Annotated in this window: 37 protein-coding genes (1 of these 37 running past the window's edge); 7 read left to right on the forward strand and 30 right to left on the reverse strand. The window is 33.5% G+C overall.

The genetic code is table 11. The features are described 5' to 3' along the window. Positions 1–1039 carry the beginning of a glycosyl hydrolase gene (locus Q0772_RS00645; RefSeq protein ID WP_298338762.1) on the reverse strand. It extends 1802 nt beyond the left edge of the window, so only the first 1039 of its 2841 coding nucleotides appear in the window; it begins with the start codon at positions 1037–1039; its stop codon lies beyond the left edge, outside the window. A gap of 152 nt (positions 1040–1191) precedes the next feature. Here Q0772_RS00645 and Q0772_RS00650 point away from each other — a divergent pair, with 152 nt between their 5' ends. Next, a complete protein-coding gene (locus Q0772_RS00650) occupies positions 1192–2049 on the forward strand; it encodes a hypothetical protein (RefSeq protein ID WP_298338765.1) in 858 nt (285 codons plus the stop codon). A gap of 198 nt (positions 2050–2247) precedes the next feature. Here the strand turns inward: Q0772_RS00650 and Q0772_RS00655 are convergent, their stop codons facing one another. From Q0772_RS00655 to Q0772_RS00670, 4 genes are all read right to left on the reverse strand, one after another. Further along, on the reverse strand, positions 2248–2682 hold the full coding sequence (locus tag Q0772_RS00655; RefSeq protein WP_298340583.1) for a serine hydrolase: 435 nt from the start codon (positions 2680–2682) through the stop codon (positions 2248–2250). A 415-nt stretch (positions 2683–3097) separates the two neighbouring features. Then, positions 3098–4498, reverse strand: a complete 1401-nt coding sequence (locus tag Q0772_RS00660; RefSeq protein WP_366104911.1) for an ankyrin repeat domain-containing protein — start codon at positions 4496–4498, stop codon at positions 3098–3100. 1 nt (position 4499) lies between these two features. Continuing rightward, entirely contained in the window at positions 4500–5792 is a 1293-nt protein-coding gene (locus Q0772_RS00665; protein WP_298340585.1) for a serine hydrolase domain-containing protein, read from the reverse strand. Between the two features lie 316 nt (positions 5793–6108). After that, complete coding sequence (locus Q0772_RS00670; RefSeq protein WP_298338771.1) at positions 6109–7380, reverse strand: hypothetical protein; 1272 nt, start codon at positions 7378–7380, stop codon at positions 6109–6111. 135 nt (positions 7381–7515) lie between these two features. Between Q0772_RS00670 and Q0772_RS00675 the strand changes: the two genes are divergently transcribed. The 3 genes from Q0772_RS00675 to Q0772_RS00685 are packed head-to-tail and all read left to right on the forward strand — an operon-like array spanning position 7516 to position 10469. Next, on the forward strand, positions 7516–8625 hold the full coding sequence (locus tag Q0772_RS00675; protein WP_298338773.1) for a hypothetical protein: 1110 nt from the start codon (positions 7516–7518) through the stop codon (positions 8623–8625). A gap of 18 nt (positions 8626–8643) precedes the next feature. Continuing rightward, on the forward strand, positions 8644–9495 hold the full coding sequence (locus Q0772_RS00680; protein ID WP_298338776.1) for an alpha/beta hydrolase: 852 nt from the start codon (positions 8644–8646) through the stop codon (positions 9493–9495). A 14-nt stretch (positions 9496–9509) separates the two neighbouring features. Continuing rightward, positions 9510–10469: a pyridoxal-phosphate dependent enzyme gene (locus tag Q0772_RS00685; protein WP_298338779.1), complete on the forward strand. Its 960-nt coding sequence runs from the start codon at positions 9510–9512 to the stop codon at positions 10467–10469. 268 nt (positions 10470–10737) lie between these two features. Here the strand turns inward: Q0772_RS00685 and Q0772_RS00690 are convergent, their stop codons facing one another. The 10 genes from Q0772_RS00690 to Q0772_RS00735 all read right to left on the reverse strand — a co-directional run bounded on the left by Q0772_RS00690 (position 10738) and on the right by Q0772_RS00735 (position 23237). Further along, a complete protein-coding gene (locus Q0772_RS00690) occupies positions 10738–12072 on the reverse strand; it encodes a serine hydrolase domain-containing protein (protein WP_298338782.1) in 1335 nt (444 codons plus the stop codon). Positions 12073–12104: 32 nt separating this feature from the next. Then, positions 12105–13583, reverse strand: coding sequence for a serine hydrolase (locus Q0772_RS00695; protein ID WP_298338785.1), 1479 nt, complete (start codon positions 13581–13583; stop codon positions 12105–12107). Between the two features lie 47 nt (positions 13584–13630). After that, complete coding sequence (locus tag Q0772_RS00700; protein WP_298338789.1) at positions 13631–14536, reverse strand: alpha/beta hydrolase; 906 nt, start codon at positions 14534–14536, stop codon at positions 13631–13633. Positions 14537–14591: 55 nt separating this feature from the next. Continuing rightward, the gene (locus Q0772_RS00705; RefSeq protein ID WP_298338792.1) at positions 14592–16019 is read right to left on the reverse strand and encodes an amidohydrolase family protein; all 1428 of its coding nucleotides are present in this window, start codon (positions 16017–16019) and stop codon (positions 14592–14594) included. Positions 16020–16153: 134 nt separating this feature from the next. Beyond that, on the reverse strand, positions 16154–16405 hold the full coding sequence (locus Q0772_RS00710; protein ID WP_298338795.1) for a hypothetical protein: 252 nt from the start codon (positions 16403–16405) through the stop codon (positions 16154–16156). Positions 16406–16488: 83 nt separating this feature from the next. After that, positions 16489–17397, reverse strand: a complete 909-nt coding sequence (locus Q0772_RS00715) for a hypothetical protein (protein ID WP_298338798.1) — start codon at positions 17395–17397, stop codon at positions 16489–16491. 104 nt (positions 17398–17501) lie between these two features. After that, positions 17502–19931, reverse strand: a complete 2430-nt coding sequence (locus tag Q0772_RS00720; RefSeq protein ID WP_298338801.1) for an ABC transporter permease — start codon at positions 19929–19931, stop codon at positions 17502–17504. Positions 19932–19965: 34 nt separating this feature from the next. Continuing rightward, the gene (locus Q0772_RS00725) at positions 19966–20640 is read right to left on the reverse strand and encodes an ABC transporter ATP-binding protein (RefSeq protein ID WP_298338804.1); all 675 of its coding nucleotides are present in this window, start codon (positions 20638–20640) and stop codon (positions 19966–19968) included. Between the two features lie 5 nt (positions 20641–20645). Further along, positions 20646–21896: an HlyD family efflux transporter periplasmic adaptor subunit gene (locus tag Q0772_RS00730; protein WP_298338807.1), complete on the reverse strand. Its 1251-nt coding sequence runs from the start codon at positions 21894–21896 to the stop codon at positions 20646–20648. 9 nt (positions 21897–21905) lie between these two features. Continuing rightward, positions 21906–23237 carry a TolC family protein gene (locus tag Q0772_RS00735; protein WP_298338810.1) on the reverse strand — a complete coding sequence of 444 codons (1332 nt, stop codon included), beginning with the start codon at positions 23235–23237 and terminating at the stop codon, positions 21906–21908. Between the two features lie 186 nt (positions 23238–23423). Between Q0772_RS00735 and Q0772_RS00740 the strand changes: the two genes are divergently transcribed. Beyond that, positions 23424–24791, forward strand: a complete 1368-nt coding sequence (locus tag Q0772_RS00740) for a sigma-54 dependent transcriptional regulator (RefSeq protein ID WP_298338815.1) — start codon at positions 23424–23426, stop codon at positions 24789–24791. 9 nt (positions 24792–24800) lie between these two features. Then, positions 24801–26150, forward strand: coding sequence for a PAS domain-containing sensor histidine kinase (locus Q0772_RS00745; protein ID WP_298338818.1), 1350 nt, complete (start codon positions 24801–24803; stop codon positions 26148–26150). 10 nt (positions 26151–26160) lie between these two features. Here the strand turns inward: Q0772_RS00745 and Q0772_RS00750 are convergent, their stop codons facing one another. From Q0772_RS00750 to Q0772_RS00820, 15 genes are all read right to left on the reverse strand, one after another. Beyond that, positions 26161–27264: a 6-bladed beta-propeller gene (locus Q0772_RS00750; protein WP_298338820.1), complete on the reverse strand. Its 1104-nt coding sequence runs from the start codon at positions 27262–27264 to the stop codon at positions 26161–26163. Between the two features lie 14 nt (positions 27265–27278). Continuing rightward, on the reverse strand, positions 27279–28742 hold the full coding sequence (locus Q0772_RS00755) for a DUF1501 domain-containing protein (RefSeq protein ID WP_298338823.1): 1464 nt from the start codon (positions 28740–28742) through the stop codon (positions 27279–27281). A gap of 11 nt (positions 28743–28753) precedes the next feature. Next, positions 28754–31588 carry a DUF1553 domain-containing protein gene (locus Q0772_RS00760; RefSeq protein ID WP_298338826.1) on the reverse strand — a complete coding sequence of 945 codons (2835 nt, stop codon included), beginning with the start codon at positions 31586–31588 and terminating at the stop codon, positions 28754–28756. Between the two features lie 77 nt (positions 31589–31665). Next, positions 31666–32718 (reverse strand): L-rhamnose/proton symporter RhaT, encoded by a 1053-nt coding sequence (gene rhaT, locus Q0772_RS00765; RefSeq protein WP_298338829.1) that lies wholly within the window; start codon positions 32716–32718, stop codon positions 31666–31668. A gap of 21 nt (positions 32719–32739) precedes the next feature. Beyond that, a complete protein-coding gene (locus Q0772_RS00770; protein ID WP_298338832.1) occupies positions 32740–34134 on the reverse strand; it encodes a sulfatase in 1395 nt (464 codons plus the stop codon). 62 nt (positions 34135–34196) lie between these two features. Continuing rightward, positions 34197–37682 carry a glycosyl hydrolase gene (locus tag Q0772_RS00775; RefSeq protein WP_298338835.1) on the reverse strand — a complete coding sequence of 1162 codons (3486 nt, stop codon included), beginning with the start codon at positions 37680–37682 and terminating at the stop codon, positions 34197–34199. Positions 37683–37693: 11 nt separating this feature from the next. Further along, the gene (locus Q0772_RS00780) at positions 37694–39106 is read right to left on the reverse strand and encodes an L-fucose/L-arabinose isomerase family protein (RefSeq protein WP_298338838.1); all 1413 of its coding nucleotides are present in this window, start codon (positions 39104–39106) and stop codon (positions 37694–37696) included. Positions 39107–39296: 190 nt separating this feature from the next. Further along, positions 39297–40019, reverse strand: a complete 723-nt coding sequence (locus Q0772_RS00785; RefSeq protein ID WP_298338841.1) for an SGNH/GDSL hydrolase family protein — start codon at positions 40017–40019, stop codon at positions 39297–39299. 17 nt (positions 40020–40036) lie between these two features. After that, positions 40037–42802: a glycoside hydrolase family 78 protein gene (locus Q0772_RS00790; protein WP_298338844.1), complete on the reverse strand. Its 2766-nt coding sequence runs from the start codon at positions 42800–42802 to the stop codon at positions 40037–40039. A 28-nt stretch (positions 42803–42830) separates the two neighbouring features. Continuing rightward, a complete protein-coding gene (locus Q0772_RS00795; protein ID WP_298338847.1) occupies positions 42831–46142 on the reverse strand; it encodes a glycosyl hydrolase in 3312 nt (1103 codons plus the stop codon). Positions 46143–46184: 42 nt separating this feature from the next. Then, the gene (locus tag Q0772_RS00800) at positions 46185–47702 is read right to left on the reverse strand and encodes an arylsulfatase (protein ID WP_298338850.1); all 1518 of its coding nucleotides are present in this window, start codon (positions 47700–47702) and stop codon (positions 46185–46187) included. A gap of 4 nt (positions 47703–47706) precedes the next feature. Beyond that, the gene (locus Q0772_RS00805) at positions 47707–47868 is read right to left on the reverse strand and encodes a hypothetical protein (RefSeq protein WP_298338854.1); all 162 of its coding nucleotides are present in this window, start codon (positions 47866–47868) and stop codon (positions 47707–47709) included. A gap of 53 nt (positions 47869–47921) precedes the next feature. Further along, on the reverse strand, positions 47922–50672 hold the full coding sequence (locus Q0772_RS00810) for an alpha-L-rhamnosidase (RefSeq protein WP_298338858.1): 2751 nt from the start codon (positions 50670–50672) through the stop codon (positions 47922–47924). A gap of 50 nt (positions 50673–50722) precedes the next feature. After that, a complete protein-coding gene (locus Q0772_RS00815) occupies positions 50723–53098 on the reverse strand; it encodes an alpha-L-rhamnosidase C-terminal domain-containing protein (protein WP_298338861.1) in 2376 nt (791 codons plus the stop codon). A gap of 13 nt (positions 53099–53111) precedes the next feature. After that, complete coding sequence (locus Q0772_RS00820) at positions 53112–56390, reverse strand: family 78 glycoside hydrolase catalytic domain (RefSeq protein ID WP_298338863.1); 3279 nt, start codon at positions 56388–56390, stop codon at positions 53112–53114. Positions 56391–56682: 292 nt separating this feature from the next. On the opposite strand from Q0772_RS00820, the gene Q0772_RS00825 reads away from it, so the two are divergent. After that, on the forward strand, positions 56683–57561 hold the full coding sequence (locus tag Q0772_RS00825; RefSeq protein WP_298338865.1) for an AraC family transcriptional regulator: 879 nt from the start codon (positions 56683–56685) through the stop codon (positions 57559–57561). The last annotated feature ends 110 nt before the right edge of the window (positions 57562–57671 follow it).

Raw genomic sequence — 57671 nt, forward strand, 5'->3', positions numbered from 1 at the left:
CTCTTTTTAATTTATTTTTAAAGTCTACTGAAAAGTTCTTTGAATAGTTATCATCAGCATAACTACCTGTTGAAGCATAAAAAATAAAAGGCATCCATTGTACCAATTTATAACCATAGGTTTTAAAAAAGATTGATTGAAAATCATCTGTCCAATTTGCACCAGAAACCTCAATACTATCACAAAAAATAGCTCTAATTAATTGATTTAATGGAATACCAGAACGTTCCGATATTTTCTTTAACCTATTTAAATACGCTAAAGTCATTTCTTTTTTATAATGATCCATTACAGGACCTGCCCCTCCTGGAGCACCCAAAGTAACATCTCTAAAATTTTGCTGAATTAGCGAATAGCTTAAATAATATTCTCCTGAGTTTTCAATTATATAGTTTAGTTTCCTATTCTTATCTAAATGATCTAAAAGATTTATTACTTGATCTTTATCATTACAATTTTTAGGAATTAAAGCAAGACTAGCTAACCTATAAGTTGTTCTTTTACTTACATGCCTTTGAGCTCTAGTTTTTCCAAACTTTTTTTTATATAAACTAATTAAATGCCCTTCATCAACTTTAATAATATCCTTAGAACGATACTCAATGTAGTCTGATACCATTCGCTGACTCGTTTCTTCATCTTTTAAAAACTCTCCTCCAAATGGCCAACCTGTTCCAGCAATGATATCTGTAATCATCCCCAGATCCTTGGCTTTTTTAGCTGCATGAACTACCATATCAACCCATTCATCACTCATCCAAACCAAAGATTTTTCGCTTTTATTAAAAGCAACTGGCATAGCAATTGGGTTTATTTCTACACCACCGAAACCAACATTTTTTAGAGATTCTAATTGCCTATCAATTTCTACAGATTTAATTTTATTACCATTCCACCACCAACGAACAAAAGGCCTAGCTTCTGCAGGAGGATTTTGAAATTTGCTGAATAAATCTTGGGATAGCGTTTTCTCAGTAAATTTATTATCACAGGATAGTAAAACAGTTAAAATTAAAACCAGTTGTAATGTTCTTATCATGGTGCATTTTTTAAATATTCTAAATATAGAATCTAATATAAATAAAAGCGTCCTGTACAACCATGACAAATCTAACTAATGCAAGACACTACAGGATAAAAACAAAAAACAATTAATATATATTGCATATTGTGAAATTGAAATTATTAAAAATGAAATTGCGAATAGTATTTATAGCTCCAATAATTATACTTTGTAGTCTTGTCATTGCATGTTCTAGTGAATCAGATACAGATGAACAAATGATTGAAGAGCCAAAAGATGACAAACCTGATGTGCCTGAAAATCCTCAACAAGACTGTGATGAGCAATCAGATTTTCCAAATCTAGGTCCAAGTGCATCACAATCACAATCTTGCGATGATGTTTCAAACCCTAACAATCAAGGCACACTAGATTGTAGAACAGATAATACTGTTGGTGGTTATGAAAATTTAGATAATGACTGGGGTAGCTATAAGATTACTGGAGGAGAAATACGGTATGATGGTACAAGAACTAGAGTTGAACGGTTTTTTAAAACTATTTCACAAGGAACCAGCAAAAAAACCATCCTTACTGGAACACTTAAAATTGTAGATTTAAGTGATGGCGAGACGTGTATTATTCAGTCCCATGCAGGAGGCGATATTTTAAAAGGCGAAGAAGTTGGAAGCGAAAATCGAAGTGCTCAATTTCTACTTTATGCGTCTAAAACTTCAGATAATAAAATTAAACTTGTAAACCATGTAACCATTAATCCTTATACAACAGAAACTGGAGGTGCCAGAGATAGACAAGAATTTAAGACTCTTGATTTCAATAAAGAATATGATTTTGTTTATGAAACTGGGTATGATGAAACTGGCACTGCTTTTTCAAAAATAAAAGTAGGCAATACTGAAACTTATATTGAACATAACCACACTACCGAACGTGTTTACACAAGATACGGTGCTTACGGCACTAGCGATACGGGTGATGTAACAGCTCATATTGAGTTTAAAGCGGTTAGTTTATGTAGGGAATAGTACCTAATTGATTATTTTTTTAAAGAATCTGTGGCATTCCCCGTATTAAGATAGTTTGCAGTTATATAGTTTTTTGACACAAAAACTCACATCACTCATTTTGCAACACATCGAATAATACCATTTTATTAGAAGAACTGTTTTTATTACTCTTCTATTAAGAAATACAATAATTTATTAAAAAAATATTGTCCCATTTCAGAATTTGTAAACAATACAAATCCCCATTTTTTTCTTAACATCCAAAATATAAGCACCAGTAAATCCGTCGTTATTCCCACCATGAAAAAACAATGTGTGATAAGGTTTTTCGAATGTCTCAAATCCCAAAGCATAATATTTTCCTTTCTTTGGAGTTGAATGCACTTTTAATAGTTCGTTATAACTTTCTTTAGACAATAATCTCTTGTTCATTTCAGCAATCATCCATTTAGTAAAGTCTATCACTTCTGAATGTAAAGAGGATGGGGCAACAAATTTTTCATTATCTTTTAGATACCAATAATCGTTTTGCCAATCTATAAGATTTGAGTTGCCATCATAAGGTTGTGCTTTGTGCTTTCTCGTATATTCAGTTTGAATAAATGCTGAGTGCTCCATATCTAGAGGCTGTGCTATTCTTTCCTGAAAAATAGACTCTAATCCTTGCTAATCTGTATTTTCAATTTTTCGTAAAACCTTGGCTAGATACTGATACCCTTCACCTGAATACATGTTATCTGTTCCAGGTTCAAACATTATCTTCAACTTTCCATCTGTGTTAGCCACACGCCAGTTTGGGAATCAGGAGTAGATACAATTACAGCTTCGCCATTATTAAAATACACAATTCCGTTATTATTCTTTTGTGTATGAATATAAGTGTTCTCAGAAAGTTTTGTGACTGTTAAACTTTCTGAGATTTTAATAATTTGACCAAATAAGGGCGAATTTAAAATAACCAAAAGTATCCATACGAAGTCCTTTTTTATTTTAATCATGCTACATTAAAACTAGTGTGTTGTGTATATTTTTAGTGGTGTGAGTTAAGTATAAATTTAGCTAATAATTACTTGTTTTTTTCTTTTATTTCATTAATAATTTTTGTACTAACCCAATATATATCTTGATTACTAGTATATAATAAGTATTTTCCATCTTTTGTAACGAATGGGCAATATTCATAATTATCGGTATTTATTTTTTTACCCATATTAACCGCATTTGTCCAATTTCCATTCGAGTTTTTAAAACTAATATATAAATCTCCTCTTCCAAATCCGCCATCACGAGTAGAACAAAATATAAGATAAGATTCATCTGGTGCAACAAAAACATCGGCTTCGTATCCTGTTGTGTTTATTGACGCATCTAGTAATACAGGCTTTTGAAATTCATTATTAATAATTTTGCTATAATATATATCATGGTCTGTTCTGGAGATGTCTTTTCGAGTGTGCCCATTAGAAGCAAAATACATGGTTCCATCATTTGTAAAAGACATATAATATTCATTCCCATTTGTGTTAATAGTTGAACCTGCGTTTATTGGTTCTGACCACCCATTGCTCAATCTCTCCACATACCATATATCAACATCTTTAATTTTACCAATACCATCTAACGCTCTTTTTGAGATAAAATAGAGTCTATTCTCATCATTCGAAAGAAAAGGGTCGTTATAACTGTAACGCTTATGTGAAATAATGGTTTTTGGTGTACTCCATTGGTTACCTTCTATTTTTGAAAAACGAATTTCATTCCGCCCGTTTACATCTACTCCAAAATAAAACTCAGTTCCCTTTTTGTTAAATGTTGAACCGAATTCTTGTTCCTCAGTAGAAATGAAGTTAGGCGCAAACATTTTAGGAATCGTTTCACGTCCTTTTAGTCCCATATATTTTCCTTTCATTTTGAACTTTCGAACAAGATTTTTATCTGCTCCTTGAGAAATTAGAAATTCAGAAATATTTTTAGTGCCCAATCGTTTCGAGATTTCCAAAGCAGTACTTCCTCTTTTGTTTTTAATATTTATGTCAACGCCACTCGTAATTAATTTCTCTGTTATTTCTTTGTTTCCATTTAATATAGCCTGTTCAATTAATGAAGCTCCATATAAGGACTGCCAGTCATTATTAGGCTGTAATTCAATTAGATAATCAAGATATTCTATATTATTGAACCGAACTGCTACGTGTAAGGGTGTTTTTTCTTGATTATCAGTTTCATTAATTTTTATGTTTCTCTTTATTAGAAAGTCAAATACTTCCCGCTGTTTACAAGCTACTGCCCAATGTAATAACGACTTTCCTCGATTGTCTTTCATATTAATGGTACTATTTACTAGCATACTATCTAACCTTACCAAATTGCCCTTGCAGGCTGTCCTAAATATATTTTGGCTAAACACAACAGATGTTAAGGTTAACGTTAATAGCAGAATTAAGTTTTTTTGGGTCATGAATTTCATACTAATCAATTAATGCGCTTTTTATGAAGTTTTGAAAGGTACTTCTCAGTTTTAATTGCGAATGAGGTCGCAATTGAACCATTAAAATATAAATTAAATTATTCTCCACATCTATTTTAAAATAAGTACCTGCCAATCCACCCCATCCAAATACCTTTTCTAGGGTATCAGGAGTACTACCGCTTATCACAAAGCCTAATCCAAACCCAGATTCTCCAGTTCTAATTTTTAGATTGGGTTGATAATTTCTAGTTTCTTGTATATGGTCCTGCAACATCAAATCGACCGTCTCTTGTTTCAAAATTTGTGTATGATTCAGCGTTCCTTTATTAAGAAGCATTTGGCAAAACCTCAAGTAATCTAAGGTCGTTGAAACCAAACCTCCTCCAGCATGGTACATTGTCATGTTTTTTGTGTACCTACTATTTTCGGGTGTATCTGAAACAGTAATTCCTTGCGTTTTGTTCCATCTATAGCCTACCACGAAATTATTTACTTTTTCTAGGGGTACTTGAAAAAAAGTATTGTTCATTCCAAGGGGTAAAAATAGCTCTTCTTTTAAATAGATGTTAAGATTTTTGCCTGAAAGAACTTCAACTAAATAGCCACATATGGCTGTTGAATGACCATATTGCCAATTTGTACCTGGCTCAAACTGCAATGGAATCTTACTCAAAGCTTCGACAAATTCTTTATTATTTTCAGAATTAAAAAGGTTGGCCTTCCGGTATAGCTGATTTAGTTTAGGGTATGGACTCCTACCATTACCATAACCTGCTGTATGTGTAAGTAGCTGCCTAATGGTAATAGTTTTTTTTGCAAGGTTAATTGCAGAGTCAGTATATACAAAAACAGAATCCAACTGTGGAATATATTTAGCGACTGGATCATCTAACTTAAATTTACCTTGTTCATATAGTTGCATTAGTGCTACAGAAACGATGGGTTTCGTCATTGAGAAAATTCGAAAAATACTTTCCGTATCTAATGCCTTTTTATTTTTAATATCGGCATATCCATAGCTATCAAAATGAACTAATTGACCATGCCTCATTACAGATGTTTGTATCCCTGGTAATTTGTTATTATCCACAAGTTTATGAAAATGATTGTTCATTTTCTTTAAGCTATCACTGGATAATCCAACCTTTTCAGGCATAACACTATTTATGTCATGCTGAGCGAACAAAGAAAAGTTGACTGTTAAAAAAGCAAGTATTAACGGGTAATTCATTTTTTTATTAGTAGGTAACGGTTCATAATATCCTCTGAAAGGAATTGCGGAAAATAGCACTTTCAAGATATAATAAAATTGGCACTTATAATATCCTATAGTATTTAAAACCTTTTTTAGCTACTTATATTGCATTTTTTAATTATTTACTAGCCTCCTAAAGCTTTTTATAAAGCTTCTAAAGTACGCCTTTAAATTCTTTTCCAGCCTCAATACGTTGAATTGTTCTAACAGATATATTAGTCCTTTCGGAGAGTTAATTGTTACTGAGTTAGACTTGATTTTTCTCTATATTTTAAAAGTTTATTCACTTAATTGTTGCTTTGCTTTTACAACTTACCGTGTATAAAATGCGATTATTCTCTAAGGCTTTAAATTAATTATCGTTACTAAACAAACACTCCAGAACTGTTGCGTTTTTATTTAAATCTTCTATTTTAATAGTATTAATTTGTCCTGCGCCTAAAAAGCGGTATCTAAGTCCGACAAATTTCCCTATAGATTTGTGGTATGTATTTTCATATATTTTTCTATTATCAACAAATACACTAACGGTCTTATCTTTTATATTTATATCTATTGCTTTATTTTCATTTAAATCTACACCAAAAGCAGACAAATCGTGTTTTTTACCTGAATAAACGTTATTGCTTAATAAAATATCTAGATTAGACACACAGCCTAACTTAGAAAAAGGCATAATAATAGCCCCTTCTGTTCCAAGAACAACAATTTTAAAATTCTGGCAAACAGCCCATTTGTCATTTAAAACACTTTTAACAGATTGACTTATCTTGATATTATCTCCAGATATATTTCCAAAATCATCTATATAATGAAAAGTAGATTCTAAAGGTTTTCCACTTTTCTTTATTTCATTAAGAATAGCTTCTGAAAACCCCATTTTATCATTCTTAATTTGCTTTTCAGATAAATACTTAGGAATAGGTTTGTAATCTATCGTTCCAACCCATCCCTCTGATTTGATAAATAAGTCATGCCTCCTGATTATTTTACCATCAACACGAAGTTTAGAATTGTAGTATCCTGGATAGTAATAAATTCCCGTAGCTTGTTTTTGGTCAGATTTTATTTTTATTGTTTTCGTAACATCCCAATACTGTTGTATATATATGCTATCTGATTTGATATTATCTAAGTTAAAATCAAATATCACAGAATTCGGAAAACTATTAGTAACTGGTTTACTACTAAATTTAATATTCGAAAAGTCATGTTTTGGTTTAGCTTTAGAGGAATCTATCATTGAATAAATAGAAATAAAACCCAAAGCAAATATAATTGCTAAAACAATTATAATATAACTGTTAGCATTCATCTTCTTTTCAAACCATACTTTATTTTTAGTAGTTTCATGATTGGTTTTAAAATCACGCCAAGTGTTAAAACCTGCAAATAACGCTAATGTATTCAAAGTACTAATACTTGGGGTGCTATTATATTTTACTCTACCCCAAACACGTTTTAATGTTGTTGCACTTAGTAATATAGACGTTTCTTCTCTAATTTTTTCACTTAACTCAATAAAGGTTTTATTATGCCAAGTATTCGAATCTCCCCACTGTAATTCATCTTCAATTAGTTGAAGGCATTTTTTAACTAATATATGCTCTGGATATAAACTCATAATTATGCAAAAATCTTTAAAAAATTATACTTGTACAACATTGAATGAACTTGTATCAACTTGTTTCTAGCTTTTGTTGGTCATATATAGATATTTGAAGTGTAATTATCATTAATCAAAAAAACATAATTTACGATGAAAAAATTATTATCTATAGTTTTAATAATTAGTACAGTTTGCTTTAATAGTGTAAAAGCACAAAAAAACATTTCTATAGACACTACAAAGTGGGAAATTAAAGCCAAGTCTTATTCCTTTGAATCCTTTAAAGGTAAAGAGGCTATCAACATAAAATCAGGGTCTTTTAAGCTTAAAAACACGAAGTTTTTAAACGGCACTATAGAGTTTGATATTGTATTGAAAGGAAATCGTGCTTTTCCTGGTGTATATTTTAGAATGATTGATGACAAGAATGGAGAGCATTGGTATTTGCGTCCACACCAATCTGGTAATCCAGATGCAAACCAAGCCGCAGCAATTATTAATGGAGTAACACCTTGGCAATTATATTTTGGTAAAAAGTATTCGTTTAAATATGATTATAAATACAACGATTGGACTCATGTAAAACTGGTTGTAAACGATGATAAGGCTCAAGTATTTTTAGATTATTCAGATAAGCCCAATTTGTCATGGAATTTATTTACCGAAACGAAATGGGGAGATTTGGTTATTAACTTAGCAAATAGGGACGCTATACATATTGCTAATATTACGGTTGATAAAAAAGCTAATGATTTGGTTGATTTTAAAACTATAAACAGAAAGCCCATACCTAAATTAATAGAAAAATGGGAGGTTTCAAATGCTTTTAAAGAAGAAATCTTGGATGATTCTAACCAATTGCAATCAAAGCTTGAAAACGCTAAATGGATGGGGCATATAGAAGTTGAAGAAGGAATGGCTGCAAATATTTCAAGAAAAATTAAAATAAATAGAAAAAATGCTAATACTGTTTTTGCAAAAATTGAAATTATATCAGATAAAGACCAACAAAAACTATTTCATTTTGGGTATAGTGATAGAGTAGTAGCCATATTAAACAGAAGTCCTATATATAAAGGCAACAATAGCTTTAGAACTAGAGATTACAGATATTTAGGAACCATAGGATTATTTGATGCTGCATACCTCAATTTAAAAAAAGGAAAAAACACACTTATTATGGCAGTTTCTGAAAGTTTTGGAGGCTGGTTAATAACTGGGAAATTTGATAATTATGACGGATTAAAAATTAAATACTAAAACCATAACATACATTTAATGAAATATATACTAATATTTTTTTGTTGGATTAGTTTTAAGGTTTCAGGACAGGCTCTTCAAGATATTCAATATGGAAATAATTCAATTGTTGGTTCCTATGCAAATGTAAATGGGATTACTATGTATTATGAAAAATATGGAGAAGGAGAGCCTATTATTCTACTGCACGGCGGAACAGGGTCAATATCAGAATTTCAATTTCTAATTCCGTATCTATCAAAAAAATTTAAAGTATATGCACTAGATTTTAGAGGACATGGGCGAACAAATAATAATCTGGATGCAATGAGTTATTCATTACTTACTAAAGATATTATCCAATTTATTAACTATCTTAATTTGAATACTATTAAAATTATCGGATATAGTGATGGAGGTATAGTTGCGTTAAAACTAGCAATTGATATCCCAGAAAAAATTGAAAAGATGATTGTTGTTAGTGCAAATAAATCAGTTTCAGACTTAAATAAACAGTTCATTGGATTTGCCAAAACGATGATTACCGATAATAATTTAAAGAATGCTTACATAAAACGTGAAAAGAAAAAATATGACACTATTAATCCAGAGCCCGAGAAATACCAAAGATTTATGCAATTAATGGGGCAAATGTGGCTACATGACCCATATATTAAAAATCGTGATTATGCTAAAATAAGCACGCCTCTATTAATGATGTATGGTGACAATGATGCTTTTCATTTCGATGCTATGATTGATATGTATAAAAATCTTAATTGTAAAAAGAAACAATTATGTATATTACCAAATACCAATCATTTTGTATTTAAGAAAAAACATGCTAAAATCATCAATCCTATAATACACAAATATTTAGTTTCAGATTAATAATTCTGCATTTCATGAATAATACAAATCATAGATTATCTATTGAAAATATAGAAGATGCTATTAAAATCATTAATCCAATATTTTTGAATTCCCCTCAATTTGAATGTAAAAGTTTAAATGAAACACTAGGATTAAATTTGATTATTAAAAACGAAATTGAAAACCCTGTGAAGTGTTTTAAAGCAAGAGGAAGCGAAGTTTTTATTTCGAAGGCAAAATCAGGTTCTTATATAATATGTGCTAGTGCAGGCAATTTTGGACAAGCAATGGCTTACTCAGCAAAGAAAAAAGATATCAACCTAACTGTATATGCAAGTCATAATGCAAATGCTGTTAAAATTAAGAAAATGAAATCTTTAAGAGCAAATGTTATTTTATATGGAAACGATTTTGACGAGGCAAAGGTTGAAGCGAAACGGAAAGCACAAGAAATTAAAGCACGATTTATTGAAGACAGCCTTGATATAGAAAGTTTAGAAGGAGCAGGAACCATTGGGATAGAACTTTTAAAATATCCTAAAAAAATTGACACAGTATTAGTAGCTTTAGGAAATGGCGCACTATTAAATGGAATAGCAAGAGTTTTTAAACATTACAATCCTGAAATAAAGATTATTGCAGTACAAGCTAAAGGCGCACCTGCAATGGTAAATTCTTGGAAAACAAACACATTAATAAAGCATGAGAAAAGTGAAACTATTGCAGATGGGGTTAATGTTAGAATACCTATTCCTCAAGCTTTAAAAGACATGAAAGGTATGGTAGATGATGCCATACTTGTTGAGGATGAAAGTATTATTAAAGGAATGAAGTTACTGTTTAAACATTTAAATTTGGAAGTAGAACCTTCTGCAGCAGTTGGTATAGCAGCCATTTTGGAAAACAAAAGCGCTTTTAAGAATCAAAACGTTGCTACTGTTATTTGTGGAGGAAATATTACTAAAGAACAAAAAGATAAGTGGTTAAAATAAAAATATAAGGATGGGGTGCTTTATCGAATATGTGATTTTTAAAACAGCTAAAAACTAGCTTTTTTTTTGGCTTTGGCAAACCTTGGAGAGTTATTCGAAAGATTTCTAATATTTTAGATTGGACTGTAAAGATGATAAAAAGGAATATTAGTAGTTTCGAATTGTTTCTTAAGCTATCCATAAGTTTATTTTTCACTTTCATAATGAGTTTTTATAAGGACTTTAAAATCATTCAATTATTACTGTACTCTAGGAGTTATTAAACATTTTATTTCTTTTTTAGAATGTAAATATTATCCGTTTCTTTTATTAGTAGAGTATTCTTTTCTGGTTGAAATTCAAAAAAATACCCGTATTTATAATTAGCAAAATAATTATTGTTAATCTTAATGGTTTCAAACTCTTTTCCTTGAGTTTCCACAATCAACTGGTTATTATCCGCTTTACAGGTTACTTGAATGAGCATAGTATTAGAAGCATATGTTCCCAATAAGCCTGTCAGTTTCTTATCATTTATTTTTACACCATTAAAATGGGGCAATTTGTAGTCATTTTCTAAGCAAATTGCGACAACAGCACTAATTATATCATCCCTAGGGTATAAAATTCCGTTTGTGCAATAAGCAATTGAAAGCCCTACATCAGGAAAGTGAATCAGAGTAGTGTAATATTCGTTTATTCTTCCTTCGTGACCATAAGCCAAAGAGGAGTCAAATTGAAACTTGAAAATACCCAATCCATAATCTTTATCAAAAGAAGTCATTAAGTTTAAACTTTTCTTTTCAATCAATTGATACGAAAATAGAGTATCTATAAATTTTAATAAATCTGATGTATTAGAAACAATAACACCTGCACCTAAATGATTTTCTGCAATATCTTCACGTTCTTGATTCCAATTACCTCCAATATACTTATACGATTTACTTTTTTTTCTTATGGAGTCCTTAGCTTCTTCATAATAAGTATTTTTAAGGTTAATTTTTTGAAATATGTTTTTTTGTAATAGTTTTTGATAAGACTCCCCTGAAATTTTTTCTAGAATAAGGCTTAATAGAAAGAAATTTGTATTTGAATATTGGTGTTTTTTTCCAGATTTAAATTGTGGTTTGTATTTTTCGATTTTTGAAAGTAAATCCTTTTTTGATTTTTTTTCATATTTCCATTGTTGAAAATCTGTCTTATCAGAATAGTTTGCTAAACCACTAGAGTGATTTAGTAAATTTCTAACCGTAATCAATTCACTGTTGGGAACTTCTGAGAAAAATTTATTTAAATGGTCATCAAGCGATAACTGACCTTTCTCAATAAATTGAAAAACAAGAACTGCTGTAAACGTTTTTGTTACTGAGCCAATCCTATAAAATGTTTCTGTTGTTGATATTTTTTTTTCTGATTGATTTAATAAAGAGTACCCAAAAGCTTTTTGATATACTAACTGATTGTGTTTTGAAATGGCAAGACTGCCCATTCCAAGTTTATGCTTGTCAAGATTTATAAATAAACTATCAAGTTTTGCCTTGTCAATTTCTATTTTTTTAGTGGTTTGCCCAAAGGAAACACATATATTGAACAATAAAATGTAGCTTATCAGTTTATTCATTAAGCTTTTCAGTTTTTTAATGTTGGGCATAGTTACTTTTTAGTTTCTATTTCAATAATTTCTTTTCCGTATTCTCCAAGATATTGGCTTAATAAACTCTCATAAACTTTATAGCCATCATCAACATTTGTAAAAATTAACACTCCTTGTTTGGTTTTAGGGAAGATAAAAACAATGGTTTGAACGCCATTATCAGAGCCACCGTGTGAAAGTGCGAAATTGCCATCTCTGAAGTCATATTTTTCAAATCCCAATCCAAAATGCTTTCCTTTTTGGGAACTGACTTGGTTAGATTGCATTTCTTTGAAAACGTGTTCAGAGAGTCCATACCCATTTAATACGGCTGTTAAAAACGTTCCATAATCCTCTACTGTTGTGAGTAAATCATCTGCTCCATTAGCCACTTTTCTTTTATGAACTTTGTAACTCTTTCCACTTTTATCAAAACCTAAAGAAAGTCTTTGCTCTTCTATTTTATCGTCCCAAACATACCTAGTATCTTCCATACTAAAAGGTTCAAATATTAATTCTGACGCTAATGCACTTAGAGACTTGTTGAACCTGCTTTCCAATACCTTTCTTAAGTATTCAAAGCCTTCTCCAGAATATTGGTATTTTGTTCCAGGTGTGAATTGAAATTTTAACTTTCCATCACGCCAATTAGGGAAGCCTGTTTGATGACTTATCAAGTGCCTTATTGTTAGTAATTTATGTCTTTCATCATCTTTTAAGTCTGGGTCAGTCCAGTATTTGTAAACTGGCTCGTCCAAGCTTAACTTGTTTTGGCTCACTAACCTTAGAGCTACATAGGCTGTAACTGGTTTTGTTAAAGAAGCAACATTAAATATGGTGTTGATAGGTGCTTTTTTATTTTTGTTTAAATTCCCTATTACTTTAACTTCCTCTAACTGCCCTTTATTTATGATGCCAAGTCCAAGGATTGGGATATCATTTGCTATTAGCCATTTTTTAAGCTCAAATGGGTTGAACAAATCTTTAGTTTGTATTTCCTTTTTATTCTTATGATTATAGCTTAAACTTCTTTTGAGTTTCCAATCATTGTTTTCCAAAAGCCACAAATGATTAAAGTTCGCAGAACTCGCAAATTGTGCCTTTCCATTATTGAAGGTTTCATAAAAATTATGGATTCCAGTTTGAATAACAGCATACAACTTCTTATTGTTGTAAAGCGGATATATTTTTGTTGAGTAATTCAATAACTCTCTGCGTGATTGATATTGGTCTGGCGATTTACAAAGTCCATTCTTCAATGCATTCAAAAATGCTACTTTATTTTGTTGACCACCTTTGTCGTGATAAAATTCAAAGTCGCTACTTAAATGTTTTTCAAACTGATTTACTTCACAAGTATTAAAGCCAATATTGAATAACAGACTGTCCTTTTTAATGATGTTTTTGTATAATTCGGTGTCGTTGGCAATTTGTGCTTTAGAGGTAAAGATTGTTAAAAGAAGGGCAGTTAGTACAATAAGTTTATTTTTTACTTTCATAATGAGTTTCAGTAAAGACTCTAAAATCATTTACTTGTTACAGTATTTTAATTTAGGTTTTTTACAAAAGATTTTATTTCTGTAATATATCTTTCTTCTTGCTCTAACCATCCATAATGTCCACATTCATTCAAAAATATTAATCTAGAGTTTTTATAAACATTATGGGCTTTATATGCAGTTCCAGAACCAACCATATCTTGTCTTCCCTGAATAATTAAAACAGGAGTCTCAAGTTTAGACATTGCATTTTTCCAGTTATAATTTTTTTCATGTAAATCTTGAAATATTAATTTACTAATTTCAGGCTTTCCTTGAGTTAATCTATGTGCAACTTTTTCAATGTATTTATCTCCATATAGGTATAAAGGTGCTCTAAATCTCCCAACTTTATATTTAGCTAGATAAGTAGTGTCTCCTTTTTTTATCTTATTTCTCCAATAATTTAACGAATCTTTTTCTTGAGCGCTTTGTCGAATGTGAAAATTAGCTCCTAAATAGGTAAAAATATCCATATCGATTCCACCTGAACCAGAGAGAATCATTCCTGTCAAATTATTTGAATGTTTTGAAGCATAATGTTGAGCAAGAAAGCCTCCAAAACTGTGCCCTAACACAGCCCATTTGTTAATTTTTAAATGCTTTCTTAAGACTTCAATATCTTCCACCAGTAAATCCATATTTAAAGTGTTTGAATTCAAACTATTAAGCTTAGACTTACCTGTTCCCCTTTGGTCATATAGAATAACCATGTAATCGTCATTTAGGAGTTTAGCCAAGGACGAAAACCCTTCACAATTCATCCCTGGTCCTCCATTAATAATTAGAATTGGAGCCCCTTGTCCATAAATTTTATAATGGATTGTTCCATAGTCAGTTTTTATTAAATGGTTAGTTTGACCTATTGTACCTATAGTAAACAATAGCATTATCTTAAATATTAGTTTCTTCATCAACTCCATTTTTACTTTATTAATATTTTACAACGGTTGTTAATCATAGTTTTTTCTAGTACGCTCTTCTTTTTTTCCATTTATACTTTCCTAATGATTCATTATTTCGGCTAGCCAAATCAGAAAGCATACTATCTATTTTAGACTTATTAAGCCATGTACCGCTAACGAAAACACCATCTATATCTCTTGTATTATTAATATTATCAAGGGGGTTTGAATTAAGTAAAATTAAGTCTGCATCTTTACCTGCTTCTATAGTTCCTGTTTTCTTGTCTATACCTAGCCAAGTTGCTGGCAAACGAGTGGCCGAAATTAGTACCTCTTCTGGTGTTAAACCTGCTTCTACAAGCAGTTCTAACTCGTCATGAACAGAAAAACCAGGAACAACTCCAGAACACATTGCATCAGTACCTGTAACTATTGGCACTCCTGTCTCCTTGAAGGCTCTAACAAGCTTATTGTTAAAATTTACAAGACTGTCTAAATACACCGAGTAATTAGTAGATGAATTCTTTGAATGTTTATTATGGTTTATCCATTTGTCTTGAAAAATTGGATGTAGATATTTTAAAGAACTTAATTGTGTTATACAATCAAGCGACTTACTTTGTTTATTTATCCAATCCATTACAGTTAAAGTGGGCACAACCCATGTGTTGTTTTCTTTAGCCATTTTAGCATATTCTAACGCTTTCTTATAAGAATTGTCTTTACGCCAATACCTCGCAAATTCCTCGGCATGAGCTACCATACTAAAGTTAGGTACAAATGCTTCTTCAAGTCTATCTTCGAATGCTTTAGGAATATGCCCAATAACCTTAAGTTCTAGTTTTTTAGCTTCATCTACTATAGCTAAAAATGTTTCTTTGTTTAAATGAGTATACGTTTTTATAAAATGATATCCATCTGCTTTTGCGCTTCTAACTGCTTGTCGACCATCAGAAGGGGTATTAACATGACCTACATCATTTCCTCCATTAAGCAATTTGGCTAACGCAATTTTTGGACCTATTACGTCTCCAATGGCAATTTCATTCCTTAACGCAAAATATGACGAATTGGAATTTAAGTCAAATATTGTTGTAACTCCATTTGTTACATACGGAGTTACCATGTCTTGCGAGTTAAAGAAAAAAGTAGCGCCTTGAGTAGGAGAACTTTTTCCAAAATTAACATGAGATACAGAATGAACATGCATATCAATAAGACCTGGGATTAACCATTTCCCTTTGCCATCTATTGTTTTTGCCCCATCAGGAATGGTATCATTAATCGAAATAATTTTTTGATTTTGTATTAAAACGATTGCATTTTCAATGACTTCATTATGAGTTGTCATCGGAATTATATTTACATTTTTTATGACGTAAGTATCAAATGCTTTTTCATCTTCTTCTTGTGCTTTATTTGAAGTTGAATTTGTACAACTATTGGTAATTATTATAACCAACAGCAATAGATATTTAAGGTAATGTTTCATAAAGTTCGTTTAGGCTCGTTTAATAGACGCCCATTTTTGCTAGTTGTTACACTTTTCAGAAAGAGAATTAGTCTTTTTAATTGTGTCTAACACTAAACTCTACACCAATTCAACTCATAGCTTTACACGTTCAATTACTCATTTTGCAATACTTCAGACAAAGTCATTTGGTACGCTCTTAAAGCCACAAGATGAATTACTAAAAAAACGATTATAAAAAGCACAATAACAAGAACTAAAAACATCCATATATGCAACTCTATGCTATTAATATAGGTTTTTAAAAACCAATTTTGATAACCATACCAAGCTAAAGGAATGGTAATTATTATAGCTGTAATAATCTGAGAAGCAACTTCTTTAGCTAGTAGTTTAGAGACATCCATTAGTTCTGAGCCGAGGACTTTTCTAATGCCTCCTTATTTCGGCTAGCCAAAATCAGGAAACATATATTTATTATTGTGTGCCGTTATTTTCTGTACTTGTCTAAAAAGCTTATATTAATCCAATGTAAATCACATTTCCATGTTTTAGTATTCAATCGTCCAAAAAACAAGTACTTACCATCGGGAGAAAAACTGGGAGATTGTTCCATATATTCAGAATTAATTTCTTTACCCAAATGAATTGCTTCTCCCCACTCGTTTTTAGAATCTTTAAAAGAAACATAAAAGTCTTGTCCTCCGTAAGAATCCTTTCGGTGTCTTGAAGCAAATAATAAAAAGCTTTCATCAGGTGCAATAAGGGGTTCCCACTCCATCTTATTTGAGTTTATAGCATTACTCAATTTAATTGGCTCTAAGAAACCATCTCCCTTTTGGCTTGCCATATAAATATCTGTTTGCACTGTATCAGCAATTACATAGTATAAATTCCCATGCTCAGAAATTGACGGAAACCACTGTCTCGAGAACTTCCCTCCTTTGTTAATTAAACTGTCTAAGCGCACAGGAGAGCTCCAATTATTTTTTTCTCTACTTACTCTCCAAATATCTGTATCCCATTTTTGAGTGCTTGGAAAAGCATTTGAAGTAAAGTACACTTGTTTTGAATCGGGAGTATAAAAAGGTTCAAGTGTTGCATTAACATTCTTTGAGAATGAAATCGTATCAAAAGAGCTCCAACTATTTTTCTGATATGTGGCTTTTAACATTGTGAATGAGTTCCAATGTTTTTCAGAAATCACTAGAATACATTCTGTAGCATCTGGCGAAAAAGCTATGTTTTGCTCATATCTTCCGTCTAAAGAAATAATTCCTTTTGCAAAAACCTCAGAAGTATTAGACGGCTCAGTTTGTCCAAAATAATCATATGTTGGTTGGTTCTTACAACTTGTAATCAAGATAACAATTGTACATATCAATACATATCGATTCATAGTGAATATCTTTCCTTTGTTATTTACTGTTTACTTAATATCATACCCAATGGCACACATCAAAAAACTATACATCAAATGAATGTATAGCTTTACACGTCTAATTACTCATTTTGCAATACTTCAGACAAAGTCATTTGGTACGCTCTTAAAGCCACAAGATGAATTACTAAAAAAACGATTATAAAAAGCACAATAACAGGAACTAAAAACATCCATATATGCAACTCTATACTATTAATATAGGTTTTTAAAAACCAATTTTGATAACCATACCAAGCTAGAGGAATGGCAATTATTATAGCTGTAATAATCTGTGAAGCAACTTCTTTGGCTAGTAGTTTAGAGACATCCATTAATTCGGAGCCGAGGACTTTTCTAATACCTATTTCTTTCATACGTTGGCTAATAGTGATTAATATTAAGCCCACAATACCAATTACGGCAATTATAATGGCAAGTATTGAAAATAAACTAAAGACAAATAAGAACGTTCGGTCTGATTTCAAGGTATTACTTATCTTATTTTCTAGAGACAAATAATCAAAAGGTTGTTCTGGGAAATAGTTCTCATAAATGGTTTTTAACTTTTGAATAATTTCGGTGGTATTATTACTAGCCACTTTTAAGGTTAAAAAGGCTTTGTGACTATCGGTAAGTCGTAATACCGTTGGTACTGGTTCGTTTTTGATGGATTGATAATAAAAATCGTCAACAATGCCTATAATTTTAAACTCTTCATTTCTACCTGTTACAACAAAGTTATTAATAGCTTCTTCTGGTGTTTTATAACCAACACGTTCCATAGCTTTTACATTCATAATAATACTCTTGGTCCCAGTTTCTTTTTCGCCTTTCCTAAATAGTCTTCCTGCAAGCAGTTTTATATTGTAAAATTCTAGAAATTGGTCATCTATAGAGAGTTGGAAAAAAGAATTTGTGTCTGTTTTGTCGTACCCCTTTCTTCTACAACTAAACCAATGTTGAATTTCTTGACCAGGAATATCAGATGAAAAAGTAAATCCTTTTACTTCAGGAATTTGAGTTAATTCATCTTTCATTAAAAGAATTTTACTTTGTAATTCACTCTGTTTTTCTCCTGTTTTGGGCGCTTTAATTACTATGCTTTGAGCATAATTAATACCCATATCTTTTTCCATTAAAAACGTAGCTTGCTTGTATGCTATAAGTGTACCGCAAAGCAATACAACTGAAATTACAAATTGCAGAGTAACTAATAGTTTTCTAAAAAAGACTCCTTCGCGTTTGTTTTTAAATTTCCCTTTTAAAACAGTTACAGGTTTATAAGATTGCAATATAACAGCAGGATAAATACAAGAAATTATAATGCCTAAAACAAAAATTACTATAAATGTACCTAAGAATTTAGAGTGCTCAAATAAATTAAAATCGCCTATTTGAGTAATGGTTTTAAACCAAGGATTTAAAGCATAAAATAATACAATAGTTATAGCTAAGCAAAGTATGTTAAAAAGGAAAGCTTCACTTAAAAACTGAGTTATTAAATTCATTTTAGAGGCTCCATTAATTTTTTTAACACCTACCTCGTTGGCTCTTTCTATAGAGCGTGCTGTAGTTAGGTTTATAAAATTAATCCAAGCTATAATTAAAAGAAAAATAGAAAATCCAAAAAGAATACTTATAATTTTTCCGTTAACAGGAGGCTCCGATTCATATTCTATATTAGAGGTTAAATGAATATCCTGCAACGGTTGTAAATAGTATGTATCTCTTTTTCCTTGCGAATCTAGACGCTTTTTATAATTAGCAGCTATCATCTCAGGAAGACCTTCTTTTTCTAGCTTTTTATAATCGCTATTTGGTTTTAGTTGTATAAAAGTACTGCCATAATCGTAGCCCCAACTTGTTCTAATTCTAGGACGTTGTTTGTAAATGGTTTCCATAGAAAACAAAAAATCAGATTTTACAATCGAATTTTTTGGCATCTTTTTATAAACAGCAGTTATCATGTAATCTTCATTACCATTTACTTTTATTGTTTTACCTAACGGACGTTCTTCTCCAAAATAACGCTCTGCTGCGAGGTGTGATATTGCTACTGTATTTGGCGCTTTTAAAGGGTCTTTTTTGCCTTGTAATAATGGAATTGTAAATACTTCAAATATAGAAGAGGTTGCATAGTACGTTTTATCTTCAGAATAAATAATTTTGCTTCCTGAGGCATTGTTATAGCTTATGGTTATTTCATTTTTTGGAGTTATCCTCGCATGATTTACAACATCGCTATAATGTTCTTTTAACCATTTTCCGGTTGGTGGAAATGAATTGGCTGTTTTCCATAACACTTCGTTATTTTGATAACGATTGTAAGCAACACGATAAATATCTTTGGCATTTTCGTGGTGGCTATCGTAGCTTCTTTGGTAATACACATACTCTAAAATAAACAAGGCACTTAGTATACCTATAATTAAACCTACTGCATTAATTATAGAAATAAGTTTATCTCTTTTTAAATTACGATAGAAAATATTTAGTTTGATAAAGTTCATTTTTATCTAGTTATTTAGTTAATTGGCTGTATTACTAATTGCTTGTTTCCATTACAATTTTCCCATCAAATAAGTTGATGACCCTGTGTGCGTAATTTGCATCACTTTCGGAGTGTGTTACCATAATAATGGTTGCACCTTCTTGACTTAGCTCTGTTAATAGATTCATAACCTCGGTACCATTTTTAGAATCTAAATTTCCCGTAGGTTCATCTGCTAACAATAATTTAGGCTCAGTAATTACAGCTCTAGCAATAGCAACACGTTGCTGCTGCCCTCCAGATAATTGTTGCGGAAAATGGTTAGAACGGTGGTCTATTTTCATGCGTTTTAAAACAGCTTTTACTTTTTCTTTTCGTTCTTTTTGATTGATGTTCATAAACGTTAATGGCAATTCAACATTTTCGTAAACTGTTAAACCATCAATTAAATTAAAGCTCTGAAAAATGAAACCAATATTACCTTTTCTTGCTTTAGTTAACTCCTTTTCTTTTAAGTTGCCTATTTCTTTTCCATGAAACATATAACTACCATCGGATGGGGTATCAATAAGTCCAAGTATATTTAAAAGGGTAGATTTTCCACAACCAGAAGGCCCCATTATAGCAATAAATTCTCCGTCTTTTACATGTAGATTTATATCGTTTAATGCCTTAGTTTGTATATCTTCTGTAATAAATATTTTAGTTAGGTTTTTTGTCTGTATCATGGTTATTAATTTAAAATAAGTTTATCGCTGTTTTCAAAATTTTTATAGCTAGATGTTATTACACGTTCGTTAGGTTGTAGGCCTTCAAGAATTTCATAATATTGAGGGTTTTGTTTGCCTATTTTTATTTGGCGTTTAGTTGCAAAATTACCAGAAGCATCTACAGCGTAAATCCAATTTCCGCCAGTAGTATTAGAAAACGCTCCTCTGCTAACAAGTATAGCATTTGTAGGTGTACCCAATTCTAATTTTATAAAATAACTTTGCCCTGTTCTTATGTTGTTTGGTTTTTCGTTTATAAAACTTAGGTCTATTTGAAATTCTCCATCTCTTACCTCCGGATATATTTTTTTAGTTTTTAAGGCATAGGTTTCTCCATCGCGTTCTAAAGATGCAGAAACATGTCTCGTAACTCTATCAATATAATGCTCATCTATATTAGACTGTACTTTAAAATTGGTTAACACGTGTATCTGTCCTATACGTTGTCCTTGGGAAATACTCTGCCCAATTTCGGCATCTAGCATTCCTAATTGGCCATCTATAGTTGCTCTAACATTTAAGTGTTCAATTCTTTCATAAACCATGGCTAAGGTTTTTTTCATTCGTATTAAATCGTTGTCTAATTCTTTTATACCTGTAGCACTTAATAACGAATCTTGCTTTGCTTTAAACTTGATAACATCGTACTGTTTAGAAGCCAATTCTTTTTCTTCTTTGGCTCTTATATAATTTTCTTTAGCTATTAATTCTTCTTCAAATAACGATTTGTTTTGCTCAAAAGACCTGTTTGCTTTTATAACTCTGTATTCTGCTTCAAGTAAACTTTTTTGATTAAAAACACGTTGCGACTCAAAATTTATTTTTGTTTCTCTTAAATTGTTTTGCTTAATGGCTAGGTTGTTTTCGCTTGCTAAAATTTGCTCATATAACTGCCTGTTTTCTAGCTTTAATATAATATCTCCTTTTTTTACAATACTGCCTTCTTCTATATATTTTTCAACAATTCTTCCGTTTTCGTAGGCATCAAGATATACTGTAGTAATGGGTTTTACAACGCCATTAATTGTAATGTAATCATTAAAATTAGAGCGTTTAACCTCTGTTATCGTAATTTCATTTTTTTTAACTTCTGATGATGTACTAGGCGTGCCTAAACTATTGTATAGAAATATTGCGATTAAAATAATTACAAGTAATCCTATGCCAATATGTTTGGGTTGTAGTGTTCTTTTCTTCTCTATTTTAGTATCCATTCTTTGTTATTATTTAAAAGGAAAAACAGCAATACCACAATAAAAATCTATTGCCTTTTTTTGATATTGTAATTGTAAATTAATTCTGGTTCTTTCAATTTTAGCTTGTGCTAAATTATTTTTGGCAACCTCTAATTCGTAAATCGTAGCCAGCCCTTTGTTAAACTTTTTTTGAGCAAAGTTAAAAGCGAGTTCTTTAGATTTTAGGTTAGACTCATTCTCCTCTTTTTCCGCTAAAAGCGCAGTGTTTTTTTGAATTGTTTTTTGTATTTCTTTATAAAGTTCTTGCTTCTTTTGCTCTAGAATATTCTTTTCTTTTAAGATATTTATTTTAGCAATTTTTACATTGGAATGTTTTGACCATTTATTGGTAATCGGAATTCTTAAAGACAAACCAATGGATTTGGCAGCATTATTAGATAACTGGTCTAAAAAAGGAGTTATCAATCCATTTTCATCAATACTCGTTTCAAAATAACCTGTTCTATACGCCGCATTTAATGCTAATGATGGATAAAAATCACTCCTTCTAATAGCCAAGTTTTTTTCTGAAGCATTTACCTGTAATTCTTGTTGTTTAATAGACGGAAGAAACGCAATTGCTTTAGAAAAAACAGTTTCTAAGGTTAAACTATCAAGAGATTTTAATGCTACTAAATCGGGTTTTAGCTTTATACTCGTGCCATTAAAATTCATGATTTGAATGAGATTTAAAGTCGCTTCATTTAAGGCGTTTTGGGCTTGAGCTATTTCTAATTTATTAGTACCTAATTCAGATTCAATATCGTATAAATTAGATTTCGCTAGCAGTCCTAGTTCTATTTTTGAAGTTACCAACTCGTAGTTTAAATTAGAGATTTCTAATTTTTCTTTTGTGATTTGCAATAAATCTTCTCTAAATTTTACAAGATAGAAAGCATTCATCACATCAAAAGAAAGGTTGTATTTTGCTTGCAAAACAGCTTCTAAGCTTGCATGATATAGCAGTTTTTTCTGCGACCTTTGGTGCCACTTTTTAAAATTATTAAACAGGTTTAAAGACGATGTTACTCCATAGGTGTTTGATGACGTTGCAGTATTAATAACATCGTTATTATTTGGGTCTACATACCTACCAAATCGTCTGTTTAAATTTGATACAGCGCTAAAGTCTGGCAAAAAATCTCGTTTAGATTGTTGAAACGATTCCTTATCAATCTCCGAATTGTAAATTTTTGTTTTTTGGTCTAAGTTATTTTCACAAGCATAAACAATGCATTCCTCTAAAGTCCATAATTTTTGTGCATTACCATTTAAAGAAAAGGCAATGTAGGTTACAAAAATTAGGAAAGTGTTTTTCATTTTTTATTGTTTTGTATTTTATATAACGATATGCGTGCCAAAAAAAACAACACACTACAATTCAACAGGTTACAAACGTCATCAATATCTAACCGTCCTTTTTATGTAAAATATTTTTATACAAAGTGTAAAAATATTTTACACTTTATAGTTGAGTATTGTTCTTATTTGTAGCTTTGGATTATTATGTTGCAATCTGGAAAAATACTTATCGTAGACGACAATAAAGGGGTGCTAAGCGCCTTAGAATTGTTGTTGCAAGATGTTTACAAAACTGTAACTACTCTTCAAAACCCAAACGGAATATCTTCGGTTACCGATTTAAAAAGCTACGATGTTATTCTTTTGGACATGAATTTTTCATCCAGAATAAATACAGGAAATGAAGGGTTTTATTGGCTAAGAAAATTAAAAGAAATAGCACCCGATGCTTCTGTAATAATGATGACTGCTTTTGGCGATGTAGAATTAGCTGTAAATACCTTAAAAGAAGGCGCTATAGATTTTGTATTAAAACCATGGGATAACGAAAAGATTTTGGCCACCATTCACGCAGCTTTTCAATTAGGAAAATCTAAGAAAGAAGTAAGTTTACTAAAACAAAGCGAAAAAAAATTAAAGCACCTTATCAACGAAACAGAGCAACAAATTATTGGTACTTCTTCAGCTATAAACGCAGTTTTAAAAATTACTGAAAAAGTTGCAAAAACCTCTGCAAATGTTTTAATAACTGGCGAAAATGGTACTGGTAAAGAGTTAATTGCGCGAGCCATTCACAACCAATCTGCGCAACATCAAGAAATTTTAGTAAATGTAGATGTAAGTGCCATACCCGAAAGCCTTTTTGAAAGTGAACTTTTTGGACATGTAAAAGGTGCCTTTACCGATGCTAAAAATGATAGAGCAGGTAAGTTTGAAGTTGCACATAATGGTACGCTTTTTTTAGATGAAATAGGTAATTTGCCATTACAGTTACAGTCTAAATTATTAAAAGTGATTCAACAAAAAGAAATCGTTCGTATTGGGTCTAACAAAGTTATTCCTGTAGATGTTAGATTGGTTTGCGCTACCAATTGCGATTTGAATAAAATGGTTGATGAAGGACTTTTTAGAGAAGATTTGTTGTACCGAATAAATACTATACATATTGAAGTACCCGCACTTAGAGAACGTGGCAATGATATTATAGAATTGGCAGAATTTTTCTTAAATAAGTATGCGAATAAATACGATAAAAAAGGATTAAAATTGAGTAGTGCCATCAAGAAAAAACTACTTAAATATACTTGGCCCGGAAATATTAGAGAGCTACAACATACTATGGAACGTTGTGTTATTTTAAGTGAGAATAATCTATTAACGGTAAACGATTTTATGTTTAATCAGCGGCAAACAAAGGCATTAAACACGGCAGACATAACCATTGACGAAATGGAAAAAAATATGATTATTACTGCGCTAAAAAAACACGATGGTAATTATAGTACTGCTGCAGAACAGTTAGGTATCACGCGTCAAACCTTATACAATAAAACAAAGCGTTATAAAATTTAATATTCTAAAATGCTATCTAAAAATTTATATTTAAAAATAATTTTAAGAGTACTATTGCTAGTATTGGTATGTGCTAGCGTAGTGTATTTTATTTTAAATGATATAAAAGGTATTGCTGTATTACTAGGAGTCGTATTAATTTTACAAATAATTTCACTTGTCAATTTTCTAAACAGCACCAACCGTAAACTCATGTTTTTCTTTAATGCTATAGAAAATTCAGATTCCACTATTAGCTTTTCAGAAAACACAAATAACTCGGTAACAAATCAATTAAATGCGCATTTAAATAAGGTTAATAGAATTATTCAAGATGAAAAATTGCATACCCAAGCCCAAGAGCAGTATTACCAAACTTTATTAGCATATACCAATGTTGGCTTATTATCTATTAATGCCAAAGGGCATATTTTGTTTGCCAACGAAAGTGCAAAAAAATTGTTGAATTGCGATGTGCTTACACATATTCAACAGCTAAAAAAAATAGATAACAGCGTCTATAATTTAGTTAGTAAACTACAACCTTTTAAGCAACAGGTAATTTCTATAACGAACGAACGTACAACAGTTGATTTAAAAATTGAATCTAAACCTATAGAAGTTAACAATGTGTCTCTTTTATTAGTTAGTATTCAAAATATTTATAGCGAATTAGACACTAAACAAGTCGATTCTTGGATGGGATTAATAAAGGTAATGAGCCATGAAATTATGAATGCTTTGGCGCCAATAACTTCTATTTCAGATAGTTTATCTAAGGTCATTAAAACTGATAATGGTAAAATTCAACTGAACCAATTAAAAGAAAGTGATTTAGAAAAAGTAAAAAAAGGATTGGCCGTAATACAAGAACAAAGTTTAGGTTTAACCGATTTTGTAACAGGATATCGTTCTTTAACAAAAATTCCTAAACCCGATAAAACACTTATAAAAGTGTCTGCATTATTCGAAAAAATAATCACGTTAGTAAGTAACGAAAAGGCACATAAAAAAATATCTCTCGAAACTCAAATTACACCAACTAATTTAGAGTTTTTCGCAGACGAAAATCAGATTATGCAGGTACTTGTTAATTTGATTAAAAATTCGATAGATTCATTACATCAGCATACAAATGGAGTTATTAAGCTAGAAGGCATAAAAACAATATCTGGCAATGTAGAAATACTTGTGAGCGATAATGGCTCAGGAATTTTAGAAGAAAACATCAATCAAATTTTTATTCCGTTTTTCACCACCAAAGAAAAGGGGACAGGTATTGGCTTAAGTCTTTCTAAGCACATTATGCAATTGCATCAAGGGCATTTAATGGTGAAATCTACACCTGATGTAGAAACTGTTTTTACATTGCTGTTTTAAAACAAGCCTTTTAGACTCTTTCAAGTTTAATAGGATACGCTTTATTTGCGTTCCATTGGCACACGTATAAATTTTCATCATTATCAACACACACATCGTGACAATGGCGAAAAATCGGTTTTTCTTGAACCATACGTTGTAGCTTTCCTTTTTTGTATTTTGGTTTTGTACCACCAGGGTTGGAAACTACTTTACCTTTATCATCCAAAATAGTAACGAAACCAGAACCTGGGCTTGTTTTTGTAGGATGAGTTTCCATACGCCTTGAAGCATCATAGTCAATTTCTGAAGACCAACATACACCTGAATACAAATTATCATTATGAATAACAGGGCGACAAACAAAGGCTCCAGGTAAGTCTATTTGCTCTATATACACGCCATCTAATGTAAAACGCTTAAAACAATTACTAGCTCTAGAGGTTATAAGCAATGTAGGTTCTCCTTTTCCTCTGTAATCTATACAAACACCATGTGCTGTTTGAAATTGGTTTTGCCCTGTCCCATTTCCTTCTCCAATTTTTCTAATAAACTCTCCGTCTTTTGTAAATTGAAGTATGTACTGCGACCCATAACCATCGGCTATGTAAATATCTCCATTAGGTCCAATGGCACTTTCGGTAGGTTTAAATTTATCCTTTTTATCGTAAGCTCCATATAGAGATGGGTGCCCTATAATCATTAATTCTTTTCCATCAGTTGTAGTTTTAATAAGTTCACCGCCTTTAGTATCAGCTATAAATAAAAAATCATCAGAGCCATCATTCCATAAAGATAATCCATGACCTCCTTTGTAACGCACTCCCCAAGCATCTAACAATTTACCTGATTTATCATATATTAAAACATTATTATGTGTGTCATCACCCACCATTATAAGCCTACCTTGAGAATCCATTACCATTTCATGACAATTCTTTACTGGGGTAATATCCCTATCTAAATCTCCCCAAGATTTATGTACTTTATATTTAAAATCGCCATGACCAATAATATCGTCATACATCTCTGGTTTAGATTTTAATATGTTAAAATGAGGCACAACTGCCAAACCTAAACTTGCTTTTGCTGTTGTATTTATAAACGTTCTACGATTCATATTAGACTTTGTCATAACGGAATTAAATTTTAAGCGATGTTTTCTTTTGATGATTTCATAGGATTCCCAAATAAATCTAATATGGGCTTTCCTTTACCATCTGGCGTTGTATAAAATGGTCTACCTTCTATTTCATAATGGGTTTCTGGATGAATACCTAAAGCATGATAAACAGATTGATGTACTTCATCTATTACTACTGGATTCTCTATTGATGAACAAGGCCTTTCGTCTGCAGTTTTACCATAAACTAATCCTTTTTTTACACCGCCTCCCCACATTAAAATAGAACTGCCGTCTGTGAAATGACGATGCATTCCATAGTGTTTTTCTTTTCTTATAATATCGGGTTGATTTACTTGATTTTTAACAAGTTCTCCAGGTCTACCCTCCATAATAGCATCTCGACTAAACTCACTTGCCAAAATAATAAGTGTTCTATCTAAATGACCTGTTTCGTCTAAATCTTTAACAAGTTGAGCTATAGGTCTATCTATAAGCGCTTTCATCTTTTTAAGTCTTGTGTGTCCATTTTCGTGAGTATCCCACCCCAAAAACGGTTCGTATTCTGTAGACACACTAATAAATCGACCTCCATTCATCGCTAATCGTTTTGCCAACAAACAACCTAACCCAAAGCGTCCTGTATTATAAGTATCATAAACTTCTTTTGGTTCTTCAGATAAATCAAAAACTTTGGCTTCTGGCGAATTCAATAAGCGATACGACTGTTCCATAGAACGCATTAAAGACTCACGCTGATAATCACTACCCTGCTCCATGACCTCGCTTTTATTGGCAAGTTCTTTATACAATCTATAACGTGCTTCAAAACGTTTAAGCGACATACCCTTTGGTGGACGTACACTTTCTAAACCACTTGAAGGGTCAGGAATTAAAAATGGACCATATTCTGTACCTAAAAATCCTGCAGAGTGAAATGCTTTGAGCTCTTCAGACTCCCCCATTGTAAAACGTTGCCCCATAGCAATAAAAGGAGGGATAACAGGATTCGCAGGTCCTAACTCCTTGGCTATCCACGACCCTATGTGCGGAGCTTGTACAGACTGTGGTGGTTCATAACAAGTGTGCCAATGATATTGATGACGTGTATGCAAAATATGTCCTAAATCTGCAGATTTATAGGAACGGATTATAGCTCCTTTATCCATTACACTTCCAATACCTTCTAATCCTTCAGAAAAATATAAATCATCAACTATAGTGGGTTTCTTAGGAAAAGTACTTAACACGCGCTTGCTTTCCACGCCTTTTTCAAAAGGTACATAAGCTTTAGGATCAAATGTCTCGGTATGCGCCATACCTCCAGCCATCCACAGTAAAATAACGGTATCTGCTGTAGATGCCATTTTTTGAACCTCAGGTGAACAAGAACTTAAAAAACTAAAACCTGGAATGGTAGTTGCTGCTGCCGATAAACTAGCAGCACTCATTTTTTTCAAAAAATCTCTACGTGACTTATTTACATCCATTTTTTTAATTTTTAATTAATAAATTGAAATTCTGGCGACATTAAAACCGCCCAAAACGCATCCTGCAATTGTTCTTGTTTAGGCACATTTCCTAAAACATTTAGCATCATTGTTTTTTCTTCATTTGAAGGTTGCCTATTCAATGCCTGTTCATATAAATCATCTACAATAGCACTACTATCCTCTCCATATTTTATTAACCACGATTGCGCACCTTCTTCTAAAATTCCGTTAAAAAATTCACCGTTTGTAAGTTCTAAAGCTTGCAATAATGTTGCTTGATCTTCTCTTGATGTGGTTACAATTTCTCTGCTAGGTCTTCCTAAAGCTTTCATAAACGGATGTTGTTTTACCAAACTAGCACGTGCAAATTTTTCGTTGTGTGGTTTAAATGTAAAATCAAGTAGTTGCCCCCAATTCTTAAAATTTCCGGTACTATAATTTCTAACTTTTTTCCATGAACTATCATCATACGCAACCGCAACCCAATCGCCTTCTGGTAAATCACGAGAACTCACCCAAGATTTATCGGATTTTAAGAGTATACTTTTTCCATTTTCATAGTCTAACTTTAAAGCAAATAATATTCCAGCTGGATTTGCAATAGTTCCTCCATTTTCACCTATAATTGCTATGGAGTTTTTTCCTGCTTTTAGATAACTTGTAACATCAACTTTATCAACGACTTTCCAATTTTTATTTTGTAATATTTTTTTTCCATTAAGATAAAGTACATAAGAATTATCAACCGAAATTAAAACCTCTCCTTTTTTAATAGTTTCTTTTGAAACATTAAACGATTTTCTAAAATACCTTTTACCAGGTTCAGGTAGTACTACTCTTCCCAACTCTTCTTCTAGGTGCCATATACGTATGGCTTTAATATCATCTCCGTTAGGGTTAAATGCTGCTTGTGGGTATAAAGGCGCAATAATTTGACTTACAGCGTCCGAAAATTGTTCAGCACTTAATCGGCGTGTTACAGGACCCTTAAAGACATACTTCGTTTTTAAATCTTCCGCTTTTTTATAATTGACCATGGGTAATTGATAGACTTTAGAGGTCATGATTCTCCTAATTAAATGCTTTAAATCTGAACCCGAATCTATAAAATCTGCTGATAACCAATCTAGTACCTCAGCGTCCCATGGCGCATTATCCATTTCATCTAAAGGCTCGACAATACCACGTCCCATTAATCGATCCCAAAACCTATTCGCAATGGTTCGGTAGAGTCTCCCATTATCTCTCTGCACCATCACCTCTGATAGTTTTAACAATCTATCCTTAACGGTTTCTCCTTCAACACTCCCTAATTCTGGATATAAAAAATTAGCCTTAGCCATTTTCCCTATGGGCTTATCACAGCGATTCAATTCCAATATGGAATCAGAAAATATAGTTGCAAAACCATAGGCTTGATCTAAAGTTAGATTACTAATAAAACTATTATGGCACGACGCACATTTTACATTAACACCCATTAAAGATTGCCCAATGTTTTGAGCTGCTTGCATCTCGGTTCTTTGACTAGCATTAACAACACCACGCCATTTTACACCCTTTATAAAACCTTCTGAACCTTTTATAGGGTTTACCAATTCAGTTACTATTTGGTCATAAGATTTATTTTTCATTAGCGAATTATACAGCCAATGTGTAATCTGTTTTTTTCCTCCTACGCTGTAGTAATCATTTCGTAACAAATCATTCCAAAAACTTAACCAATGTTGCGTGTAATTTTGATTATCATTTAGCAAAGTATCAACTAACGCTTCTCTTTTGTTTGGATTATTATCGTTTATAAAATTTTTAACTACGCTTGGTTCTGGTAATAACCCAACAGCATCCATGTAGGCACGTCTTATAAAAGCCCTATCGTCAATAACCTCTTGCCAATCAAGATTATTTTCATCAAAATAAATAGCTATTAATTTATCGACGGGATGTGTAATATCTTCAACCTTTGGTAATTCTGGCTTCACTAGGGCTAATGTTGCTTCTGGAAAAACTTTCACCGCTTTATCAGACCAATGTGCGCCTTCTTTAATCCATAGTTTTACAAGCGCTATCTCATCTGTAGTTAATAGTTTACCTTTTGTAGGCATTACCTTTTTATCATTAGCCGGAAGTATAATACGCTTGTAAATTTCACTTTCTTCTGGCTTACCTGGTACAACTGCCAGTCCACTTTTGCCTCCTTTAAAAACACCTCGTTTAGTTTCAAGCACTAACTCGCCTTTTTGCTTGTTTTCACTATGACATTGGTAACATTTATGAGCAAAAAGCCCCCTTACTTCTAAGTTTAATTTATCTTTTTGCAATTCTGATAAAGAATCTGCTCCTTTAAGTTCAGATAGTAATGCTCCCGATTCTTTATTACTATATCTCTCTTTACTACCTGGAAAAACAGATGTTAAATAATCTTCGCCATGAGTTAGGTTGGCACCTAAATGTCCTGCTATAGTAAGCAAAACTACTGTTGCAAAGAGCATAAACCGATATGCTTTTAAATTTACAATGGGGGTTTTTAGACTATTTTTTAAAATTATGGCTGTAACTATTGCTAATACTGCTGTTGCTATACCCGTGTATTGATGATTATCTACTAAATCGCCAGTATACGCTTCTTGAGTTTTTAAGAACCAACCAAAGAGTGCTGAAAATACTGCAAATCCTGCACCTATATAAATCATCCAATTAATACCTTCTCTAAGTCCTTTTCGTTTACCTCCTATAGTTAATATCTCTAGTAGTAATGCAACTACCAAGAGACCTATTGGAAAGTGTACCAATAGTGGATGTAAGCGTCCTAAAAATTGTAGTACCCAATTTGAAGTATCCATAAATTATTTAAATAAAATTATTTTTAAAATTAATTTTTATTTTGCTTTTTATTATCCTGTAGTATCAGGTTTAACTTCTATATAGAATTCCCTATTCCCACCAAAACAACAGATAATATAATCACTATAATTCCTGATGTTATTGTCCATTTGGTTTTTTTAGCAACACCATGCCACTCCTTACGATATACACCCCAAAGATTAGCCGTTAAAATAATGGTAGACATGTGTAAAATCCAAGAACTGGCACCATTGCCTAATTTGCTTTCTCCCATTCCGTAAAAGAAAAACTGTAAAAACCAGATAGTACCCGCTAAAGTAGAAAATAGTAAGTTTTTGGAAATTGGTGTTTCTTTATTTGTAAAGTCTTTATACGCCTTGTTCTTTATACTCAAATAGGTTGTCCATACTAAATTAGAAACTAAACCTCCCCAAAGAATCACTACAAAAGTGACGTTATTGGCAAATAAATGATCGTATCCTGCTGCCACAGCAGCATCTGCAAGCGGTTTTCCTCCCTCAATACCAAAGCTAAAAAAAGAACTTAAAATTCCCGAAAGTACAGCAACAATTAATCCTTTTACTAAATTAAACTCGCTTACGCTCTTTTTCTTTTCTTCTTCCGAGAGTTCTTTTTCTTTCAGCATACCTGCCTTTCCACAAAGAGCTATCCCTAACAAACAGACTAACACCCCCAACAATACCACTTGACCGCCTGTTGAAGATATCATATCTGTAAATGATATTTTACCGTCTTGTGGATTAAAATTATAGTAAATAGAAGGTACAACAGCCCCAAAAGCAGCACAAAACCCTAATACTACAGAATTCCCTAAAGACATGCCTAAATAACGTACACCTAATCCATAAGATAGTCCTCCAACACCCCAAAGTAATCCCATTAAAAAAGTAAATCCTAGAATAGCACTAGAACTCGATGCTATAATATCTACAAAACCTGGAACAGTTAAATAAGCAGCTATTGGTGGCACAATTAGCCAAGACATTACGCCTCCTACCATCCAGTAGGTTTCCCATGCCCAACCTTTTACTTTATTATATGGCATATAAAAGCTTCCTGCGGCTACCCCTCCTAATGAGTGAAATATGACTCCTAATAGTGCTTGCATAATGTTTTAATTTACTTTTTACTACTCTATTTTATTTATGTATTCTGGATTTTCAGTTTTTGGAATAGGCGCATTTGTATCTTCCCACCAAGTATTTAAAAGCGCTACCATTTCGGCAGCTTTTTCAGGATTTTTTTCTGAGAGATTACGTCTTTCTGCGATGTCTTCAGACAAATTATACAATTCAATAGCATTATCTTCAAAGTAATAATGTAATTTCCAATCTCCTTTTCTTACCACAGATCCTGGACGCGTTCTAAATAAAGGGTCGCGATTTTCGTTATCGTTTACGTTATATGCTTCTAAATAAACAGGGAAATGCCAAAACAGAGGTCGCTCAAAAACCTGTACATCTTCTTCTAAAACGGGTGCTAAATTATTTCCATCTAACTGAAGCGCACTGGCATCTACTCCCGCATATTTTAATACCGTTGGAAAAATATCTAAGTTAGTTATGGGAATTTCGCTCTTTGTGTTTGCCTTAATCTTATCTTTCAATACAAAGAAAAAAGGTTCTCTAATACCGCCTTCGTAATAGCTTCCTTTTCCTGCTCTAAGTGGTTTTTGTTTTGTTATGCCATACAAACCGCCATTGTCTGAAGTAAACACAATAAGCGTGTTATCAAAAAGGTTTCTTTCTTTTAATTTTCTGATAAGTAAGCCTATATTTCTGTCTAAATTATCTACCATAGAAGCATATTGTGGGTTACCTTGCCCTTTCCAAGGTGATTTTTTTTCGTATTTAGGTACAATACTATCTACTGCCATTATAGGAACATGCACTGCATAAGGCGAATAGTTCAAATAAAATGGTTTTTGAACGGTATCTACAAACTTTAAAGCATTTTCCATGACCAAATCAGTCAAATATTGACTATTGCCTTTTTCTATCTTCACATTTTTATAAGGTGGATAATAACTTTTAGGTAACCCATTGTGCCCTCCAGCAATATTTACATCAAATCCATATTCTAAGGGGTTATCACTTAAATGCCATTTTCCAGCATGACAAGTAACATATCCATTTTCATTTAAAACCTCAGGTAAAATATGATGTTCTGGTGATAAAGTATGCGTGTTTTTAATAGGGATTATTTTTCTATCTTCAGATTTACCTCGTGTTGAAGGGCTAACGGTGTAAACGCCGTGTCGCGGTGTCCACTGCCCTGTCATTAAACTGGCTCTACTTGGTGCACAGTTGGAAGCAGATGCGTAGCCATTTGTAAATACCATTCCTAAACTAGATAGGTAATCTATATTAGGAGTTTCATAATATTCGCTTCCCATAAAACCAACATCTTTCCACCCCATGTCATCAACATTTATAATAATAATATTGGGTATGGTTGTGTTTTGCTTGGTTTTGCAAGCTACACATATTAGTAACACTAAACTTAAGAGTATTATTCGCATCATATTTTAATTTTGTTAGCTAATTTAAAGCTTAAATTAACTTCAATAAACTTTGTTTTAATTTTCTATAACTTCTTGACTTTTGAAACACTAATTTTAACAGGACCTATTAAACCAGATGGCAAAAGTTCTGAGTTTTTATTATAATGTTTAAACGCAGCTAAAGTTACACGTTCTGTTGGTCTATTGCTATTGTTTAAAAGCCACTTGGGCCATTCTTTTATATTTGGTCCTTTTCTTTCGTAATCTAGCTTCATCAGCTCGTCGCCAATTAATCTATTTGGCCAAAGGTTAGTAATTTTTACTTCAAGTGTGTTGGTACCCTTTAAAATTGCATCATCAAGATTGATTCTATATGGGGTTTTCCATAAAATTCCAAGGTTTTCTCCATTAAGAATCACTTCAGCAATTACCTTAACATTACTTAAATCTAATTCTAAAGAATAACGCGATTTTATAAGTTTTGTAGGGATTTGAAACTCTTTTTTATAGCTAGCTGTCCCCGAAAAATAACGAATATCTTCTTCTAAAGCATCCGACCAAGAAATCAATTGATTAAATTTAGTTTCTAAAGTATCTTTGTTTATTAGCGGGAAGCTTACTTGCCAATCATTAGATAAATCAATAGGCTCAGGTATTGATTTTACTTTTAAAGTTTTGGTTTTTCCGTTTGACGATTCGTATTTTATTTCTCCAGCAAAGGGTGTAACCAAATTCACTTTATCATCTTCAAATACTAATTTTGGTCCTGATGTTGTTTGAGTAAATTTTAATATCCCTCCATTGGAAACAGTAACCATTTTCTCTTCATTATTAATTGTGTAAATAACACGTAGGGCTTTCTTTGTCTTAATCTCTTTTCCTTCAAGCAAACCGTCATTTACTGGAATTTCATATACATCTGAAGCAACCATTGATTTTACTTTTTCAGTTACATCAAAAACTGGTTTATTTGGTGGGATGCCATCAACACCTCTAGCAAATTTTCCAAAGACAGCTTTTAAGACCGTTAATTTCCCGCTGTTTGTAGCCTCTATTTCTAACCATTCTCTTTCCATGGCATTTTTTTCGAAGACCTCTTCTCCTATTGTATATTGAATGCGTAATTCTTTTTTGTAACCAGGTGCCGGATCACCTATAGAAAGTTCTCTCGTAGCGTGTATATTCAATCCATTATTTTGAATCCTGTTTGCAACTACCTCCGTGACATCAACCAAGCCATCAGGTAAAAATGTTCCATATTCTGCTTTGATAATTTTCAAGTTTGAAAGGGGCTTTACTTCTGGATTTTTCAACTTCATTTCAGCATTTACAATATGTTGATCTGAATATGTCAGATTTCTAAAAACCACAAAAACAGAACCTTCTGGTTCAAACGCTACCGATACTGTTGTAGTACCATCATCATTTTTATGCCATATTGTAGCCTTAGTTATTTCTCCGGTTTCAGCATTCCAAAGCTCAGGTTGTTTTCCTGATACTCTAAAACGACAGGCTAACTCTCGACTTTCTTTCTTAGAATTTACTACAAAATAAATGTCCGTATCTTCTGTTTTTCTGTGAATAAAATCAATAGATTCACGGTGTCCTTCTTCAATAGAAAAATCTGGAGGCAATGTGCCGTTTTTTAAAACATCTAAAATCGAGTTATCTTTAATAATACCAGAATTCCATAAATTATCAGCTAACTCAACAACCTTTTCATCGCAAGTAGGATACTTTTCAAGACTTGGCGATTTTTTTGGTTTTGAACCACTAATTTGTGCTCCTAAATTGGCTAGTTCTTTAATCTTAGTAAGTGTTTCTGGTGTCATCCATTCGATTGAAGGCAATACCAAAGCCTTGTATTTTTCTCCAACTGTGGTGTAAATAAGACCGTCTTTTACCGTTAACGAATGTATTTTGTTTGACCCAATCACATCATAATCATAGCCTAATGCTTTTAGTTCTGGCATTAAAAGCGCATCATTTGGAGATGCTTCTCCTGTAAAAACCAAGACATCGGCTACCGAGGTGCCTTGCTGTAGTAAAAACTGACCTCTACTAATATAATTTACAAAAGGTTTGCTCTGATTCCACCACGTATTTAAACGGTTAAAATCTGTTCCAAAAACCTGTAAAGTCAATCCAGGTCCAACATTCCAAGGTTGGTGTACATAACAGTGAAAAACAAAACGATTGATTCCTTGCGCCCAGGCCAAGTCGCCCATGGCTTTTAGTGTACCTGGATGTTGGTTCCAGCCTCCCATACCAGTAAAAGATTCTGCTTCGGCAATTGGGCTTCCATTTAATTTGGCAATCGAAGCAACAAATTTTGGCGAGTCAAAAAAGGCCAAACTACCACTCCAAAATTCAGACATTACCACATCTGCAGTTGCACCAACTTGCATGCTATCAAATGGTCCCCAATAGGGTTCTGTAGAAAATTGCATGCCGTTTTTATGGCAAAGTTCACCGAAATAACCGTAATAATTCTTAGCAATTAAATCTCCAATAGTGCGTCTAAAATCCCAAAGAAAACGTTCCGTTTCTTCACCGTTTTCTATATAGTAACCGGCTAATGCAGGTAAATATGCTTTACAGTTGTAAGAACGAAGGTTTTTAAATTCTTCAGCGAAATTTGCTGTCCAGTTTGTAGTACCTACCTCGTAGCTATCAATATGGCATCTTGTAACAGCAGTACCTATTAAAGTATCTAATTTTTTAATAATGGGTTGGATGCCACCTTGCCAAAAAACATCAACCGCTTTTTTATTCATTTTATCGCATTCTAAACCACGTCCGCCATCACTCGGAAAACGATTTTTTTCACCAGTTGGTGTATATCCAATTCGTAAAATAGTCCATTCGCCTTTAGGTGCTTGCCATTTTAAAACCCCATCTTTCGAAAGCTTTGTTGTCAAATCGATAATTTCTGCTTTTTTAACTATTGCCAAATCAGAAACATTCTTATTATCAGGTGTTAGGTGGTTTCTAACTTTATGCGAAAGTATTTTTGTATCTAATTCGCCAATTCGTTGGTCGTTTTTAGGTTTAGGAAAAGCAAGAATGGCGATGTCTCTATAATAATTTAAGTGTGTTTTAGGTTGAGGTAGTTTAGCATTAAATGTGTTATTTCCGGTATGTGAGGTTTCAGAAAAAACCAGTTCTTGCATGGCATATTCTGGGGTGATTGATGGCCCTCCCGTTGACGACCAACCGGCACCATTATGAAAACTTAATTCGAGTTTTAACCGTTTGGCCTCCGAAGCAGCAAAATGAAATAAATCTAGCCATGCCGTACTTAAATAATCAGCAAAACCTTTCGGGTTTCCTAAATTCACATTAAAAATCAGAGCACCCTGAATGCCTACGTTTTTCATAGCTTCTAGGTCGGCTGTTATACCTTCTTTTGTAACGTTTCCGTTTATCCAAAACCACATAGTACGTGGTTTCGCAGATGCTGGCGGATTCTGAAAATTTTGTTCTAAGGGTGTATTTTGGGCAGTTAAACCTGGCACAAATAAATTCAGAAATAATCCTATAAACAGCATTTTATATAGTATTTTCATCCTTTTTATCTTTAACAGATTCTAACTACTTTCAAGTTTAACACTTTACCTAACTTATCAATTTTATTCGCAATATGCCCTACACCAATAGCACAATGGTGAGATGGACCTTGTTTAGACCACTCATTCATAAAAGTTCTTGCTCCTATTGAAAAACGGTAACGACTATTGGTGTTCCCTATTTGTAATATTGGCCCTTTTTCCGATTCTCCTTCGGCAACTAACAGAAACACGTCATCTTTACCTTCAACAACAGACAACAAAGTTACTGGCCCGTGTTTCACAGTCATTTGAATTGACAAGCCTTTTCCTGGTTTTCCATGATATACTGGCAAAGGTACTAATTGTACATTACCTTCTGCAATGGCAAAATGTGCAGGCCCATCGTGACCTAGCATCACAATGTCATCATTAAAATCCATGGCATAAAACTCCGAAAACGAACCACCTACTCCAAAGGCATCCATAATTTTCATAGCTTGGGCATTTTTCACTTCATATTCTCCTGCAACCGGTACATTTTTTCCTGTTAATAAGGTGTTTCCTGCTATGACAGAAGTTACAATATTTTCATATTCGTTTCCTGATTCGCCTTCATAATAATAGGCTAAAGAACCTAAATCGTGGCTTTTAACCAATTTATCTAAAGCTATTGATGTTTTTGCTGCGCGTACCAATTCTTCTTCTTCACAAGTATCAATCACTTCAAAGGCATTTTGGAATTCAGCTATTTTTTCACCAACCTCGTCATTTGTAACAGCATCTCTGTACTTTTTTACTTCACACATTTCGACAATTTCTATATGCGTTCCAAAAGCTGAAGATTGTTTTGTTAAATCGGAATATACGTCTAACATACCTGCATAATAATGTCCTAAAACACCGAGTCTATTATTTTGCATTATCGAAGCGACTTTTGTAGCATCTATCCAATCTTGAATTTCATCCCAAACGACTTGCTCATCTAAATAACCTGTTACAAATTCGTAATCTATTCCTGCACGATTAAACACATTTGCAAATTCTGGTACCGAACAGGCTTGACAATGCGCCAACCACTCTCCAGTCATTTTACCACGATCTCCTAATGCATTAAAGCTTTCGTAATCTATAGCTGCAACAGGTTGTATATTTAAAATAACTATTGGACATTTTACTTTTTGTACTACAGGTAATACTGTAGATGATAAGGCATACGTAGAGATATATAAAAACAAGATATCTACATCTTCTGTTTTTAGCACCTGAGCTTTTTCTCTTGCAACCACAGGGGAATCTACCAAACCAACATTGACAACCTCAGCACCAAAACTTTCCATTTTAGTTGCTATTTGTTGTTGATAACCTTCTAACCGTTCTAATAATCCTTCAAATTGCGGCCAATAGGTATCTAACCCGATACCAAATAATCCTACTTTTATCATTATTTTATATTTTTTTAAATCAAATCTATACTCTAACCATGCCATGGAGCTTTTGAATATTCACCCGCAGTAATAGTTCGCCGTAGCTTTGTATCCTCTAGGTTTAAGTTCTAGATTACTTTTAGTTTCTCTTTATTATGGATGTCTGAACTTCACCTTTTTCTTTACTAAAAACACCACCCTTTTAAATCTATTTAAAATGCTTCATAATTTCTTTAGTGATCAACTCATGTCCTTTTTCATTAGGATGATTTACTTGTGCCATATACTTTTTAAGTTTTTTCTTTTTAGAATATAAAAACTCAAAAGCCTTATAACTATCAACTAACTCTATATTATAAGTATCAGCTAGTTTTCTTATTTGATTAGCGTGTTGCCATAGTTTATTTTCAGGATTACTATAATCAACCCTACTATCAGGTGAGGGTGTTAATAAAATAACAAGAATGTCATTCTTTAAAGCACTTTCTATCATGTATTCCCAAGCTCGTTTTGCCTTTTTTAATCCTATCTTTCGGTCATTTAAGCCATAATCTATAAATAGAATATCAGGGTTAAGATTTAAAACTTCATTTTTAAACCTTTCGGCTCCTTTTACAGAGTTTTCTCCTCCAATTGCAGTAATAATAGAATTTACAACGGCATGGGGGTATTTTTCTTTAATTTTCCTTAAAACCTGATACGGATAAGAAGACAAGGTATTAACTACAGGTGTTTTAAAATACCCTGAAGGCACACTATGTCCGTGAAAAACAATATTTATAGTTCTATTATTTGGCCACTTTACATTAAGTTCTTTCTTAATTTCCAATAAATAATCTTGATCTTTTTTACTTTCGATTTCTACAACCTGAGCAAAACCAAATCCATAAAAAAGAAACATCAAACAAAATATGATATGATTTCTAAGCATTTTAAAAGATGTATTTTTTAATAATTCGTTTCAAATGAATATGTTCCTGAGTTTACCTGAAAAACAAAAGCTTTATTTGTTTTCCTTAGTAATTTTATATCTGAATTACTCTCAAATTCTACTCCGTTTACCTTAATGCTTTCTTGTGTATTTCCTGGCACAAAAACTTGAGCAGTTGTATTTGGAGGTACTACTATATCTAAATTAAACTGCTTGTCGACTATTTTCCAACTTGAACTTACTTTGCCATAAGGCGAATTATAAGTAGCAGCTGCAGATGTTAAAGGGCCGCCTGGAATAGGAGCAATTTCTATTTCTTTGTAGCCCACTTTAATAGGTTTAATACCCGCAATACGTTCGTACATCCAACGACCAATAGCTCCGTAAGCATAATGGTTGAAAGAATTCATACCGCCTTTGTTAAAACCATCTTTATGGGTGTAACTATTCCAACGTTCCCACATAGTGGTTGCCCCTTGATTTATGGAATAGAACCACGATGGGTAGGTTTCTTTAAACAAAATTTCATACATCAAGTCGGTCTCGCCTATTTTATCAAGTACTAAAGGCAATAAAGGTGTACCTAAAAAACCGGTACGCAAATGGTTATCGGTTAGTTTTATTTGTTCCAATAAATGAGGTACTGCTTTTTGCGCTAATTCTTCATCCAATAAATCGAACGCTAAGGCTAATAAATAAGCGGTTTGAGTTTCAGGACCTTCAATAATGCGTCCTTGAGTATCGAAAAAACTATTTTGAAATACATCACGAATAGCATAGAATAAAAGCTCATATTCTTTGGCTTCAGACTCAAATCCTAGCACTCTTGCAGCTTGAGCAGTTAGGTAAGCAGAGTGCGCATAATGAGCTGTGATAATTAGCTTATTTGAGGTTACACCAAATCGCTCATCTCTTTTATGTGTTGAATAGGGTTGTAACCAATCGCCGTGGGTAAACATTTTAACAATATGATCTTTGGCATTTGACTGATAAAATCCTACCCATTTTTTCATACTTGCATAGTTTTCCTCCAAAACACCTACATCACCAGTACGTTGGTAAGTTTCCCAAGGGACAATAGTGATTACATCGCTCCAACCAGCACCAGCTTTAAGCTTACCTCCTAAAGAAGGTACCATTACAGGCACCGCACCATCTTCATCTTGATCGTTTCGTACACTTTGCAACCAACTCATCCAAAAGGAATGCACATCACCTAAAAAAAACGAGGTGGGTGCAATGACCTGAGCATCTCCTGTCCAGCCTGCTCTTTCATCACGTTGCGGACAATCGGTTGGTATATCAAGTGTATTACCTCTTAAACCCCAAATAATATTACTTTGTAGTTGATTTAGTTTTTCGTGTGACGAGTTAAACTCAACATTCAAATCATAATTAGAATGCTGCACAACACCTGTTACCCATGATTTATCTGGTGTGGCATTTGCATCAAAACCACTTAACTCTACATATCTAAAACCGTGAAACGTAAATGTTGGTTGATATTCAATTTGTCCATCTTCTTTAGCGGTATAATAATCGGTTGAAACTGCACCTCGGTAATTTTTAGTATACATACGTCCATCTTGCTGAAGCATTTCGGCAAAACGTATTTTTAAAGTTCCATCTTTATCCATTGGCACTTTAATACGAGGCACACCCACCATGTTTTGCCCCATATCAAAAATTACCACACCTTTGTCAATCTCTGTAATAGCAATTGGAGCTAACTCTTCTACAGATTTAACTGTATTGTGTCGCTTAGGTGTCAAACTAATTTGTGCATCTATATCTTCAGCAACCACCTTTTGCCAACTTGTAGCATCAAATGATGTTAACGACCAAGATTTTTGTTCTTTCCGTTCATCATATTGCTCTCCATCATAAATTCCAGCATAAACAATTGCTCCCTCTTGGGTAGCTTTCCAACTTTCATCAGTAATAAAGGTTTTAACATCGCCATTGGTATATTTTACTTCAAGTTGACACATTACTTTGGGCGAAACTTTTGGATAGCCTCTAAGCATTAATCGACCTGCATACCAGCCCTCAGCTAAGGAAATTCCAATGGCATTAGAACCATCTTGCAAATGGTCTATTACATCATAAGTTAAGGTTTCAATGCGTTTATTGTAAGGGGTCCAACCTGGAGCCATTACATCTTCGCCAACCTTTTTGCCATTGATTTCAGCTTCAAAAAGTCCCTTTGCCGTAATGTACAATCTAGCAGATTCAATTTTAGAGTCAAGAGTAAACTCATTTCGCAAGTACTGTACTTTATAAGAGGTTTTATTCGTCTTTGGCGACTTTGCTTTATCTACTTTTGGCAAGCTAATCCATTTAGCTTGCCAATCGGAGTTATGAAGTAATCCTAACTCAAAGTTGGCTACCTCACTCCAAGCTGAAGCCTTTTTATCTTGATCCCAAAACTTTAGCTGCCAATACACTTTTTGTCGCGAAGAGAGTTTTTTTCCTTTGTATTTGACAAATAGAGTTTGTTCACTTTCCACTTTTCCGCTTTCCCATAAATCAGCATTATTTGGTAGTAGTTCAGGTTTAGAAGCCACTACAATCGAATAAGCTGTTTGCTTTTTGATGTTTTTATCTTGTGGTAGTTTCCATGAAAAAGAAGGTGTAGCATCGTAAAAACCTATTGGATTTTTAAATTGTTCACTTACTACCAACTCGTGCGGTGGAATAGTATTTTGAACTGAAGAACACGAAACCAAAAATAGTATCGTCAGTATGACTGTTGCCAATCTATTGCTCGAAATTATGTACATGTTATTTTATATTTGTATGTATTATTTATTATTGTTTAGTCGTTTCAATACTTACTGGACCTAACAATCCTGAAGGCTGTAATTTTGATTTCGGTTTGATATCATCAATAACTAACCAAGTATATTTTTCATTTTCTGGACGTTGTTTGTCTTTTATCAATTGGTTTCTCCATAAATTAACCACTTCTATTTCCAATTTATTTTCTCCTCTTTTTAGTGCTTTTGAAATGTTTAAACGATAAGGTGCTATCCAAAGCCCTCCCAAATCTTTTCCATTTAATTTTACCTTAGCCATCACAGAAAGCTTTCCTAAATTCAAATAAAACGCTTTATTTTTAGGGAGTTTATCTATTGTAAAAGTGGTTGTATACGTTGCTGTACCAGAATAATATTTAATTTGCTCGTTTTCTGATGTAGACCAATCCTCTAAAGTATTAAAAACGATTGGTTCTTTAGGACCGATTTCCTTATTTGAGAAATCTACTGAAAACGGATTTTTCAATTCGCTTATTGTTTCAAATGCAGGAAAATTTTCTGTATTTATTGGTTTTTCCAATAACTTATTGTCTCTAGCAAACACAATAAACCAACTCTGAGCCGCTTTTAATTGTAAAGGTATTTTTACTCCCGTTTTCGTGATTTCAAACTCTGGTAATGCTCTGATTTCTCCACTAACAGCATCCCAAAGTTGTGGTTTCAAATCTTTACGCACTCTAAAAACTGGAGATAATTCTATGGTTTCATCACTTTGATTTGTGATAAAATAAATATCCATTTCTGGCGTAGTTCTATGTGTCCATAACACAGGTGTATCTTCAGAAACTTTAACATCTTCTGCTAATTTTAGCTTTTCAAAGACTTCAGATAATTCGTAACCGTCTAACACTTTACCTTTACCGAATGCTTTATCCATTTTACCTTGGTTGTAGGTTCCACTCCATATTTTGTTGGCTATGGTTTTAACGATTTCGTCGCTTTCTGGATAATTTTGTAAACTCGGAGATTTTTCAGGTTTTTGTCCTAAAATGACTCCTCCTTGTTGCACCAACTCTTCTATCTTTTTTAGTAATTCCGGTCGCATGGTTTTAAAAGGTGGTAAAACCATAACTTTATAAGACATACCATCTGGTAACACAAAACGTCCATCTTTTACAGACAATCTGTTTAGAATTACTTCGGCATTGATATAGTCATACGAATAGCCTTTTGGAATTTCAGGAACACGACCGCCCGTCATTATTGGCGTGTCTTCTCCAATAAAATAGCACACATCTGCTACATATTTACCTTGTTGTAACAAATGTTGGCAACGTCTTAAATAATCAAAATAAGTATCAGCTTGACTAAACCATGTGTTATGGCGATTGAATTCTGTACCAAACCAAGCATTCATTCCTGGCTTACGATTATCGTCTGGTTGGTGAATGTATAAGTGCAAGACAAAATGATTGACACCTTCTGTTAACGACCAATCGCCTCGTTTTTTTAACATGGCTGGGTGCCTAAGGTATGTTTTTCGAGAAGATGTAAATGCTTCTGCAGAAGTGATAGGTTTTCCATATGTATGAGATGTTGATGAAGAGGCTTTACATTCTATATTACCCAATGTACCTTCGTTCCAAAACTCTCCAGATATCAAATCCGATTGTCCACCATACATCATAAACTCCCCAGGAAAACCCCAATGTCCATAGTTTTCTAACCAAGTTTTCAAATTATGTTTGTTACTTGCTTTTTTTAAGGCTCCGACATATTCATACGCTACATCATCAGCAATAGAGCGACGTAAATCCCAAAGAAAACGTTCTGATTCTTCTACACTTCCCACAATTCGCCCCGACAAAACTGGTAAATATTTTACAGGATTGTAGGCATATTTTTCTTGAAATTTTACTTCATAATTGTCTGTCCAGTTTTGAGAACCCATTTCGTAACTATCTGCAATAACATATTTGAAAGCAGACTTACTTTCTTCTGGAATACGTTTTAACAATTCTCCCACGAAATTATCAAAATGATATTGGACAAGCTTGCTATTCATTTTATCAATTTCATACCCTACACCTTGAGGTGCAGCTGGTGCATTTTTAGTTCCTGTAGGTGACATTCCCATTCGTAAAACAATCCAATTTCCTTTGGGTGCATTCCAGTTCAAATTCCCATTTTTATCAATTTTATTACTTATATCAATAACATCATCAGGATGTACACTTAAGTTTTTAGACGTTAATTCATCTTGTTTACTAAATACATAAGAATTCCAATTTGGCAATGGTGTTGGATGCATTTTACCTAATTGTTTTTCTATATATTTATCTAAAATTGGAGCTTCAGAAATAGTTATTTCTGCAAAACCGAATGTTTTTTTACGAGAACTAAACTGACTACATTTTAATTTAAATTGCTGTGCTTTAACATCTGGTAACGTTGTTGCATAAGCCCCTTTTAAAATTGGCCCTACATTGGGAGTCATTTTAGAACGATCGAAAGTAAATTTTTTGATTACTTGCTCTTTTCCGTCAACAACTGCAGATACTTCTATTTGACATTTAAATTCTTGACTTGGTACTATTGAAATGGAACGCGCTTTAATTGATTCATCTAAATTGAAAGTTATCTCTAAAGCTTGCTTTCCTTGAACTTTAAAACGAGTGTCTGATTCTGTGTTTCCATCAATTAGTACTTTTACATCTAAATCATTCCAATTGGCAGTTACTTTGGTTGGAATGAATTGTGTACTTTTTTGTTCTGTCTCAGATGCTTTAAAAGCTAAAGTATGTGTGTCTTGAAATTTTTCGTTTGGCTGTTTTAATTTAACGTTCACTAATTTACCTCCTTCAACTTTCGTTTCACTAAAGGTTAAATAGCGCATTGCTTTTTCAGAATCTACCCAAGGTCCACCACTCTGACTCCAACCTGGACAATTAAAAACGCCTATATCTACACCAATTCGTTTTCCTTCTACAACCGCATGCACCATGTGCGACCACCACTCTTCACTTAACATAGGTACTTTTCCGTCTTTACGAGCTGGGTTTATATTACCAATTAAGGCGCCTCCAATTCCCGCTTTTTTCATCGCTTCTAAATCTTTGGTAATCCCTTCTTTAGAAATATCATCATTAATCCAATACCAATAGCACCATACTGTATTGTCTTCGGTTGGATTTATGAACCCTATTTTTATATCCTCGAATGGTTCTTTTATTTCACTTTTCTTTTTAGAACTTGTGCAAGAAAACAGAAAGGCTATCAGCATAATTACTGTTAATCCTGTCCCTAATTTTGAAACCTTTTCATTCATATTATTTACAATTTTCGATGTATTATTTCGAGTCATTTTATCTATAACTAAAGTGAAATATTGTTAAGTTTGGACAAGTTATTCTTTTACTTTTATTACTTGTTGATATGTCTCCATTAACTCTTTTAGCTTCTCTGGATGAGATTTAACTAGGCTGTGTTGCTGCCCTATATCGGTGTTTAAATTGTATAATTGAGAAACAGAATCGCAACCCGTCTCTATATTCTTGTTAGTCTTTATTGGATCCACTTCAGGATAAGGTGGAATATATACCCAGTCACCTTTTCGAAAAGCCAACTTGCTATTTGCTTCGATTACAAGATTTTCTCTTCCTTGATTAGATTTACCAAGTAGCACATCTAACATGTCCTTACTGTCAGTTTCTGGTAACGATATATCAACTAGCTTAGCAAAAGAGCTTATAAAATCAATCTGACAAACTAATGCATCAGAAACTTTGGGTTTAATTTTACCTTTCCAATAAGTAAAAAGTGGCACACGTGTACCTGCATCAAACAAACTAAACTTCCCACCTCGTAGAACTCCAGCAGGTTTATGTTTACCTATCTTTTCAACAGCATCATCAAAGTATCCATCATTTAATGCAGGTCCATTATCACTAGAAAACACAATTAATGTATTTTCCAAAATGCCTGCTGTTTCCAGAGCCTTTACAAACTCTCCAATACACCAATCGGCTTCTAAAATAGCGTCACCACGGGGGCCCATACCAGATTTACCAACAAAACGAGGGTTAGGTGTGCGTGGAACATGAGGCTGTTGCAAAGCATAGTATAGAAAAAAAGGTTTGTCTTTATGAGCTTTGACATACTGCGTTGCTTTATTCAGAAAAAAATCGGCCATATCTACATCACTCCAATGGGCGCTTTTCCCTCCTTTCATAAAACCAATACGAGGAATCCCATTCACAATACTATTATTGTGACCATGATGCCACTTCATTTTGGTAAGCTCTGGGTTATCTTTTCCGGTGGGTTCTCCTTCAAAATTCTTCTCGTAACTAACATAAATAGGGTCATTTTTATCCAGATTCAAGCCATAACCATTTTCGATATAAATAGTAGGAACCCTGTCTTGAGTAGCAGCCAGTATTACCGAATAATCAAAACCAACCTGATTAGGTCCAGGGTTTATTTCTTTGTTCCAATCTAAGTTTCCATTGCCTAAGCCCAAATGCCATTTTCCAACAATGCCCGTATGATAACCTGCTTTTTTAAATATTCTTGGTAAAGTGGCTTTAGCAGTATCTATAATTAGTGGTGCCGAACCTGATAATATCTTAGCGCCTTGATTACGCCATGGATATTCCCCTGTAAGCAAGGCATAACGACTTGGTGTACAAGTGGCAGATGTTGCATAACCTTGTGTAAATCGCACACCGCCATTGGCTAGCTTATCTATATTAGGTGTATTAATCTCTGTGGCACCATATGCACTAAGGTCTCCATATCCTAAATCATCTAAATATATTATTACAATATTTGGTTTTGTAATTGCTTCAGGTTCTGTTTTAGACTTACAGGAATACAATAATACCAATAACGCACTTATTACTATTTTTAACTTAGGATTCATTTTTTTAATTTTTAAATACAGTAACCCGCTTTTCAAATTCAACAGTAACATCTGCTGCAAAACCTGATTTTACAATCTTGTAGTTTCTTGAATGTTTACAAGACCAAAGCATCAAACTAAAGATTGATGATAACATTAATAGTTTTGCTTTTTTGTTTAAAAACATGTGTCTGTATTTTATTTTTTATTTCTAATATTCAATTTTACTTCTATACTTCTTCAGTGGGCATTTTTACAAATAAACTCATATACACCACTTTGTAAATTGTTTATATTAATCTTTTTGTCTTTAATTATTACCTCTATTTTTTTTCCGTTCATGGTAACATGAGGTACTTTAGTAAATGCAGGCAAAACAACATTTGCTGTTGTATTTGGGGGTATTTCTATGTGATATATAAAAGCGTTGCCTCTAAACTTCCAGCTCGACACAATTTTACCGTAATTGGATTGGTAATCTGCAGCTGCTGCAGTGAGTGTTTTATGAGGTAACGGCGCAAAACGTATTTTTTTATAGCCTGCTTCCAAAGGTGCGATTCCCGCAGTACGTTCGTACAACCACTGCCCAATAGATCCATAGGCATAGTGGTTAAAAGATAACGCTCTATTGGCAAACCCCTTATCGTGGGTGTAGCCATCCCATCGTTCCCACATAGTGGTAGCACCTTGGTTAATGCTGTAAAACCAAGAAGGATAGGTTTCTTTGAATACAATATCATAAAGCAAATCGGTTTGTCCATATTGATCTAAAACTGAAGCCAATAAGGGTGTACCAATAAAGCCCGTACGTAAGTGGTTTTGTGTGGCTTCAATTTCTTTTACTAAATGGTTTACAGCTTTAGTTGCCGTTTTTGGAGTTAATAAATTAAAACCAAGTGCTAAAAGATAACCTGTTTGCGTTGGGGTATACGGTGCTTTTATTTGGCCGTTACTGTTAAAATATTCTTTTTCGAAAGCTTGGGTGATAGAACCGAGCAATTCGCGATAGTAATTCGCGTCGTCTTCTAACCCTAAAATTGCAGCACTTTGCATGGTTAGCTGCACCGAATAAGCATAAAAAGCAGTTGATATGAGTGTGTTTGGGGTATCGCCTCTTCTATCGTCTTTTTGTTGTGAGTAAGGTTGTAACCAATCACCGACTGTAGACATGTGGCTGATGTTATTTGTTGCTTCGGAAATGTGGTAGCTACACCAACGCTTCATCATTTGGTAGTTGTCTTTTAACACGCCTACATTACCTGTTCTGTAATACAACTCCCAAGGCACTATGGTGCAAGCGTCTGACCATCCTGCCTGTGCAAAGTTTCCTGTAAAATTAGGAACAACCACAGGAACGCCTCCATTTGAAAATTGTTCTTCGCGCATGCTGCTAAGCCATGCTGACCAAAACGCATGTGAGTCTGATAAAAACAGTGCTGTAGGTATAAAAACTTGAGCGTCGCCCGTCCATCCCAAACGTTCACTTCGCTGCGGACAATCTAAAGGGATATCGAAAAAATTGCCGCGTAACCCCCATTGGATGTTGCTATGCAACTGGTTTAATTTATCGTGTGATGTGCTAAAATTACCCGACATCTCAAAATCGGAATATTGCACAATGCCTGTTACCCATGATTTTTGAGGTACTGCTGTTGTTGATAATCCGCTTAATTCAACGTAACGAAAGCCGTGAAACGTAAATTGGGGTTGCCATGACACTATAGTGTCTTTATTGGCAATATAATAGTCTATTGCTTTAGCAGAACCCAAATTTTTCGTAAACAATTTGCCTTGGGCATCTAACATTTCGCCATGCCTTAGCTTGACCGTATCTCCTGCTTTCACTGGAATTTGCAATCGCACAACTCCTACCATATTTTGACCAAGATCGAACAAAACTTTACCCTTGTGTTGTTTGGTTATTTTAATTGGTTGCAGTTCCATTTTATTTTTAATAACTGCGTGTTTTTTTGGAGATAAGTGGGTTTTGGGATTGATAGTTTCGGTTGCTACAGTTTCCCAGGCACTATCATCAAAACTAGGAGTACTCCAGTCAGGGATTTCAAAGTTGGCATCATAGACTTCACCATCGTATAAACCAGATGTTCTTAGAGCGCCTTTTCGGGTGGCTTTCCAATTGCTATCGGTTACGATGGTTTGCAAATGCCCTTTGGTATTTTCAATTTCTAATTGGCAAATGGCTTGTGGTGGTGCTATTACAGTATCCCACCGCCTACGTGGGCCAAATCGTCCTGAATGCCAGCCTTCTGCCAAAATAATTCCTATGGAATTCCCCCCTTTTTTTAATACCTCTGTTACATCATAGGTTAGTGTTTCTATACGTTTACGATAGGGCGTCCAACCTGGTGTTAAAACATCTTTAGTAATTTTTTTACCATTAATGTAGGGTTTAAAAACGCCTTTGGAAGTAATGTGTAAACGTGCTTTTTTAATATCGGAATCTATGTTGAATGCTTTTCTTAAATATTGCGGTCTAAACAAGCGTGTGCCGTATCTTGTAGTATCCCATACTTTAGGATCTGGAATTTTCACCCATTGCGCTTTCCAATCGGTATTGGATAATAATCCCATTTCTATAGTTGCTACCTCACTCCACTCAGATGGTTTTTGATTATCGTCCCAATACTGCACTTGCCAGTATACCTTTTGTTTTGATTGTAATGGTGTACCTTTATATTTTACAAAAACGGATTGATTAGAAACTACTTTTCCTGAACTCCAAACATCGGGGTGGTCTGGTAGTAATTCGGATTTGGATGCTACTACAATAGTATAGGCGATTTGTGTTTTGTGATGTGCATTTTGTGCTAATTTCCACGAAAATGTTGGTATGCTATCGTAAAAACCGATAGGATTTTTAAACCCTTCGGAAACTGTTAGCCCTGTTGGAGTTGGTTGTTTCGTAGCGGTTTCTTTTGAACTGCAACTAAATACTAAACTTATAATTGACACTAAAAAGAGCCTATACATTTCTATCTGTTTGTTATGTGTTGGTTATATAAGGGTAACTGTTTAAACTACTATTTATAAGTGGCTTTTACATTCCAGTCGCCTGACGTGACTTTAAATGTCACAAACGTCTCGTCTTGATCAACATAGCTTACACCAGACAATTGCTTTTTTTGTTTGCCTTTCTTCCAAACTAATTTGCCATTAATTTCTATGGTATCAACTTGCTTTCCTGATTTTGGGATTCCTATAACTGCTGTTGTCGTTGCTGGAGATTCAAATTGTAATTGATAAGACGTCTTGGTTTTATTCATTTTTAAATGAATATCGCCTTTTACAGTAGGAATTGTTTTTTCTATAGTCTTTAAATGTACTAACGTTGGCTTTACTGCAAATTCGCTCCATGCGGGTTGTGTTGGGTACGCCCCTGCGATGTATTTTGATAAAATTTTATTTGAACCATTCCATGCATGATTGTAACTTCCGCCTCGAGGAAACATTTCGTATAATGTTGACATGGATTTTTTATCGACTTGACTCTGGTACTGCGCCTTCATGCGTTCTAAAGAGGCTTTATGCCTGCCTGCGATACACATGGCTTCTTCTGCTATCCATTCAAAATGTGGACTAGAAAAACGGTTAGGAATGAGTACGTTATCTACAATCTGATCGTGATATTCTGGCAGTGCAATACCCGACACAATAGCAATCGCATTGGCTCTATCGTCTTTTAGTTGTTCTGGTTTTGTACTGTAATAGCCATTTTTCCAGTACGCTTTTTGGTAAGCTGGCTTCATGGTTTCCATTCTATCGGTATACCATTTTACGTGTTCTGTTTTTCCTAATACTGTTGCCATTTCTTTGGCTTTAGATAATGCCAAATAATAAAACGCCATTTGTATCGGTTGTTTGTCTTCTGTTTTTTTAACACCCCAGTCTACCCAATCCCAGGAGTCTGGACTTTTTTTCTTGCGGTATTCTGGTAAGCCATTCTCTTGCATCGGGAACAATGCTAAATAATCGTATACGAAGGGATATGCTTTTTCTAAGGTTTCTTTATCTCCCGTGTTTAAATAATACGGCCATATACTTTGTGCGATAAACTGTAAACTTTGCGATACCAATTCGCGCACTCTCAACGGCCCTAAAGCACCCAACACGCCGTTTTCGCTAAAGGCTGTGGTTTGTATGATGGCCTTTTTTAAAAGTTGGCGGCCTGCATTATCCATAGCATAAAATAAATAACCTGTTTGGTCTGCCACATCGCCAATCCACAAAGCACGTTCACGGTCTGGACAATCCATAAAATTATCGCGTGCGCATACAAATAAGGTATTGTTTCCCATCCACCATAAACGGTCGTAAAATGGGTCGTCTACTTTAAACGTACCAGCCATTTCACCAACACTCATCCATCTGTATTTTAAGGTTTTTACTTTCACACCTTTTGGAATGGTGTATCTCACTTCATTACCGTTCATCCAAGAATAGCTTTCAAATTTTTGGGTGCCTGCTTTGGTTATGTACGTGGCATTAATTCTATTTAGTCTATTATCGGTTGTTATAAAAATAGAATCTCCTGCGTTTGCCTCTACTTCTAAATAAGGTGTAATTTGTTTATTAAATGGTAGTTTGGCTTTAATTACTTTTCCATCACTTACAAACGGAAACTGTAACGCATCATGATTCTCATAGTTTTGTAAACCATGGTTGATTAAATGTGGTACCGTATTCGGCTCTACGTCGTACCAAGGCGCAACACCTAAAATTCCTTTTTCTGAAGCTTTTGCCCATTTGGCATCGTTATAGGTTGGCATATACCAGGCTTTTTCTGTCCAGTCGTTTAAAGCGTTATTCGCATTAAACATCACAGAATATTGTATAATGGCCTTACTGGCTGGTGCTATGGTATTATTGTACCCTGTATGTTGTAAAACGTTCCAAGATTTATCTGAAACTACATGTTGGTTTCCTATTTCCGAAGAAAATAACAAGCCTCCTTTTCCACTATCGATGTGCGTCCCTTTATGACTTTCGCGCCCCCAAAACCATACTAAAATGGCTATGGTGTTTTTTCCTTTTTTTAAATAGGGTTGAATATTAACAGTCTCGTACCAAGAGTTTGCTGGTGTTATTTTTGCTTTTCTATTCCATTCTCCTACTTGGCTTGGTCCTCGAGACAGGCCGCCTTCAAACAAAACCATTTCACCGTTAATCCATAACCAAAATTTGCTATCTACAGAAATGTAAGCTTCAACAGTTTCTGGAACTTCATCCACAGTAACTGTTTTTCTAAAACTCATCCAAGTATTAGATGGACTATCGTCTTGTTGCCAAATCCATTGCGCTCCGTTCCAGTTTGGTGCTGTTATTGCAAAACTTAAAGCGGTTGTACATAAAAGTACGATGAGGACTAAAAATTTTCTTTTACTATGTTTACTATTCATTATGTGTTAAAGATTACTGCTTGTTTTTATTGTAAATTTTGATGTCTTTAATAGATGGGGCTTCTTTGGCATTTTCAATATACAATCTCAATTTTGTGGGTTGAATGCTATTGAATTGATGGTTTTTATGCGCACCACAAGTTGTACCACTGGCTGTTGTTTCCCATGTGTTATTTTTCCAATACTGAATTTTGTATGCCATAATAGCGTCCCCAAATTCGTCAATGATGACTTGATTAAAGGTTTGTGGTTTTACCCATTCTACCTCTAAATACTGATTCTTAGTTTCAGTAGCCAACCATCTTGTTTTTTCATCTTCATCATTTGCTCTAAAAGCTTCAAAAACGGGTAGTTTTTCGGATTGAATGGTCATTGAAGAAGCATTCACACGACCTATTAAAGCTAAATTATCTGGTTTATTTAATGGGTTTGGATAGTTTACTTTAGGCAATTCATTTACTTTAAAATTATAAGTGCCGGAATTTACTTTGTAAATGACATAATTACCCACAGCATCACTTTTCTCTACCCCTAAGTATTTGATGTTTTCAACATTTCCTGCAATGGTTTCACCTTCAAAGACATGTTTACTTTCTGTGGCAGGAATGTATATTTTGGCTGATGTATTTACAGGAACTTCGATATGATAAGTTGCATTTTCCTTTTCTCTTTTCCAATTTACTACAATATTGCCGTACATAGATTGGTAACTTGTATTTGCAAAAGTTAAGTCGCCTACTGGTGATGGTTTTACTACAAAATGTTGCATACCTAATTGTTCTGGATCTGGGCGAATTCCTGCAAAACCTTTTATAAAATAACCTCCAATACCTGTATAACAGGTATGAATTTGGCTGTTTCCAATAGCCGACCAACGCTCTGGCCAAACCGTTTTTCCTTGTTCTAAAAAGTAACCATAACTTGGGTGACTTTTATCTTTGAGCAATTCATAAATTAAATCCATACGCTCTCCATATTCTATAAAATAGCGAGTGTATAATGCCTGTCCTGAACTTCCTGTATCGTAGTATGGAAATTTATATAAAACTTGATCTACCAAATTATTGTATACTTTTTGCTTTTCAGCATCAGGAGTTATTCCAGAAAGTAAAGCAAAAGCTTGATTGACCTGATGCCCTTTACCGTACTTTCCTGTACTAGCATCATAAATATTTTTATGAGTGGCTTTTCGTTGAACTTCTAGTCGTTTTTTATAAACCTCAACATCTTCTGTTTTATTTAAAGTCTTTGCAATATTGAGGGCGTTTTCTAACATAAACGCATATACACAGTTGTTAAAATGTGCCGATTCTGGAGAGTTACTAGACGACCAAAAGTTACCTCTAGGTGTACACCAATCTCCTAGACCCGGAAATTCTAATGTGCCACGTGTACCTATTTTTAATGCACCACCTGTTTCGTAATCCGAATGTTCGTATAACCAATGCATCCATTTTTGTAACGTTGGATAATGGTTTTCTAATAGTTTTTTATCACCCAACATTCTATAGGTTTCCCAAATTGTTATTGGGCTATTTGCCATCCACATTAAAAACTCAAAATCGTCACCATTAATTACCGCCCTCATTTTACCATCTTTAGCTTGAGTATCTTGCATAAACTGAGCGTATTGCTCCATATAAGCCCCACTTTCAAAATTAGGTAAAGCATCACCGTACATAGCGGCTACAGTAACCTCTCCCCAACCACGGCGCTCTCTATGTGGACAATCTACCAAAATACCATCAATAGTATTCGCTATGTAAGTATTTAAATTTATTTGATAGATTTGGTTTAATAAGGTGCTAGAGCTTTCAAATTGACTAATTTGTTTACGATTATTTGTAATTACATACCCTTTAATATCTTTTAACTCTGGTTTATAATTGATACCGCTAACAGTTACCCATCTTCCTCCTGCTAAATTAAAACGATTGGTAAAGTGCCCTGTTCCTGATTTATCAAATATGTATTTACTTCTTTGTTCCCAGGATGTAATTACCTCTTTATGGTCAGCAACTTCAAAAGTAACAGTATCCCCTTCCTTTCCATTAAAGAGATTCATTTCAAAATATCCTGTATAGTTTTCACCCATATCAATTACATAATTATCATCTTGATTTTTATGGACATTAATAGGAATAATCTCTTTAAACTTAACTTGTGGCTCAACTATTTGAGCACTTAAGGTTGCTGTTATTTTACTGGTTGGCAGATTTGTGTCTGTGCTGGGTACTACAACGGCTCCTTTAGGACCAAGGTTTATATTTGCAACTCCAACTTCTTTGGCTTTACTATTGTCAAAAACAATGGCATTTTCCCAATCTGAGTCATTATATTCTGCTGTATTCCAATTATCTTCTCTTAAACGCTCATCAATAATTTCTCCTCCAAAATCTAAAATATCCCAAGGTCCTGAATAAGAACTGTAACTTTTTTTGCATTTCCAGGTATTATCAGACTTCAAAACCATATTACTATCTCCAACTTTAATATCTGCTTGTGCCTTAAAAACAAATGGCGCGTCATAATAATCTTTTACTCTTCCCCATCTTGCCCAACCTGCAGCATGCCAAATACCAATAACATTATCACCTTCCTGCAAATAAGAATTTATGTTGTATGTAAGATATGGTAAACGCTTTTTAAGAAACGAATTTACTGGATTCATAACTTCATCTCCAACCTTTCTCCCATTTACGTACAATTCATGATAACCAAAAGACGCTATATGAACAAACGCAGATTGTGGTGCTTCTTCTAAAGAGAAATTTTTTCTATACCAATTGTGGTCTTTTTTATTTTGATTTTTTTTATAAATCCATTCGCCTTTCCAATCTTCTTTATCAAGAAGTCCCATTGAAAAACGTGCAGTAGTGCTCCAGTTTGAAACTTGCCCTGAAACATCCCACACCTTCACTTTCCAAAAGTATTGTTTACCAGATTCTAGGACTTTACCATTATAAACAACATTCACTGATTTATCAGATTCTACTTTACCTGAATCCCAATAATTGCCATTTTCAATATCCAATTCTTTAATACTACTTGCTACTAAAATTTGGTAAGCACTTTGTTTTTGCCCCCTAATATAATTGCTGACAATAAGTTTCCAGCTTAATCTGGGTTCAGTATTGTCTATACCCAAAGGGTTAATACGATACTCACACTTTAAATCTATAATGTTAAGTTCTGAAATATCCTTGCACCCAAGAACAAAAATTGGCATAATCCCAATGATAAGGCATAGAATAATTTTTAAAAAATGATGACGGTTTCGTTGATATTGCATTTTTTATCTTATTTATACATTGTTCTTAAATTATTTGGGTAAAAAACTATTAAATATCCAAAAGCTCATTACTTAAACAAAGAAGGATGCTCTGCTTTTTAAAATTTTATTAAAATTATTCTAAAACTTCTATATTAATATCCTGCAATGTCTTGGTTCTTTCTCCTAGCTACTAGAATTAATTAAACCGTTTCCGACTCTATAAAAAGTAAACGCTCATTTATTTGTAAAATTCCTAAATAAAGACTAGTAATTCAATTAACGTTTTGATATATTAGTTACACAAAATGATATGGAAAATAGATATAGAAAATACCAAATAGTCATTGAAAATGACAAGAAATGGGGGTTTTATATTAATAATGTAGGACGAACTGTTATTAAACAGCATACACAATACCCTTCAAACGATCATCCAGACACTTATATGTTTAATTGGAATAACGGCCGTGTGCTAGACGAATTTCATATTGTATTAATTACTAAAGGTGAAGGCATTTATGAAAGTAAAGAAACTGGAACGATAAAAATCTCTGAAGGTGATGCGTTTTTACTATTCCCTGGTATTTGGCATAGATATAAGCCTAACAAGAGGACTGGTTGGACAGAACGTTGGGTTGGTTTCTCTGGTGAAATAGCGAGCCAATTTTTATCTAATGGTTTTTTCACTCCAAAAGAACCTATTATTTCGAAATGTAATACAAGTGAAATTTTAAATCTTTTCAATAGGCTATTCAACTTATTTGATGAAGAAACATTTGGTTTTCAGCGAGTGGCGTCAGGTATTAGTTTACAGCTAATTGCAGAACTTTACAACATAAAAGTTGGAGGAAGCAATATAAAAAACCTAAATAACATGGTGTCTAAAGCAAAAAGTATTATGTACAAAAAAATCTACAAATCCGTTGATCTTAAACAAGTAGCTTTAGACCTTGGTGTAAGTTATTCTAAATTTAGAATAGACTTTAAAAAACAAACAGGGGTATCTCCTCTTCAATACTATCTTCTGTTGAAAATTGAAAAATCGAAAGAACTACTGCTTAACAGTGGTAAGTCGCAAAAAGAAATTGCATTCGAGCTTGGTTTTGAATCGCATTACTATTTTAACAGATTATTCAAGAAAAAAACAAGTATTACCCCTAGGCAATTTCGTACTACAAAGAATAATTAAGTAACTTTCTATATCCTAGAACATCAGGACACCTCAGGTCGGATACTGAGAATGCTTTTACTATTTTTGAAAATAAGGCATAATCTCTTATATTACTGAAGTTATTTCTA

Origin of the sequence: uncultured Algibacter sp. (assembly GCF_947490405.1) — a bacterium.
In the GTDB taxonomy this organism is placed as follows: Bacteria; Bacteroidota; Bacteroidia; order Flavobacteriales; family Flavobacteriaceae; genus Algibacter_B.

What these genes read in the sequence shown, in the direction of transcription:
- Q0772_RS00650 (WP_298338765.1), top strand. Translation starts at nt 1,192, where the DNA reads ATGAAATTGCGAATAGTATTTATAGCTCCAATAATTATACTTTGTAGT.
- Q0772_RS00660 (WP_366104911.1), bottom strand. Translation starts at nt 4,498, where the DNA reads ATGAAATTCATGACCCAAAAAAACTTAATTCTGCTATTAACGTTAACC.
- Q0772_RS00670 (WP_298338771.1), bottom strand. Translation starts at nt 7,380, where the DNA reads ATGAGTTTATATCCAGAGCATATATTAGTTAAAAAATGCCTTCAACTA.
- Q0772_RS00675 (WP_298338773.1), top strand. Translation starts at nt 7,516, where the DNA reads ATGAAAAAATTATTATCTATAGTTTTAATAATTAGTACAGTTTGCTTT.
- Q0772_RS00680 (WP_298338776.1), top strand. Translation starts at nt 8,644, where the DNA reads ATGAAATATATACTAATATTTTTTTGTTGGATTAGTTTTAAGGTTTCA.
- Q0772_RS00685 (WP_298338779.1), top strand. Translation starts at nt 9,510, where the DNA reads ATGAATAATACAAATCATAGATTATCTATTGAAAATATAGAAGATGCT.
- Q0772_RS00690 (WP_298338782.1), bottom strand. Translation starts at nt 12,072, where the DNA reads ATGAATAAACTGATAAGCTACATTTTATTGTTCAATATATGTGTTTCC.
- Q0772_RS00695 (WP_298338785.1), bottom strand. Translation starts at nt 13,583, where the DNA reads ATGAAAGTAAAAAATAAACTTATTGTACTAACTGCCCTTCTTTTAACA.
- Q0772_RS00700 (WP_298338789.1), bottom strand. Translation starts at nt 14,536, where the DNA reads ATGAAGAAACTAATATTTAAGATAATGCTATTGTTTACTATAGGTACA.
- Q0772_RS00705 (WP_298338792.1), bottom strand. Translation starts at nt 16,019, where the DNA reads ATGAAACATTACCTTAAATATCTATTGCTGTTGGTTATAATAATTACC.
- Q0772_RS00710 (WP_298338795.1), bottom strand. Translation starts at nt 16,405, where the DNA reads ATGGATGTCTCTAAACTACTAGCTAAAGAAGTTGCTTCTCAGATTATT.
- Q0772_RS00715 (WP_298338798.1), bottom strand. Translation starts at nt 17,397, where the DNA reads ATGAATCGATATGTATTGATATGTACAATTGTTATCTTGATTACAAGT.
- Q0772_RS00720 (WP_298338801.1), bottom strand. Translation starts at nt 19,931, where the DNA reads ATGAACTTTATCAAACTAAATATTTTCTATCGTAATTTAAAAAGAGAT.
- Q0772_RS00725 (WP_298338804.1), bottom strand. Translation starts at nt 20,640, where the DNA reads ATGATACAGACAAAAAACCTAACTAAAATATTTATTACAGAAGATATA.
- Q0772_RS00730 (WP_298338807.1), bottom strand. Translation starts at nt 21,896, where the DNA reads ATGGATACTAAAATAGAGAAGAAAAGAACACTACAACCCAAACATATT.
- Q0772_RS00735 (WP_298338810.1), bottom strand. Translation starts at nt 23,237, where the DNA reads ATGAAAAACACTTTCCTAATTTTTGTAACCTACATTGCCTTTTCTTTA.
- Q0772_RS00740 (WP_298338815.1), top strand. Translation starts at nt 23,424, where the DNA reads ATGTTGCAATCTGGAAAAATACTTATCGTAGACGACAATAAAGGGGTG.
- Q0772_RS00745 (WP_298338818.1), top strand. Translation starts at nt 24,801, where the DNA reads ATGCTATCTAAAAATTTATATTTAAAAATAATTTTAAGAGTACTATTG.
- Q0772_RS00750 (WP_298338820.1), bottom strand. Translation starts at nt 27,264, where the DNA reads ATGACAAAGTCTAATATGAATCGTAGAACGTTTATAAATACAACAGCA.
- Q0772_RS00755 (WP_298338823.1), bottom strand. Translation starts at nt 28,742, where the DNA reads ATGGATGTAAATAAGTCACGTAGAGATTTTTTGAAAAAAATGAGTGCT.
- Q0772_RS00760 (WP_298338826.1), bottom strand. Translation starts at nt 31,588, where the DNA reads ATGGATACTTCAAATTGGGTACTACAATTTTTAGGACGCTTACATCCA.
- rhaT (WP_298338829.1), bottom strand. Translation starts at nt 32,718, where the DNA reads ATGCAAGCACTATTAGGAGTCATATTTCACTCATTAGGAGGGGTAGCC.
- Q0772_RS00770 (WP_298338832.1), bottom strand. Translation starts at nt 34,134, where the DNA reads ATGATGCGAATAATACTCTTAAGTTTAGTGTTACTAATATGTGTAGCT.
- Q0772_RS00775 (WP_298338835.1), bottom strand. Translation starts at nt 37,682, where the DNA reads ATGAAAATACTATATAAAATGCTGTTTATAGGATTATTTCTGAATTTA.
- Q0772_RS00780 (WP_298338838.1), bottom strand. Translation starts at nt 39,106, where the DNA reads ATGATAAAAGTAGGATTATTTGGTATCGGGTTAGATACCTATTGGCCG.
- Q0772_RS00785 (WP_298338841.1), bottom strand. Translation starts at nt 40,019, where the DNA reads ATGCTTAGAAATCATATCATATTTTGTTTGATGTTTCTTTTTTATGGA.
- Q0772_RS00790 (WP_298338844.1), bottom strand. Translation starts at nt 42,802, where the DNA reads ATGTACATAATTTCGAGCAATAGATTGGCAACAGTCATACTGACGATA.
- Q0772_RS00795 (WP_298338847.1), bottom strand. Translation starts at nt 46,142, where the DNA reads ATGACTCGAAATAATACATCGAAAATTGTAAATAATATGAATGAAAAG.
- Q0772_RS00800 (WP_298338850.1), bottom strand. Translation starts at nt 47,702, where the DNA reads ATGAATCCTAAGTTAAAAATAGTAATAAGTGCGTTATTGGTATTATTG.
- Q0772_RS00805 (WP_298338854.1), bottom strand. Translation starts at nt 47,868, where the DNA reads ATGTTTTTAAACAAAAAAGCAAAACTATTAATGTTATCATCAATCTTT.
- Q0772_RS00810 (WP_298338858.1), bottom strand. Translation starts at nt 50,672, where the DNA reads ATGTATAGGCTCTTTTTAGTGTCAATTATAAGTTTAGTATTTAGTTGC.
- Q0772_RS00815 (WP_298338861.1), bottom strand. Translation starts at nt 53,098, where the DNA reads ATGAATAGTAAACATAGTAAAAGAAAATTTTTAGTCCTCATCGTACTT.
- Q0772_RS00820 (WP_298338863.1), bottom strand. Translation starts at nt 56,390, where the DNA reads ATGCAATATCAACGAAACCGTCATCATTTTTTAAAAATTATTCTATGC.
- Q0772_RS00825 (WP_298338865.1), top strand. Translation starts at nt 56,683, where the DNA reads ATGGAAAATAGATATAGAAAATACCAAATAGTCATTGAAAATGACAAG.